This is a genomic window from Nostoc sp. (assembly GCF_036917315.1).
In the GTDB taxonomy this organism is placed as follows: domain Bacteria; phylum Cyanobacteriota; class Cyanobacteriia; order Cyanobacteriales; family Nostocaceae; genus Nostoc.
This window is the reverse complement of record NZ_JBALDR010000070.1, coordinates 1-57,671: the sequence shown is the minus strand read 5'-3', so window position 1 is coordinate 57,671 and position 57,671 is coordinate 1. Positions and strand designations below refer to the sequence as shown.

Genomic DNA, 57,671 nt, shown 5'->3' with positions numbered 1-57,671 from the left:
TACTGCCATCTTGGGAGATCAGCAAGCAGCTCTATTTGGTCATGGCTGCGATCGCCCCGGTTTGATGAAATGTACTTACGGCACTGGTAGCTTTTTAGTAGCTCACACAGGAACAAAAATTGTGCGATCGCACCATAAACTTATTTCCACAGTGGCATGGACACAAGCAAATACCAGCGATACTTTAGATGTCGGCTATGCCTTAGAAGGCAGTATGTTTACTAGTGGCGCTTGTATTCAATGGTTGCGCGATCGCTTGAAGTTGATTAAAACTGCTGCTGAAACTGAAGCGATGGCCAATCAGGTAAAAGATAATGGTGGAGTCTACTTTGTGCCAGCATTTAGCGGACTAGGTGCACCCTACTGGGATATGAGTGCCAGGGGAGCTTTTTTCGGCATTACCGCTAGCGTACAACCAGAGCATCTAGTTCGCGCTGTGCTGGAAGCGATCGCTTATCAAGTTCTGGAGGTGGTGCAAGCAATTAACGCATCTAGCAGTACTCCAGTTGGGCGATTAACCGTAGATGGTGGTGCTTGCGAGAATAATTTTTTGATGCAGTTTCAAGCTGATGTGTTAGGTATTCCAGTTGAACGTCCGATAATGCGCGATACCACTGTTCAGGGTGCAGCATTTGCGGCAGGTTTAGCTGTAGGATTTTGGGAGAGCTATGAAACACTCGTGGAACAACGGCAAATTGAGCGTGTGTTTGAGCCGAAGAGTGATTTCCCCTTGTCCAAATTTGGTACTTGGCAAAAAGCAGTGAAACGTACTCTAGCTTGGGAGGAGTAGCCCTTAACAAAAAACGAGTTAAAGGGAAAATTCATATCCTGAAACGGGAAGGCGAAGGAACAAATACTATTACAATCAAGCAAATTGATGGAGTATTGATTTATCATGCCCTACAGTCAATTCAACATTGACCGAGTGAAACAAGATTTTCATCTAAATACTGTGGAAGGAGTCCGCACAGCGATTCAATCAAGCCAGAGTTCAACCTTTAACAGCAGTTTACGGTACTGTAAGCAGTGGAACCCAATGGTGATTTCTGAAACTAGAGGGGCAAACAGTCACGATTGATTTAATGGATTATTCTCTTCCTCCTATCGAACTAATTCTGAGCTTTTTGGTGTGGATGGTGAAAGCAGGTTAATTTCATTCAAAAATCAATCGTTAAAATAACTCTTACTTTGTCAAAATATAACTCTCATATAATAAAAAGCGCATGACTACTAAACCGAAGATTTTCATTGATGGGGAATCGGGAACCACAGGCTTACAAATTTACTCACGCCTGAACCAACGGGATGATATCGAGTTAGTTAGCATTGAAGCATCTAAACGTAAAGATGCAACTGAGCGAACCAAACTAATCAATGCTGTTGATGTTATCATTCTCTGCCTACCTGATGATGCAGCCTGCGAAGCTGTTAGCTTAGTCAGTAATACTAGGGTTAAGATCCTTGATGCTAGTACTGCTCATCGCACCGCTAAAGACTGGGTATATGGCTTCCCTGAACTAAATCCAGGACAGCGAGAGAAAATCGCCAGCGCGCAGTTTGTCAGCAATCCGGGCTGTTATCCCACAGGATTTTTAGCTTGTATTCGTCCGTTAATTGCTAAAGGACTCCTGAATAGTAACTTTCCCATCACCGTTAATGCAGTATCAGGTTACTCTGGTGGCGGAAAGAATCTCATCAAACAGTATCATACCTTCCACGAACAGCAAGCCGGCGCAGAGTCACTCTACCCTTATGGCATCTATGGTTTGCAGTTTGGGCATAAGCACGTCAAAGAAATGCATCAGTATTCAGGGTTAGCATCACCGCCGTTGTTCGTACCAGCCGTGGGAGATTTTGAGCAGGGGATGCTAGTACAGATACCTTTGCCACTGGGAAGTTTAGATAATCCACCATCAGGTAAGGTTATCTATGAAGCGATCGCTGACTATTACCAAAGTGAAAAGTTCGTGCAGGTTGCTCCATTCCAAGATTCTACACTGCTCAGAGACGGAACATTTCTAGATGCGATTGCACTGAACGGTACTAATATTGTTCAGGTTTTTGTATTCGCCAATGACACCACCAAAGAAGTCTTGCTAGTTGCTCGTCTTGACAATCTGGGTAAAGGCGCATCAGGAGCCGCAGTCCAAAACCTAAACATCATGCTCGGTTTTCCAGAAGAGTTGGGATTGTCATGAAAAAGGGTTAAACGGTGAGGAGTGGGGAGCAGGGGAGCAGAGGGGCAGAGGAGCAGAGGAGCAGGGGAGAAGTTGTAGTAAGTTTTTCCTGTCTGCCTCTTGTGCCCAATGCCCATTATCTTGATTTTTCTTTCAGTTCTTCAAGCAATTGAATTACATTATGCTCAAATGCTTGGTTTCGCTCTTGAACTGATTCAATTAATGGTTTATCAAAAAGATTAACGACATATTTAGCTAGCTGAATACCCAAAGGTCTTAAATGTCCACCTGCTTCAGTGTTGCGAAAATCTTGAGGTGGCTTTTGCAGAATATTAGTAAACCATTCACAGGTTGATTTAGCAATATTGTCTGATTTGAAACAGACTAAACCCATGATATTAAATAGCCCACTATCCTTGATTAAATGCTGGGTTTCTTCAACAGTTGGTTTCACACCCCAACCAAGATTGTCGATGATATCCGCTAAAAATTGAGGACGAATTGCGCTCCCTGTGTCAGCAATAGCAGGTGCTAATAGGATAGAAACCTGTCCTTTAATGAAGACACTGTTAATGTTGATATCCTTATGCACATAAGTATAAATTAATTTTTTAACTTCAGCCGTTTTTCGCGTTAGTTCATCAAAGAGAATGTTAATGTCTGCAATCACACTTTCTATCTGCGACTCATCGGAAGTTTTAAATAGTAGCTTCCGAATAAACTGTTCTCTCTCTTGAGCATCTGGAGGTAGAGCAGTAAATCCTTCTAGCAGCGAGATATATTTACAGCCAAGGCTATGTCCAATCCAAGAAAAGTTCTTATCATCTAGATAGGCTTCATAATCATATCCTGCAACACTCGCCATTTTCACAAGCTCTGGCAGAATTTCATACTGTTCTCTCATGAGAAAACCAGCTTCTACATAATGGTTAAAAGTAAAATTAAATGGCAAAAGAATAATTGTATATCCCTGCTCGAATAGAGATTGAAGCAGATAACGATAAAAAAGCATAGGGCCAAATGTACCAAAGAAAGCCCCAGCAATAAATTGAATTACCCCTTTAGGCTTTGGATGTAAAGCAACCCAACTGTGAGAAACTGGTTTAAATCTCAGTTTTAGATTCATATTTACCATGACTTATTTGTAGGTATATGCTGAATCTCCAAACTGAAGTTATTGCTTTTCGGATTATTCAAAAGATTTTTTTACAAAACTGCGATCGCCTCTTACCGTACAGCCATAACTCTCCTAATGGCCTTAATTCCCTTAGTTAGTCGTGGTTAAAGCTATTTCACCTTAGCGCGGAAGCGGACAAAACCATAAGAATTAGCTGGTGTGCCAGATCCAGTGGCTGCGGGTAGATTAGGAAAACTTGGGACTGTAATATTGACCACTACTGCTCCATTGGTGTTAGTACCGCAGTATGATGGTGTACCTGAGTCATTAGCTGTATAAAAATACCCGCGATCGCTATCTCCTACATTAGTGAGATAAAGCGTAGGTGTATTAGAACCAATAGCTAGAGCAATTCCTCGATCTGCTCCTGGTAAGCCACCATCATTAGGAGTCATGCCATTAAAAGCAGTAGGAATCAAACTAACATTAGTCGGAACTAAGTCGCAGAATTTCACATTAGTTGCATTACCAAGACCATTGGAAAGAAAATATATCGTGTATTCCAATTCATCTCCCGGTTTGACAGTGCCAGCATTAATTAATCCTCGCAAGTAGCCAGCAGGCCATTTAGACTCGTTATCATCAGTAGCATAAGGTTCTGGTACATAGTTATTGGCATTAGTAGCAACGTCACTGCGACCATCCACAATATCAGTTAAATCTTGGTTATTGAGGCGGGTAATCCGTTTAATTAACAGCAATTTAGGGTTAGAACTAACAGTATTTAATACTGTAAATAAAGTGGGATCATCATCTGCTGTGCTGGCAGGATTATTACCAGTATTTATACCATTATCAGTAATTTGTAAGAACGGATTACCGAGAGTAGGTGGATTATTGGTAGCACCAGCAGAGTCTGCATCTGTGAACACTGTACCAACAGTTCCTGTAGGATTATCAGGTGTGTTAAAAGTCGCATTTGCTTGATTACTAATTGGATTACCGCTATTGGCATTATTAATCGTGGCAGTAATTTTAATGGTAATCGTATCACTTACACGGAGAGTTCCAGAATTTGTCACAGCAACAACACCAGCACCGTTGTAACTGGGATTGATTGTGATATTATTTCCTGAAGTTGCAGCAGTAATTGCCGCACTCACAAAGGTTAATTGTGAGGGTAATGAGTCGTTAATGACAAAGTTAATTGCATCGCTATTACCTGGATTCAGGTTGGAGTAAGTAATGGTATATTCGATGCGATCGCCTACAGTCACTGTTCCACTACTATCATTGTCTGCGAAGAAGCGAACAGATTTTGTTCCTATGACATTTGCTTGAGTGTTAGTAGTAATTACCAAGGGAGTAAGGATTGCTTGACTTGGAAAATATGTCCAAGTATCTATTCCCTTAAAGTCACCATAATTACTACTAAATTCATGCTCTCCTAACGCACTATTAATCCCTCTAGCAGCATTACGCGGGCTAGTAGCTCCCGTACCATTTAAGTTAATCGCCGTACCATTGGCAGTAGTATAATTGTTGTCGTTGTAATAAATGGTAGTCGATCCAATCTGCTGGCCATTTTGATCTACAAGGGTAGGAAAACCAGCAGGAGGATTTTCCATTGTGATTTTAAACCCCAGCGGATTATTCTCAGCATCCAACATGGGAAAGTGATATTCACCCGACCGTGTTGTGATTATGGCATTGTATGCTGTATTTCCTGGTAGAGGTTGGAGATTTGTCCCACTTGCATCCTTTCCATCCCAAAGCACCACATTTGAGCCAACAGCTAGCACATTTTGTAGTACTCGATCGCTACTAGGGTCAAAAATGCCATCATTATTGGTGTCAATAATTATTTGATAGCTACCAGTTGAGGCAGCATTGAAACTAAAATTGCCTCCCACACCCACAGAAGTTTGGTTCCCACTACCTCCATTACCCCCAGTGAATTTGAACGAAGTCGGTACTGTGGGAATCGTCGCTGCAATAGGAATACTCAAAGAATTGAGGGTTGCGGTGTCGGGTCGATTGAAGAAAACTAAGTGGGTAATGTCTGTTGTAGTATCAGAAACATTTGGATTTTGAACTTGCACATTGCCGGGAAAGATCAAACTATTATTACTAGCGCCGCCAGCAGAATGGTAGACAGTGCTGTTATTTGTTTTATCAAGATATCCCCGGTTATTAGCAAAAAAGATGAAGCCAAAAGGATCGACTCCATTCATGTCAGTCTCGTAACGATACCCATCTTTGGTTTGAATATAAAGCTTAGAGTTGAGTGCTACGGGAGTACCACCACTGGCATTTGCCCCCATATTCATAGCAATATAGTTAGTAAATACTCGCCCTTTTTTGGCAACACCGTTACTATCTCGAACTGTGATATCCCAAGCAGCTACCCCTGAAAATTGAGTATTACCTGTAGGAAATGCCGCCGTTGCAGTTGTTGGCGGCGGATTGCTTGCACCAGCTGTATTCGGAGAATGAAATTCAACTTCGTAAATACCTGTTTCTGTAGCGACGAAACTACAAGGGGTATAGCCACCGATATTAGGTAAAGGGCCAGCCGTTTCTTTGGCAACAGTATTAATCAAACCAAAACCAGAAGTTAGAACATTACAAGAGCCATTTTGAGTACCAAAGGGACTGCGGTAAACAATATCTTGTGGATCTGAAAAACTAGTAGGCACACTAGAGCCAAGATTAACTGTTTCTCCTTGTTGAACATAAACTTTGAGTATAGTTTTCCGAACAATACCTGCCAGTAATAAATCTGACCATTCCAAGTAAGGTCTGTATCCGCCATCAGAAACTAACTCTTTGCTGCCTTCAGCCCAGCTAGGTTGGATACTAGTTCCGAAAATACATAAAAAAAAGCCCAGACTACTTAGCCATAGTTTTTGACGGCTAATTGTTAATGGCTTTTCCATAGTTTTTTTTACTGGGTTATCGACAGTCAGAGAAAATTTATCATTTCCATCAATATTTACTGTGGCGATCGCTCTTAATTTATTAAGTAAATATTTCATCATTTAGTTCCAATAAAAATACATAATATGTGAGTAATGATATTGAGTTTATAAATATACAAATACCAGCATGAAAATTGAAACGTTTTTGCACTAGATTCAAAGCGAATAAAAAATCGTTACGACAATAGTATTCCCATGAGGAAAGGTTAAATTCGTATATAGAGGTTGCAATGAACATCTCTACATCAAATAACCCTTTTATATTTCACGCCTTTGCATCCCACTTATTGCAGCCTTGAGTTTACCCACCAAAGTTTTCATCGCCGATTCCTGTGGCTGGCGCGCTACAGGTTTTTGTTGTCCAAAACCGTCAAACAATTCGTTGAGCTTAACCGTAAAGCCCAAATACGCCCCACCTGCGGAACGTGTTCCTGAGAAATCTCGGTCATCAACTTTACCAAAGACGTATCCAGCCGAAACGCGCAGGTTAGGCGTGAGGTAGTAGCCTGTTTCCAGAACAAAGCCTGTCTCACTGTAGCTAGACTGACTAATTACACGAGCCTCACCTACTAAATCCCAGCTATATCCCAAACGATAGGTAGCGCGTACTTGGGCCAGATTTACTGTGCTAGTACCGGCTAAATCGTTAGCTATGTAAGAGGTACTGTTACGCAAAGCATACTTTCCATAGAATTCCCATTGCCAGTTAGGAGCGTAAATCGCTTCTAAAGCAAAGGTATGGTCTTGGGAACCCGTACCACTTCCTAACAGGATAGTGTCAGGGATGGTTGATGGATTTTGGCGATATTCATAACGCAATAAAGCATTAAATTTATCGCTATTGGGGTCGCGGTAAGCTAAACCCAACTTGAGGTTAGCAGTATCTCCCAATCCTGAAAGCTTTTGATTGGAAGAACCGGCCTGTTGATAACGTACTAAAGCTGTGAGAGCCGGAGAAATTTTACCCGCAGCACCTGCGGTAATTACTGTATTACTACCACCAGAAGAGGAACGATGTTCATAACGGACGCTAGCTTGAAACTGCGGATTATCGCTGTATTCCAGCCCGACACTGTAGCTATCGCCACCATCAAATCCGATCGCAGATGCTGCTTGACCAAAGGCGTAGGGTTGGGCATATTGTTGACCTGCCGCCGTGCGTCCGAAGAAGTTGCCAAATACGTGTTCGTAAGCAACGTTCAGCCGCAATCCCGAAGCAATAGTCCAACGGTTATTTATACCAATTGCACCTTGAGTAGTCATTTCGTTAGCACCACCCAAAATTGAGTAGCGACCGGTCAAGGTAGTATCCGATCCGAGTTTGTGTTCGCCGTTGACACTCAAGCTAGTGATGGAATTACCCGAATATTGACCACTACTGTAATACTGTTGGGCCAAACTGACGCTGACACCAGGAATTACCGCCCAATTCAACCCCAAAATGGTACGGTCTGGGTAAACAGTATCTTTTTGGGAAGATAAGCTGAGTTCATTTTGGGCTTGGAAGGTCAGGTTTTTAGCAAGGGGAACTGAAAAACGCGATCGCAGTTGATTAGAATTACTACTCAAAGCACTGTCGAGAATTCTGTCTTCCCGACGACGATGAATCCAATCCACATCCAGAGTAGCTTTACCCAAACGTTGTTGAATCCCAGCGGAAATCGTCGTCAGTGAATTATCAACTTTGCTCCCAGGTATCGCCTCATAACGCGGTGCAAACAGTTCTTCAAAGGTATCTAGGGGTTGGGGAGCAATCCCAAAATTGTCTTCGTGGTCGTATTGCGCTCTGACATTGGTAGTTGAGGTGAGTTTAGCTGTAACCTGCGCTCCATAACGGGTTTGTCCTGGGACAAAGCTGATAGTGGAATTATTGGCGAAACCCGTATCAGCAAAGCGATAATAGGCACGACCTTGAATCCCATTAGTAATCTTTCCTTCAGCTTCTAAACGGTAAGCATCACCTCTAACCTTTCCCACAACATCAGAATCATTTGTGGAATGGGCATATTCTGCGATTAACTTACCGTTGTCACCCAAAGCAATCAGTGCATCTGCACCGTAGAGTTGAAAGTCGCGCACCCCATGATTTTCTTGAACGTAAGTTGCTCCTATCCAACTTTCCTGATTAAGTTTGCGGGAAAGATTATATTGCAAACGACCAGCATAGATGCTCCCGTCAGAGTCTTCGCTGTCATATTGATAGCTAACAACAATCCGACGTACTAATACTTGTCCGGTTCGATCGATATCGGTACGAAGAATCGGTTCGCGGAATAATAAAGTACCGCGATCGTAGTCGATTTCGTAGTCTGGGCCTCGGTTAAGCTGTTTGCGTTCTAATACAGTCCCAGGACGATTGAGTTCTTCTAACTCGATAAAGACATTTTCACTACCTGCTTGTAATAGTCTGCGAGAGAGGAAGTAATAACCACTAGTACCATCGGGAGCAATGGTGTCTCGTTGAAACCCTTCTAAGTGGTCGCCATAGAAACCTGTAATTTGTAGGTTTCCTAAGTTGTAATTAGCTTTAAAACCGTGGAGTTGACGGGTGATAGAAGTAAATTGCTGCGATCGCCGCGCAAATTCTTCTGTGTTATAGTCACCCCACATCGCATAATCAGGATCGGAGCCAGGGGTACGAGCTGAACGCTCAAAACGCAAAAATACACTATCAATGGAAGGAGCGACTACATCAACTTTCGAGCTATCACCGTAGACAGGATAGTTTTGTTCGCTGAATTGGTAAGTTCTAAACAGGCGATTATCGCAGTTGCAATCTTCATTCAGGCTACGAGAACTGTTGTATGCCCCTGTAAATAACCATTCTCCGATCGCACCAGTGGCAAATATCGCTGAATGGAAATCTAATTGCGTTCCGTTGTTTTTGTCAGGAGGGAGGAAATCACGGAAACTGCCGTAATAATTTGTACCTCTAGCACCCAAACGTAAATCTATGACTCCAGTAACTAAACTCGGACGCAGTGAGGTTTCAAATTGTAGTTGGGTGAAGGCTTCTAAATCATTTGCGATCGCGCGAATTGTGACAGTTTCAGCCTTCAGTTGCGATCGCAACGTCGCTGTAAATTGCCCCGCTTTCGCCTCCACTTGAAATCCAGGTTCATCAGGCTTGAAGTCTTTCCCGACTAACTCGCCAGCAGTGGGTATGAGGGTGACAACAGCATCACGATTCGAGCGATTACCACTTGCATCGATGAGTTGACCCCGAATTGTCGCCGTTGAACGTCCATCCGCTGGGATACGAGACTCAACTGTTTCTAAAGTTAATTGCTTCGGCGTTCCCCGTACTGCAACTTGCACTGTTACAGGGGGTTCTGTTCTTCCAACAATTATTGCAGAGATGGTGTTTGCACCTTCTTTTAACGAGACACCATACCATGTCTGCGTTACTAAATTGGTGGTAGCATCAGTTTCCGTCCGTCCCACTAAAGAAGGGTCTACCAACGTCCCATTGACCCGCAATTCCACTTGACTACCAGCAGGAAACTGCACAATTACCGTGCTAGCTTGTACGTCTACAACACTGTCAGCCGTCGGAGTCAGGATTTTGATTGCTGTAGAGATAGGGACTATGGGGGACACGGGAAGATTTTCATTTACCCCTTGTCCCGTTGTCCCCGCGTCCTCTACTCCTGCAATTTTGCCTAATCCTCTAGACAAACCTACAGAAGTTACTGGTTGAAATAGTTGTATTTCTGTTGGAGAAGCATGAAATAGTGTTTCAGTATTTTTGCGTTCGTCGTTCTTGTCCTCTATTTCTGCAATTTTGCCTAAGTCTCTGGACAAATCTACAGAAGTTTTTGGTTGAAATAGTTGTATTTCTGTTTCGCTTGGCTGGACATTTGAAATTTTAGGAGCCGATGCTGAAGAAGTTGAGGCAAATTCGAGAGGTGGAGAATTCAAACCCTCTCCCTTAGAAGAAGAGAGGTTTTCCAGATGCGCTGAAAAATCAGGATCTTTAATACCCTTTTCTGCTTGTAAAGGGGAATCAGAGAAAAGGAGTTTTTCACTAGTGATTTCTGCTTTGACTATTGCAGGGTACAAAGCAAGGCTGAGAGCTACTATTGGCATCGCCCCCATCAATCTCAGGTTAAATGTAGTTAAACAGTGCAGTCTGGTTTTCATTTCTTGACTGGCTCCTGAAATGTTGGGGTTACAGCGAAGTTCATGCGTACCAAGCCACCAGGCTCTAAATGCACCAAGCGAGATTGGCTATTTCGTTCGCGGAATTTTTCGTTATGAGCTAGGGTGTAACCCGCTACACTGCTAAGGTCTAGTACACCTGTGTGGTATCCAGGTAAGGCATTAGCTAAGGAGAACAAACCATTAGGATCTGTAGTGATGCGGTTTCCATCCTCCAGAAAAATCACTGCATTGGGTACTCCAGGCTCACCACGCTGTTGTTCCCCGTCAAAGTTTTTATCAACAAACACCCGACCGATAATCGTGCCACAGTCAGAAACGATTCCTGGACGAATTTTCAATTGGTGGGTTGCTGGACCATCCTTAGTACTAAAACGGTTATCAGCTCGTTGAGCATTAACGATCGCAGTGTTACGACCAGTACCACGCAATGCATCGGCTGTTATTTGAGCCGCGTAGGCAATATTCAAGACTTTCTCTGGGGAAATTGTTACGTCTGTGCGGAATGTCACTGTGTTACCGTTGCGTTCTGAAGCGATCGCGACTGGTTGACCGTCCAACTCTCCTTGCACAGATTTCGGTAAAAACTGGAATCCTAAAGGTAGGTCGTCGGTGACTAATATATTACTCAAACCAGCATCAGCGAGATTTTTTACCGACAGGCGGTAGATTACCGTATCTCCAGGTTCAGCAGTAGCGCGATCGCCTGTTTTGATAATCTGTAACTGATTGGCTTGACACAAATTTGTAGTGAATTCAAAGGCTAATAAATCCAGTCCCACCGTTTCTGCATTGGGAACTAAAACAACTGTTTGCTCTATCCTGGTTTCGCCTGTAAGACTAATTGGTTGACCATCCAGAGAACTAGCGACATATCGCACGACACCATTACCTTGTGTTCCAGTGTTAGCAAGGATTTCAATCTTGACCCGCCGCTGTTTATAGATAGAATTTGGTGGTGGATTAACTACAAAAATGTAGGTTCTACCTGGAGCGGTTTGACCCTTATTTGGATCGAGTAGGAAATTGTAGACACCCGCAGGGTTATTCGTAACGAAGTAGGGATTACTATTCTCGGTATTTGGCGATTTACCACCAGGAACGTTGTTATTAGGAATATCTGGTAACTCTGTTCGAGTCAAAGCAACCAAGCTGCCCAATTCTGTCCCCGTTGGATCGCTAGAGTTGGGTTCGTATACCCCAACTGAAAAACCTGTATAGTCAGGTAAGATTGTGCCAGCGCAACCTAAAATCCGTCCTAATGGATCGAGTAAGGGGATAGGACTAACATTGATTTGCTCAGAACTTCCTTGATATTGATAATTGCTAGCAGAATCTGTATAAGTATAAGTAGCTTGATTTATTAATGGCACAGACGCAACCAGATTGTTAGTCTGTTGCGCGATCGCTGGCATAGATATAGTAGTATGCAAAAAACTTCCCAGAAGAACAGTAGCTGTTAACCGTCGCCACCAGCTACCGCTAGAAGTAATTTGCTTTTGGTTTTGAAGACGGCTCACTTACCACATCTCCTCTGAAATGTCAAGCTTGTTGTTAATAAAAGCACTAATTTATTTGGGGAAATCCAGTTAAGCTAAAACCCTTTAAAAATCTCTTTTCCAGATAGAATCTGAAAATATTCTTGATAGCGGCTCTTTTCCGAGTCAGCAAGGCGGCGTGTCTTTGCGTCTTAAATCAGCGGACTTGAGTTTGATAAGTTGCCTTGACTGTTGTCTTCGCTGCAAGTGATGGAATCTGTAAACGGATATGGGTGTAAGCAGTGGCTGGGGCTGGTTTGGTTTCCACTTTGCCGCCAGGAAGAGTAACTTTAACAGTGGGATTTTCGACGAAGCTACGCCCACCATCAATGCTGTAAATCACTTTGGCATTTTTGGCGACAGTGGTAGAATTCAGCACGTAGACCATTCCTTTGGGAATAGGTTGATTAAAAGTCAAATTTTTCACTGGGCGATCGCTCTGATTTTCGCCACTCAAGGTATATCGCAATACATCTCCTGGTCGCACCACAACTTGACCTTTCAAAGGTTCCCATTTCTGGCTTTGCTTACCCTGTTGATCCTGTGCCACCACTTGCTTTTCTGCTTCTAAACGCAATTGAATTTGCCCTTGAGTTTTGATATTCTGAGCAACAGCACTTTCTGAATGCCATACATTTGCGATTCCCGGAATTTGACCGACAAATGGAACTGTAGCAATGAGAGCGAATGCTCCTAAACCTGCAAGAGAAACACGCTTCATATAAATAACCTCAAAAAACTTCCAGAATGTGAATTGTTGACTTATCTTTCCCAGCTTTTGCTAAGAAAAAGTCACTCTCCTATTTGCTTGCTGTTTGGGGTTGGGGATAAGGTCAAATGCTTCGCAGACTCTTCTGTACTAGAGTCTGCAAACTTCAAAGTCCCCAATCCCAACGAATTAGTTCACCTTGCGTTGGAAGGTAAATGTTCTTTGAATACCCGGTGCGATCGCGCCTGTGACAGTATCTACATACTTAGCAACATCAGTGTTTGCCGTAGTTCCAGTCTGGTCGATGCCAGAGTTAGTAGCTGGATTACCACTGAAGAATTGGATGGTTGCAGTTCCAGAATCCTTAGCTGAACCAACAATGTTGCTAGTATCAATTTGACCGCTGGCATCGTTGTCTAATGCCCAGTTGTTTGGGAGTTTCGTACCATCTTCAGTAATCACAACTTTGTTAGCATTCAAAATCACATTCCCAGTTCCAGATTGAGGATCGGAAATATTTGTGTACTGAATTTGGTATTCAATAATGTTTCCTGGCGCAGGCTTCTTCGGATCGATACTGAATGTGCCATCATTCCCCTGGACTACAGGCCCAGTTCCTTGTAAAACTCGTGACTGTTTCAGCAGTTTTAGGAAGCCAGTGTACACGCGATCGATAGTGGTGTTGGATGAATCAAAGATATTATCATTCCCAGTATCCTTAATTCCATCACCGTTGGTATCCGTCGTGTAGTTGTCAATTGAAGCAATGATGGGTACTGGGAAGCCTTTATTAATATCAGTGGATAACTGCGTACCTGGAGGTAAATCAACTTCTACACCATAGTTGACACTTGCACCAGGAGCAACGTTGGGGATTGTAATTGCTGTACCAGCAGTTAATGCAAACGCTCCATTATTGTAGGTATAGACAGCAGACTGACTACCGTAGGTAATAGTCACCTTTGTATTATTCGGTAAATCTCCTGGAATTGCTGGTGGCGTTGGCTCTATCTTCAAAACACCTGAGTCAGTACCACTGTTCTTAACTGTATTGGTGAAACCAACTGATTGTGGGTCAAGTGTACTACCAGGTGCTGTACCAGCAGGAACGAGAGAAGATTTGTTAGTGAAATCATCGTTGGTTCCACCTGACGGCCCAGTAGCATCCGGGGCATTTTGCGGCCCGTTGAGTAATGCTGAAGCAATAGGCGCTTGCACTGTGAAGACGTTCGCCTCACCACCTGTACCAGTACCACTGTTGTTATTACCTACGTCAGTTCCAGTTTCTGGAGATGCTGGAGTATTAATATAGCCATCATCAACGTTGGCAGGCGGTAGAGTATCGGGAATACCATCACCATTGGTATCTGTACCCGTAGGAGGTGTCATACTGCCTGGGGAACCGTCGTAGTTGCTGGGATTTTGGTCGCCAGAATCGTCGTATACTGGGAAATTGCTACTGGGTGTTTGACCAAACAATTGAGCAATATTAGCGACGGTTAAGGGTGAAGATGCAGTTGATTCAACGGCTAGCTGAATCGAGAAGCCATTTACCGTTGTACCAGGAGCGATGGAAGTAATAATCGCTGGATTATTGATAAAACCAACGCGAGTGACTGAGGCCAAGGGTGGTGCTGTCGTAGTCCAACTAGCTGTATTAGCATTAGTTGTAACTGGATTAGTGGTGTAGACAGTTTGCCAACCAGGAGGTGCAGTTGGTGCTACTGCTAGATCTGTACCCGCAGGAATCGCATCAGAAACCAAGATATAAGTACCAGCAGCACCATTAACATTGATGCTTGTACCCGTCAAAGCTGATGGTGTAATTCCCTGTCCTGTGGGATCGTTGGACTCAACTCGCAAACTCAAATCGTAGGTCAATTTATCATCTGTAATCGCAGTTGTGCCAGCATTGTTATAGCCACTGCGAATCTTCAGAATGGTGGCTAAGGCATAGGTCTTCACCGTTAAACCAACCTTAATTTGCTCGGTGGCGCTAGCTTCCCGTGTACCATTAACTGGTGTGCCAGATACCTCACCAGCACTACCATCGGGGTTATCTACGGTGAATACGTCACCACCATCAGGACTCCGCAGTTGGTTTTGAGCATCACCAGGAGTATTACCAAGAGTAACGGTAATGACATCATTGGTTTGAGCGCCAGCTTGTACAGTTACTGGCACACGCACCAACACAGTACCGTTAACCGGAACAGAGGGTGTGTCTACGCCACCTTGAGGGACGTTTATCCAAGTTTGACCACCATCAGTACTATATTGCAGGCTATTAACTGTACCACCATTTGGTAATGTACCAGAAACTGTACCCGGCCCAGTTGTTGTCGCTTGGTTGGGAATGTGGAATTTGGTGGGGTCATTACCTACGTTAGTCAAGGTGTAGGTGTAGATTAGCAAGTCGCCAACTGCAACATTACCGCCATTGTTATCTGTGACTCCAGAAGCTGTGACGGTGATTCCAGCAACCTCTGCCACGGTGACAACGACAGTGTTAGAAGTGGCATTTATAGTTGTCCCTGGACTGTTAGGATCTTCGTAGGTTGCTGTTGCAGTGTTACTGATAGATGTACCCGCAGTCGTTCCGTCAGCTAATACGGGTGCGAGAAATTGGAAAAGGCTACCAGTTAATAATGCTGTTGCTACTAGAAATTGGTAAAGTTTATGCTGCTTATTTACAGATTGATTTCGATTTACCATAGAAGTAGTTTGTTTGCTGAACTTGTATCTCAGATTTTGAGACAGGATAAAGTTCGGCAATTCCTTTTAAGGAATTACCGATTTATGGCTGCCCAAAACGTTGAAGTTTTGGGAATGCATATTTAAGGAGTTAAATTATTGACACTCCTTGGAAATGATATTGAGACAATAACCAGAAATAACTTGTCTAGTTGTTTTACGCTTACCCTTGAGAATCAAAGCTGGCAATCGCAAATATGTGTAATTTATTACTGTATTTAGCTTAGTTATAGATGCAAATACTAATGTAGCTTTTAAAGCAAAAAAAATCTTCAGTATAAATAAGTAACTTCTATAGCTGTGAATGAATGCATCAAAGCTGAAAAATTAACTTTATTTTGGCAACACACATAGCAATTTTGGTGGCTTGATTCAGATGCTGAAAACACTAAAACTTATATATGAAAATGCTTTTGAGTCTTTGTTATCAGAAATATATACTGCTCTATAGAGTCTATTTAGATCAAAAAAATTGAAAGTTAACTAAGCGATCTAGATCGCTTAAATAGGATAGTAATTTCCATAAATGCAACTTTGTCATAAAAAAATGCAATTTAATCATATAAAATTACCGTGTTAATACTAGATAAGAGAAGCTAGTTTATTTTTTCATAACATTAAATGTATACGTGTAAATACTAAAAATAGAGAATACTAGTATTAAAGTTTTACAAGAATCATTCCTCTCAATACCAAACATACCCGACTTTTTTAGTCGGGTATGTTTGACTGGTATTTTTGCTCGTGTTAGTATCAGGCAACAAGTGACAGACAAACAGGGAAAGCTAGTTTATGACTCAGGCAATCAAAACCCAAACCCAAACCAGCACTGCCTACTTTCAAGCCTTGAAGTGTAAAGAATGTGGTGCGGAATATGAACTCAAAGCCAGTAATGTTTGTGAGTTATGTTTTGGCCCGTTAGAAGTTAAATATGACTACAACGCCCTACGTCTGACTGTCACTCGTGAAACAATTCAAGCCGGGCCCAATTCAATTTGGCGCTACCGCCCTTTTTTGCCTGTCGCAACTGACAATGTAATAGATGTGGGAACTGGTATGACTCCCCTAGTTCGTTCCCACCGTCTTGCCCGTCGCCTGGGTCTAAATAAGCTTTATATAAAAAATGATGCCGTGAATATGCCCACCCTGAGCTTTAAGGATCGGGTGGTGTCAGTCGCTCTATCTAGAGCGCGAGAATTAGGTTTCACTACTGTTTCTTGCGCTAGCACTGGTAATTTGGCAAATTCTACAGCTGCGATCGCAGCTCATGCCGGTTTAGACTGCTGTGTGTTCATCCCCGCAGATTTAGAAGCCGGGAAAATTCTCGGTAGCTTGATTTACAGTCCCACCCTCATGGCCGTCAAGGGCAACTACGATCAAGTCAATCGTCTCTGTTCGGAAGTTGCTAATACACACGGCTGGGGTTTTGTCAATATTAATCTGCGTCCTTATTACTCTGAAGGTTCTAAGACGCTAGGTTTTGAAGTCGCAGAACAACTAGGCTGGGAACTACCGGATCATGTTGTTGCTCCTTTGGCATCTGGTTCGCTCTTTACAAAAATTTATAAAGGGTTCCAAGAATTTATCGAAGTTGGTTTAGTAGAAAACAAGAGCGTCCGTTTCAGTGGCGCTCAAGCTGAAGGTTGTTCGCCCATCGCCCAAGCTTTCAAAGAAGGACGCGACTTTATTAAGCCAGTAAAACCAAATACAATTGCGAAATCGCTAGCAATCGGCAATCCAGCAGACGGTATTTATGCTGTGGAGCTAGCTCAGAAGACTGGTGGTAACATTGAATCAGTCAATGATGCCGAAATTATTGATGGCATCAAGTTGCTGGCAGAAACCGAAGGCATCTTCACAGAAACGGCTGGTGGTACAACCGTGGCCGTGCTGAAAAAATTGGTAGAAGCTGGCAAAATCGATCCAGATGAAACTACCGTGATTTACATCACAGGCAATGGTTTGAAAACCCAAGAAGCAATCCAAGGCTACGTTGGTGAACCCTTGACTATTGATGCGAAACTCGATAGTTTTGAACGTGCGCTAGAGCGATCGCGTACTCTGGATCGCTTGGAATGGCAACAAGTCCTCGTTTAGTTAGGAGTTATGAGTTATGAGTTTTTTATTCATGACTCCTAACTCTTAAATTGTACTCCTCACTTTTAACTCTTCACTTTGTACTTCTATGGCTGTAACAGTTTTAGTTCCTACAACTCTTCAGAATTTGACTAATAATCAAGCTAGTCTAGAATCCAACGGTAGCACCATTGCTGAATTGTTGGACTCTTTAGAACAAAGCTTTCCTGGTATTAAATCTCGATTGTGCGATGAAGAAGGCAAGCTACGTCGATTTGTAAATTTTTACGTCGATAGTGAAGATATCCGTTATTTAGATGGTATTAACACAGCCTTGAAAGATGGCGATGAAGTCAGTATTGTTCCTGCTGTTGCTGGTGGTTAATCTTGAAAACATCTACCTAGATTTAGCAAATGAATACATTTAGGCTTGCCGCGAATGGCAGGCTTATTTTTATTGGTTTCAAATTCAGTATTGGTATGCTCTCACCTTCAAAATCATTACCAAGGAGATATGTGTTGGTAAGCTAATCAGCATTAAAGTTGCATAATCAGGGCGGGCAAGATGCCCACTCCACAAGACATTGAGAAAATTTTAATCAAATCCAAGAGTTGAACCACATTCGCAGCTTGTAACCGTTAGGAGAAAGGGGTAAACCCAAATAAATGGGCATCCAGAAAATAAAAGCAGCCAGAATAATAAAAGTAATCGTGACACCTAGCGCCCGGAGTTGTTGATAATAACTGCAAAGACACCGATCGACAAACCAAGCGATCGCTAAAAATACAAACACCACTGCACACATATAGTGGTAGATAAAAACACACCTTGTAACTTTCACCCAAGGTAATAAATTAGCAGCATAGTTTATAACTAAATACAAAGCAATCCAAGTATCAACACTAAGAGTTGCAGGCATAGAAAAACGCTTTTCTTTCACCCAAGGAATTACCGCTTGTGATACCAGCATCCCTACTAAAAACAACATAGCAGCGACACCAAACCACCACAAAAATGGATTACCCATTGCATGAACATCATAGATAACTTGTCCAGCACCAGCAGGTAAAGGCGGGCCCATCACAGGTAAGGGTTCGCTGATACTTTCAGCCGTTTGATAATAATATGCCATTGGTCGAGTCATCAACGGCCATTTATACCAAGCAGCACAGTAAGGATGTACGTTAGGACTATTACCACCTAGATGTAAATGAAACTTCAAAATTTGCTGATGTACTGCAATAAATCCATAAGTTTTATCTAGTTGAAGGTGAGGAATCCAGATGATGCTATAGATAAAAGCTGGGATAATTCCTAGATAAAACAGCATCTGAAAAATATTTAGCTGAGTTAAATTTTGTAGTGGTGTCTGAGATGAGGTAGATAAGGGAGATGAGAGGGATGAGGGAGAATAAGTAGAAACTCCTGCTTCACTTCGACTCCCTTCGGCTTCGCTCAGGGCAAGCCGCTCAGTGACCACCTGACTTCTGTCTCCTGCCTCCTGCCTCCTGCCTCCTGCCTCCTCTAATGAAGGGGATCTAAAAAAGAGTTTGGAGTTAGGAAAAGAATGTATTAAATGAATTACCCAAGCCGCTATCCAAATGAGATAAGCACCTGATAGGAACCATAAACCATTCCACTTAGTACCGACTGAGGCACCAAAACCAATGCCAGCAAAAACTAACCAAAAAGAACGTCGCCGATTTTGGTTATCTAATGCCAATAATAAAAACCAGTGCCCTAATAAGCCAAAAATGACGATATAAATATTACTTAGAGCATACCGAGACTCAACTAAAAAAATACCATCACAAGCTGTGAACAATCCTGCAAGTATTGCAAAGGTACGACGATAACTTAACTGATAAGCGATCGCAGCCACAACTACAGGAATAAATGAGCCTGTGAGGGCATTTAACCAACGATAAGTCCAAGGCGATCGCAATGAACCTGTCAGCCCATTCACGGTATCGTGCCAAAAAGGAATGTGACTGCCAATCCAAATGCCGATGCCAATCATATATTGACTTAGCGGCGGATGAGCATTAAAAAATGGCGTATGCGTAAGATAATTATTACCAAATTTGGCAAAGTAAACTTCATCAAATACCAGAGTGTTGAATCGCTCCAGTCCCCAAAACCGTAAGGCAAGTGAGAGAATAAATACGCTCACCATCCCAATTCGGAACCACTTTTTATTCATTATTCATTAGTCATTTGTCATTTGTCATTGGTCATTGGTCATTTGTTATTAGGCCCCTTGTCTCCGTTGTCTCCCTCACCCTCCTCTACTCTTCAGGTACATTTGAAACAGGAGAAGCTCGCCACAAGTGCCAGCCTACCTCATAATCTTCAGTGGGTAAACCATCCTTTTCGGGCAATTGTTTAAGAAGGATAGTTTCCACGATTGTTGTAGTTTCCTTTTCGACAATTGCCCAATATCTATTACTATTGTTGCGTTGGTGCGACCGCTCGATTTAACACACCAAAACCTACTGCAATCAGGACTCAGCACTCTCGACTTTTGCCACTTCTAGCATCGTCTTTAAAACCGAATCTGGATTTAGACTAATCGAGTCAATTCCCTGTTCCACCAAAAACTGGGCAAATTCTGGATAGTCGCTGGGTGCTTGTCCACAAATGCCGATTTTGCGATCGCATTTTTTCGCTGTTTCTATGACCATTTTTACCATTCGCTTAACAGCTGGACTGCGTTCATCAAACAATCGCGCTACTAACGCCGAATCCCTGTCTATCCCTAGCGTCAATTGAGTTAGATCGTTAGAACCAATGGAAAAGCCATCAAATACCTCAGCAAATTCCTCAGCCAGAATCACATTACTGGGCAACTCACACATCACATAAACCTGCAAGCCGTTAACACCTTGCTTTAAACCATTTTTTGCCATCTCTGCTAAAACCAAACGCCCCTCGTCAGGAGTGCGACAAAAGGGAATCATTGGGATGACATTTGTCAAACCCATTTCTTCCCGTACCCTTTTGAGGGCATGACATTCTAAGGCAAAAGCTTCTCTGTAGCCTTCATCATAGTAACGCGCCGCCCCTCGCCAACCTAACATTGGGTTTTCTTCATGGGGTTCAAACTGTCGTCCACCTAATAAATTGGCATATTCATTACTTTTGAAATCTGAGGTTCGGACTATCACTGATTTCGGATAAAATGCTGCGGCAATTCTACCAATGCCTTGAGCTAATTTATCTACAAAATATTGGGGCTTATCGTCGTAAAGTGCGGTAATATCAGCAATTTTAGCTTTGGCAAATTCATCTTTTAACGAGTCATAGTGAATCAACGCCATTGGATGAATTTGAATTTGGTTAGCAATGATAAATTCTGTCCGCGCTAAACCTACGCCATCGTTAGGAATTGCCGATAAACTCAATGCTTCTTGGGGATTACCCACATTCATTAAAATTTTGGTGCGGGTGCGGGGTAAGTTTTCTAAAGGAACTTCTTTAACTTCAAAAGGTAATAAGCCTGGATAAACTTTTCCTTCTTCCCCTTCAGCACAAGAAATTGTTACCTCTTGACCAGGTTTCAAGATGTCCGTAGCATTACCGCATCCCACGATCGCAGGTACACCCAATTCTCGCGCAATAATTGCTGCATGACACGTGCGGCCTCCAGAATTGGTGACAATTGCACTGGCGCGTTTCATAATTGGTTCCCAATCGGGATCGGTTCTCTCTGTCACCAAGACTTCCCCGACTTGGAACTGTTCTAGTTTCTGAACATCTAGAATTAAGCGTGCTTTTCCCTGACTAATTGCTTCCCCAATTGCACTTCCCGTAACCAGGGGGATTAAGGATTGGGAATCAGGGAGTGAGGAGTGGGAATTTTCCCCATTCCCGATTCCCCATTCCCTATTCCCCAATAACAAACGATAACTCCGCAACACATTTCCCGTCTTCTGCGACTGGACGGTTTCGGGGCGCGCTTGCACAATAAAAAGTTGGTTCGTAATCCCATCTTTTGCCCACTCGATATCCATTGGAGTGAATGTGCCGTGGACTTGGGAATAATGGTCTTCAATTAAACACGCCCAACTTGCTAGTTGTAAAATCTCTTCATCACTCAGAGCGAATTTACCTCTTTCACTGGGTGAAACCGAAACATTTTTCGTAAATTTTGAGCCGTCATCATAAATCATTTTCAGTTCTTTGCTGCCCAATTTTTTATCGATAATTGGGCGAAAACCAGCTTTTAAGGTTGGTTTAAAAACATAATATTCATCGGGATTTACAGACCCTTGGACAACATTTTCACCTAAACCGTAGGCGGCTGTAATTAGTGCCGCATCCTTAAAACCTGTTTCTGTATCAATGGAGAACATCACTCCAGAGGTTGCTAAGTCAGAACGCACCATTTTTTGCACACCTACAGCCAGAGCAATGCTAAAGTGGTCAAATCCCTTGGCGTGGCGATAAGAAATAGCGCGATCGGTAAATAGAGACGCAAAGCATTTATGACAAGCTGCTAAAACTCCTTCAACACCGACAACGTTGAGGTAAGTTTCCTGTTGTCCAGCAAAACTAGCATCGGGAAGGTCTTCAGCAGTGGCACTAGAACGGACTGCCACATCTGTGTCTGCATGGTATCGTTCGCAGAGACTACGGTATGCTGTGGCGATCGCCTCGCGCAATTCTACAGGAAATGGTGTATGGATTAAAAGCGATCGCGCTTTTTTGCCGCGTTCTCGTAAATTTTTGACATCTTCAACATTCAAGTCAGCAAAGAGTTTGCGTAGCTTTGCTTCTAACCCTGCTGATTGAATGAAATGACGATAAGCGTAAGCAGTAGTGGCGAATCCTGTGGGAACGTTAATGCCTTTGGGTGTTAGCTGTTGAATCATTTCCCCTAGTGAGGCATTTTTACCACCAACTACTGGGATATCAGCAATCCCAATTTCATCAAACCACAAGATGAGCGATCGCTCTTGGGCAGATAAAGATAAAGTGCTTTTTGATACTGTAGTCATAAATATTACCTTTTTAGTTTATACTCAACTTGTAAGTGCATAACTGCTACTATATTTATTTTTCCCATATTCAACTTGAGATTTTTGGTTCTGTCGCGTAGTTTGATATTTGGCGATAAAATCCAAAACTATAAGCAATAAAAATTAACAATTATTCAGTTTAATAACTCGATTGAAATACCGGATGTAATCAATTATGGCGCAGCTAGAACGACTCCTGAAAATGGCAGAAGATGAACTAACTGAATACAGTACTGATGCCCGCAAAATAGAAAAACTACGCCGTAAAATAGGTTTAACAGTATCCGCAACAGAACAGCAGCAAGTAAAAGAGGCATTACTTGCTACGATGAAATCTAATATAATTACCCAAGTTGTAGAAGAACAAAGACAAGCAGTAGCCTTACCATTTTGGGGAATTGCTGGATTGGGTTTGTTACTAGGAATTTCTTTAAATCAACCCATAGGCTTGTTAGCGTCTGTAGTTGGAACTGTATTAGCTTACAGAGTTCAGAAATGGGGTTGGAAATTGCAGGCAAATCGTTTATTGTTACAAACATTAGAAGATATTGAAACGCGTATTGCCCAACCCACTAAGTAACAATAAAGATGTATTCTACAGATAAATTATCTGCGATTTTTGTATTTTATTATACTTAAACAGTGATTAATTACTTAATTTACATTTCGTAAGCACTTAACAATTCCTTTGGGATCACCATAGCAAAAAAATTAGATATTGGATTTAAGATTAGGTATTTATTAAGAAAGACAGCAAGCAGAAGACAGTCTTCCTTAAACTGGAACTGCCCTCCATCTTCATTCAATATCCTGGTTTGCGGGCAATGAATGCTACATTACCTTTTGACAGCAGATATTACACATCCTGCAAAAATAACTTTGCAAGATGTTGGGGAAAAGTTAAAGGGGAAGGGAAAATTCCATACCTTTATCCCTTCCCCCACTTCTGCAAGAAGTCTATTGAATATAGCTACGGGTTGTCTCAACCTGGAAGTCCACGTTAGAGAGTTCACTTGCAATAGCTGTCGCTTCGTATAATCGTATTTTTTACACGATCTCAAAGATCGTCAGCAAAAATTTTAGTCATGTAATATTGGTTGTCTTTTCGCTAATCAACTAACCAGATCGGCGATCGCTTCTGAAGCAGGGACTACAGCTTCAGGCTGATAGCGGATGCCAGCTTTCTTGAAGCGATGTAAAGCTTCACCCAAGCGATCGCAGTCTGCAATCAAACTGATCCTGACATAACCCTCACCTGCAACCCCAAAGGCATTACCTGGAGTAACCACAACGCCTGTTTGTTGCAACACGTTCAGGGCAAAATCTGTGGAACCAACACCAACGGGACACTTCACCCAAAGATACATCGTCGCCTTGGTTTTGGGGATATCCCAACCTAACTCTCCTAACCCGTGAATCAGGAAATCGCGACGGGTACGGTAGCGTTGTTGTACCTCGTGCAAATACACATCTGGCAGTTGCAAAGCTGTTTCGGCTGCCGTTTGTAATGCTGCAAAAATGCCGTAATCCAAGTTAGTTTTCAGCGTCCGCAAACCTTGAATTACATGGCGGTTCCCCACGACAAACCCGACGCGCCAACCAGCCATATTGTAGGTTTTAGATAAGGTGTGAAATTCCACACCAATATCTTTCGCACCCGGAATTTCTAACAAACTAGTGGGTTGATAACCATCAAAAGCTAACTCGGCGTAACATAAATCATGCACCAGCAAAATTTCATATTTGCGGGCGAAGGCGACTATTTCTTCAAAAAATTCGCGGGGGGCGGTGGCGGCAGTGGGATTGCTAGGATAGTTGAAATAGAGAATTTTAGCTTGTCTGGCAACTTCGTCAGGAATGGCAGCTAAATCAATTAACCAGTCATTTTCGGGTTTAAGAATCAAACTATGGATTTTCCCACCAGCGATCGCCGGGCCGCGAAAATGTGCCGGATAAGCTGGAGAAGGAACCAGAACTAAATCACCAGGGTTAACGTAGGCGATCGCTAAATGAGTTAATCCTTCTTTAGAACCCAGCAATGGCAAGGCTTCGCTATCAGGATCGAGAATCACATCATAACGGCGACGATACCAGTTAGTAATGGCACGGCGGAAACTAGCTGTGCCTTCAAAAGGTGGATAACCGTGATTGGCGGGATCTTTTAAAGCTGCGATCGCCGCTTCAACAACTGGTGCTGGTGTTGCACCATCCGGGTTTCCCATACCCAAGTCAATTAAATCTAACCCTTGTTCCCGTGCTTTAGCTTTCAGTTCATCTAAACGGGCAAATACATAAGGTGGTAGTTTTTGTATGCGTTCTGCTGGGACAATCCAATTTAAACTCATAAAACCTCGTCACTCATTCCCTTGGGCGAAACTCGATTTGCAGTATCTCTACTATCTATAGGTGCAGTGGTAGAAACCATTGCCGCCATCAACTGTTCTGGCGCGACTTTAAATGGTAGTCGATGGATGTCAGAATTAGGAACTAGAGCCATTTCGGCGGCTGTTTGCAATTCACCTAATGTAATATTGCCCAATCCCAAATCACTTAATTTCTGGGGTAGTCCAATTTCTGTGTAGAACTTTAACAACTGTTGCCGTGCCGATGCGGCTAGTTGATTGCCTTGTAGCATTTCTTCTAAACGCAGTTGCACTAAAATCCCAAAAGCAACTTTTTCGCCATGAATACTACCATGTCCTGAAATATGAGTTAAACCGTTATGCACGGCATGGGCAGCAACAGTGCGACACTGCGCCCCTCCAAGTCCCCCAACTACTCCAGCGAGTAAAACAGTGGCATCTACTACTTCTCGCCAAACCTCATTACCTGGTTCTTCCAGGGCGGCGGCTGACTTTTGCAACAAGATATCTCGCAAAACTCGTGCTTGTTGCACTGCGGCAATAATTAAAGTGTCTTGCAAGTGTCCACTGCTAACCGAGGCTTCGTACCACTTAGCGATCGCATCACCAATTCCAGCGATTAAGGTACGTTGTGGTGCAGTTTTAACCAAGTCATAATCGAGTATCAATAAATCGGGACAACGAGATAGCCCCACATCGTAGAGAAAAGCCCCATCTTCCGAATAAACATTTGATAAGGCACTCCAAGCTGCACAAGTAGCACCGGAAGTCGGAATTGTCACTACTGGTAGATGTAACTGCTGTGCGACTAATTTCGCTGTATCTAGGGCTTTGCCGCCACCAACACCGATAATTACATCAGCTTTATGTTCTTTTGCCTTCTTCTGTAAAGATTTCAGGCTAGCTTCGCAGCAATCTGCACCATAAGAAGCTTGGACAGTATGTAACTGCTGCGCTTCTAAAACTGGTTGTAAACTTTGTTGGCTGATAGCAAGAGTAGACTTACCTGCCACAATTAAGGGACGACTCCCCAAACAGGCAATCTCTGCTGCGGCTGTTTGCAACACCCCAGAACCACGGATTACTTTTGCGGGGGAAACTGTGAGCGTAAATAATGAACTAGAAGTTTGAGTAGACAAAGAAGGTTGAGTAGAAAAATTATTGGGCATATAATCTCGTTTACCAAAACCTTGATATTTCTTAATAATATAGACTAGCGATCGAGGATACTTGTTGCCAAGCTGGTTTTTGGATGGCTCCAACCTGACACCCAGATCGTCTGGATTTGAGCCAAGCAGTTCAAGAGACAAGTCCTGTTGCCGACTTATTGAGTAGTTTGACGACATTCCTTGAATCTATAAATACCCATTGACCTGAAATTCCGAACTATCAAAGTTTTGGATAACCGTATAATTAATTAACATTACCATTGTCAGATTCTCAAGAAAAGCAATCGAGAATTGATAATGTGTAGGCGATCGTGCTATTTCATGCAATCCTTAGCTACAGATATAGGACTCATATCTGATTTTTGAACAAGATTTCAGATAAAACCTTGATAAAACAAGCTTTTCAATCTCAGGATGTTTTCAGAAATCAAATCGGAGTCCTATATATGTAAATGTATGCAAATATATGTCTTTACAACCCCTTGATTTGCTGCAAAGAATTTTGAAAATGGCAACAAGGGCAATTAGGACAACAACTGACAATCACAACTGTCAGTACCCATTACCCCACGCTGATTAACTTTTTCCCACAGTATAACCACTAAAGTGTAAATATCTTAATCTAAAAATAACCATTAATGTATCAGTAAATACAAAATAAATTTTGTCATCCTGATAACAGGTAAATTATTTTTGTTCTTTGGGCATGGGGCATTGGGCATTGGGTATGGGGCATTGGGTATGGGGCATGGGGCATTGGGCATTGAGCATGGGGCATTGGGCACAAGGGAAAGACTTACTGCTACTGCTCCCCTGCTCCCCTGCTCCTCTCCTCCTCTGCTCCTCTGCTCCCCTGCTCCCCTGCCTCTTAAGCAGTAGGTTTTGGCAATTTGGCGAAATTGTCTGTGTAAATTTTGACTGTTACCGGGGAATTTTGATGAGAAACGAGCGATCGCTTGATCTCACCCAAGTAAACTGGGACAGAAATCCCTGTTTCCGGGTGGATAATAGTACGGGCGCGAACTGTCAAATTATCGTCTTCCCGCGTACCTGAACGACCATAAGAAAAGAGATTGCTAGCCGCTTGACGTAAAGTTGCTTCTAATTGTGTGGGTGTAATTTGGGGTGATGTGGCAATCACCGCTTGTGTTGAGCCATTGTCATAAACTAGAGTGTATCGGGCTGCTCCGGGAATCACAGTCCGACTCAAGGGGACTATTGAGAGTCCAAATAAACCAGCAGTCACTACCAGCATAAAGCCAGTTGTACCCACCAACCGAAAGCGGATGCCCCATTTGAGAATAAAAGCCAAAAATGTCAAGGCAGCAAATACCAAGGTAGCTATACCTGACCATTGGGTGTACTGAAGAAAGTTAGCTGTTGTGAGCATAAGGTTGGTTATGGAGGCGTCTTTTTTTCGTTACCGACACACCCATTTTACCGAGAGCTTACACCATAAGGGTTATCGTAGTCTTTAATGCCAATCAGAATATTGGGCGCGATCCTAGTTATATAAAGATTTTCGGTCTTCAACCCTCTAATTTACCATAGCTAAAACTGGTATTACTTTGCTAAATTCCTCAGTTATTCAGAACAGTATTGCCTCAGCAGAAACGATATGGAAATTTTGAGATATCTACAACTTAGTTTGAACACTATCAATAATTGCCGTTCAATCAGCATCTTTGTTCCATTTCTTTGCCAGCAATTGCAGCGATAATCAAGGGCTTAGAAAATGCCTGAACTAGTGATACAGCCAAAAAAAGTTTTAGCAAAGTTCGTTTATATTCCATTCCTAATAATATAAATTTTATCGGCTCTAACAATAATATCTAATTTTTTTGTAGTTAACTTCGGTTAAGGCAAGAGACGGCGATTTATCGCATCTTTAGTTATCTAAAATTTTCATCAACAAACCTTAATCAAACCGTATTGCAGTCAATCCTGTCTTGGAATTGTTTTTAACTGAATAAAAATAATAAATATACAAAAGGGCATCTACAAGAGATGCCCGTCATGCAGGAAAACCCCAAATGGGTGTCCCTACACCTTCCCAACAATCAGCAACAGTGACCAATTAGGTATTAGTCACACTCACAGACGTGAATATAACAATATTATTAACTTGAAACTCTCAATGTCCCCAGTGCATACACTGAAAAAACTAATAGCTAATTTTGATAAGATGCAAGCCTGTCTTTTTCGTGATAACGATGTACTACTCCAGAAATGGCAGCCAAAATTAGCCATGAAAGTGCATTCAAACGAAAATCAAAGAGGGTTACATCTACTGTATTCAATAAAATCCATCCAACAAAAGCCAGAAGATAACTGAAAAATATCAATTTGTCTCCTGTATTTATATATTTTGAATTTTGGAGTAATTGGACACTTGTAATCAAAATCCAAGCTAGTAAGCCACAAAATAGACAAGCACTGGGAAAACCAGTTTCAGCAGATAACATTAAAAACAAGTTATGGGGATGACCCAAGGGAATCTGCATCTTTGCTCTGTAAAGGGTACTAAAACTGCGTAACCCCCAACCAGTCCAAGGATGTTGTTGAGCTAAAGACCAGGCAAACTCCCACTGAGTTTTTCGCATCAAAGCGACTGGTCTATCTGGATACATATCGTCATTTAACCTTGCCCAAAAGAAGGCAGGAACTACGAAGCGAAAAATGTGAGCGACTGCTGAGGGAGCAAAAGCCGCTAAAAGAATACTAGAAACGATCGCAGCAACGCTACCTACAAGAATGCGCCAACCTTGGTAGAGTGCATAAGCTAAACAGGCAAAAATAGCGATCGCCCACCCATTACGCGAGTTGGTGAAAATTAAGGTAATAAAATTCGCAATCACTGCCACGGTTAGGAAGAGAAAGGGAACTGGAGAGTGAGGCGCAGTAAGTCTTTCCCCTCTGCTCGTCTGCCCCTCGGTAACAGAGCGTAGCCGTTGGCGCAGCCTCTCGTAAAGAAGTGCTGCCCCTCTGCCTCTTATGCTGAATCTCCAATACCCAATCCCTAATCGCCATTGTTCGATCCACAACCCTAGACTAAGGATGAAAACTATTACTAGATAAGCTGCGAAGGTGTTAGCGTGCAAGAAAAGTGAAGCGATACGACCTGGTGGGTTTCCGCCTGGTGTGATTGTCCAACTAAACACAACCCACACAAACTCGAACTTGAAACTCCAGCCTAAAAATAATTGTCCCAAGCCCATAATTGCTACTGGCATGGAACCAATTACCAAAGCCCAAGCCATTTGCCGCAATTGGGCAAATGTTTGAATCAGAGCGCTATGGGCAGCGAAAAGTAAAAAGAATGGTAATAAATTAAATAAGCCGAGGAAAGCTGCTGTTTTGTCTTGGGCAAACCCAGCACTCACGATCAGTAATACACTCAACAGGGCAAATCCCCAGTTGAGGGGGCGGCGATTAATTTTGCGGGATTGTTTCAGCCAAGTTATTAATGAGACAAAACCTACAGTTACAGCCCCCACAAAAGGACTCAATGGGAAGATTAACAGTGCCCATAGAGAGTAGTTCCAAGAAGATTGCCAACGAGACTTGAAATAGTCAAAAACTTTGTTCAAGCTGGCTCCCAACATTCCTCACGAGTGAGGCGAATTTGAGCTAAGGCGAAGATGGTGGGGATGATTCGACCATAGTTAGTAGCGATCGCTCTCCAGCCCAAATCTGCAATAAACCAAGTCCACATCATTGGCCCAATCACGGCAAACATCGTGCGGGCTGCCCCATAACGAGCTGCACTTACTGTCATACCCCGTTGCGCCATTTGCATCGTTACATAGCTTTGAAATTGCGTTGCAGCTGCTTCTGTGCCTGTAATTGCCGCTTGTTTGGCTACTTCATAAGTAGCAAAGTGGATGGCGAATTGACGGGCAATTTGCTTAAGTACAAGTGGCTGGAGAAGAGAAGTAACCGCGATCGCACTACCGCCTTTGAAAAGCAACCCCAAGGGATCGCGTTGTAATAAAAGTGGTAAGGGTTGTTTTAGTTCTGATTTGAGCAGCTGACGCTGCACCTGTACAGTCAATTTTTGCTTTTCCTGTTCCGGTAATTTTTTCCACACCTGTCCTAACAGATGTAAAAATACTTCTGCTTCTAAATCAATAGTTGCCAGCTGATTAGAATAGGGAATTTTGAGATACTTACATACTTGAACTAACGCTTGTCGGTAAGTTACCTGCCCTGTGCGTCCCCGTAATACTGTTATCCCATCTGCCGCCAAAAAACGAAAGCGACCCTCTAGTGCATCTAACCAAGCTTTGCGGTCTTGGCTTTGTACTTCGATGGGTTCGGGTGTGTGTACATAGTCTAAGGGATTGAACTTCCGACTAAATAGAATTGCCGTTAAGTCTTGCAATTCTTCTTCGGTCGCTAACTCTAGCGCCGCCCTCATTTCATCCAATTTCCCTTCCTCCCTTCCGTGCAGCTTTCTGTACCTTATTCTACTATTAGCTTTCAGCAGTCATTAGTAGTAATTTTGTCCTTTGATGATAACTAATGACCAATAATTAACTAGGGACTATTGACTCATGACTGATATTGCAGTGATTGGTGCCGGAATTGCAGGTTTAGTCTGTGCCCAGCAGTTAAGTCAAGCTGGATATTCGGTGGTAGTGGTGGAAAAGTCGCGTGGTTTGGGAGGAAGATTAGCTACACGCCGCTTGCATGGAACTTTGGCGGATCATGGGGCTTGTTACCTGAAACCAAAGGGTGAATTATTGGAACGTTTTGTGGAGATATTGCGCGATCGCCATATCCTAGAAGTTTGGACAGATCAGGTTTACGAACTCACAACAGGCGCTCCTTTATCTGAACCGAAAAACCGCAGTCCGCGTTATGTTGCGCCTGAGGGAATGAGTGCGATCGCTAAATCTCTCGCCCCAGGTTTAGAAATATTACTGAATCAGCGTGTGATCGCTATTACACCAACTCCCGAAAATAGCTGGCGTCTGACTCTCGAATCTAGCAATGAAGAATTAACTGCAAAAGCTATAGTCGTCGCTATTCCTGCACCCCAAGCGGTGATGTTATTGGAACCTTTGGGTGAGAGTGTATTGGATGCAGCCTTTCTTAATAACTTGCGTTCTGTAGAATTTTATCCTTCGATTAGTGCGATCGCGGGATATCCTTCTACATCCCAACCCCTCCCTCAGTGGAAAGCCCTAACTTTTGTGGATAATGCTGATTTAGCATGGATTGGTTTGGACAGTAGCAAGCGTCCTAACCCTGAACAACCACATTTTGTGGTGCAAAGTAGCGCTGATTTTGCCCAGCGTCATCTAGAATCACAGGATTTACAACCTGCGGGACAATATATGTTGCAACGAGCAGCTGAATCTCTGTCCCTTCCTTGGCTGAATGCTCCCGAATGGATGCAAGTACATCGTTGGCGTTATGCCTTTCCCAGCCGTCCTTGGCACGAAGCTTTTTTGTCTGCTGGAACTCCCTTACCTTTAGTTTGCTGCGGTGATTGGTGTGGCGGCAATCTTGTCGAAGGTGCGATGCTTTCTGGATTAGCTGCGGCTGATGAAATTAACAATCAGTTGCATCATTTTTCTTTCAATAATGTGAACTTTTTAAACATTTTTGCCCGATCGTTTCATCTGTAGCTAGACTGATCCTGCACTATCGTGAGTCGCCATTTTTCTGACTTACTAAATAAAAGTGCAATAAATAAGTTTTTTAGATGAAATAGCAAATTTTACTGCAAACCTAAAAAGTGATGCCAATTACCCAAAAAGCTTAACTTGATGAAAAACTTGTTCCTAATTCAAGTGGTTTTATTGCTGTTAATCTTGATCCCCTAGTCTTTATACTGCGTTTTATGTAGATTTCTGCTAAAAAGGCAGAAAATTGAAATAATTAGGATTATAAATATAAAATGTCGGTAACTTACCAGCTTATTGGACGCTGTTTTAATAAGTCATGCTGCGATACAGTATAAACTTTAACTAAAATAAGCCAAGCCAAATGTCTGATATTATACCAAGATAAAAGGCTAGTTTCGGGGTTGATTGCATCTGTAAGTTAAGTTCCTTTTAACTGATTGTCATCACGACGTTGCCATCTAAAAAAGTTATTTTCTCCACCAAGCATTGACTTGATTAAAAAAGGAGTTTAAAAACCATGAAAACGGTAGTCAATTTAACACAACAATCAATAGTGGTAGAAATTGAAAGTGTTTTGAATACATATCCATCCCATCCATATCAACAAGCCTTTGCAATTCCTGATTTACGCCAAGAGCTAATTACTTTCGTCCTCAACCGCATTCCCTCCTTTTACAGCGTCATGTCTGATGAACAGATTCCAGGGGAGGCTGAACAAGGAAGCTTGGCTTATTACAAATTGCCTCGTAAACCCTTAGAGCAGCAACTACATTTACAGAATTTGATTCACCAAGGCATTTGTCTAATCGTTCAAGAAAAGTCAGATTGGATTAGCCATCGCGTTTGTGAAACAGTTCAACCAGCTTGTGAACCCTCTCACTGGTTTGGTTAATAGTTCTAACCAGATTTGGCTCTCTGCTGAGATATCAATAACGTCCGCAGTGAATTTTGAATTTTTGAGTTAATCTCACGACTAAAGGCTGTGGGATTAGCTCAATATTTTTTTAAGTAGATTCCTATTGAGGTGTAAACTTTGACAATCACTAAGTTCAAAGGATATTCCCAGGATATGAGAAAAATAACTGCTCTAATGCTAAGTATTTCCGTAACTGTCGGGGTAGGAACATTAACACCCAAAGTCACTAATGCCCAATTGTTTTACCCACCAGCAAGCGATCGCCATTCATTAATGGTAATCGGTCAAGGAGTAGTGAGAGTGCCAGCAGATACAGCGGATATTGAGTTGGTATTCAGTAGTGGAGGTAGTGGAAGTAGCAATGATGAGTTACAAACGCAACCATCATCTCTACCCGAAACCCGTCGCATATCCTCACCCTCCGGGTTCGGCAGTCCCTCTTTGTTGGAACAACAAGACCGGGCTGCCTCACCAACTCTACTTTTGAATTACAAAACAGCAGCAGAACCTTTACCAAGCAAAAAATCCCTAACTAAAACAACTCTTCAGCCTGTAGTGGATAGCTTAGTTGCTAAAGGCATTAGGGCTGATAAAATTCAAGTACAAATTAATCCTAATACCAGTGAAAATAATGCCAAGATATTGGTGAGACTAGAAAAACCAACGCGCGATCGCGTCCAGGAAATTGTTGCTATAGCGAACAAGTCCACGAGCCAAATTGAAAACCTTTCTGTCAAGAGTGTGGGTGTTGAGTACGCAGTAAATGATTGTCAAGCTTTGCAGAGTTCAGTTTATCAATCAGCGATGAAAGATGCTCAAAGCCGCGCTCAGGCTTTAGCAACTGCTATGGAAGTTAAACTCAGTACTCCTTCTGTCGCCGAGCCATTTTACACATTATTTTATCCCTCATGTAGTTCTAAAACTGGAGTTCCTTTGCCGTCATTTGCTAGTTTTTTATTATCACCAGCTTACGATCCAGAAGCACCGGCAGAAGTTGAAATGAAAAAGGATATTTTTGTAACATATACAACGAAATAAACATTTATATTTCCTGCGATCGCACTTTGATTGAGTCCAAATTGGAAGTGCGATCGCACTTAATTATTTACTTCATGTTTGAATGAAAAAACTCCAGAAATGTTTGTGACAAATCTGGAGTCAGGAAAGATACGCATTTACCTATACCAAATTTTCACCTTGAGAAAATCCTACGTCATCCGGGTATACACTCAAATGTAGATAAAAGTGTTTGAGGATTCTCGTTTGCACTCTTCCCTGTGGGAAATAACGCAAAACAGCCCCAGATAAGCTGAGGCTGTTTTGCGAGAGTCGTTTGGTAGGAAGGGTACATCAATAAGTGATGCCCGTGTTAAATATAGATAATTCAGTATGCATCCTTATTCAGCCATGTTTTGGCATATCAGGATGATTGAGAAAATTTTAATGCTTTTTCCAAAAAGAAACTCCAGATGCACTTAAGGCATTCTGGAGCAGTAACAGGTTTCTAACATCAATCAATTTTTACCTATGCGATCGCCCGATGTCGTTAGGGTATATACTCAAATGTGTTTTATGTCTACTTATCCGCAAATAGACCAGCAAATTACCTTTCTTTCTACCCATAATCTCAATGTATCTACAGAATTCTACGAACAAAAGCTAGGTTTGGAGTTATGGCTTGACCAAGTAACCTGTCGAATTTATACTGTTAGTGGTTCTGGATACTTAGGATTGTGTCAAGCAAGCGAAACATTGGCTCCTCCAACCGGAAAGCAATCAAGTGTTATTTTTACTCTGGTAACACAGCAGGTGGATGAATGGTTTGAATATCTCAAAGAACGTGGCGTCGAATTTGAAAAGCCACCGACACTAAATGAAAAGTACAACATTTACCATTGTTTTTTCCGCGATCCTGATGGTTATTTGATTGAAATTCAACGTTTTGAGACTAACGACAAGAAAAAAGACATAACCAAATAAGTTATGTCTAGACGTTTAATGTACAGGGCAGGATTTTTACAGGCTAGAACTTTTTGATTTGCTAGGGTACATGATACCGACAAATGCTGTATGAACATTATCGATAGGAATATACCTTTTCTTCCATAGATTTATCGGGATAAAATGCGTAATTTATGCTGCCCCTGGAAAATATTTACATTTCTTTATAATTGGCGCTTAGTTGTAGCCAGCCCTAGCAAGGCTTTTGACTTTTATATAATGTTTGCTTCACTCTTAATAATAAGTAGACCTCTTGCAAAAGTCGCTAACACCCCACCCCCAACCCCTCGCCGCTTGCGGGGAGGGGTTCTTGTACCTCACTCAACTGAGAACCGCTATATTATGTTCTTAACAAGAATAGTTTTTCAAGTATCTCTGTGCTAATTGTGCTACTTTTATAATGATTATTTTGAAGCTAACAAATGCTGAATTTATCGGTTCAATAATTATTTTACTAGGGTGACTACATGATAGCCGAAAAAATCAAATGGGTGCGCACAGCATTACAACCTAAAGGTTCAGTAATAAAAGCAATTTTAAAACATGTTTTATGGTGTGGAGCTTTCGGATTTTTAATTTCTCTGCTTCACCATTTTGAAAAACCTGTATCACAGCCCATTTTAGTAAATGTGATTCCTAGTATTGTTTTAGGTTTGTTACTTGTCTTTCGTACAAATACTGCTTATGAGCGATTTTGGGAAGGGAGAAAATGCTGGGGTTCTATAGTAAATAACGTCCGAAATTTAGCGAGGCAAATTTGGGTATCAGTTGATGAAATTTCCCCAGAAGATAAAGATAAGAAAATTACGGCATTAAACTTATTGGTAGCGTTTGCTGTAACAACTAAATTACATTTGCGAGGAGAAGGTGTCAATAGTGAGTTAGAAGACTTAATGCCATCTACTAAGTACATAAAACTGAAGATTATGAATAATCCTCCTATAGAGGTTGCCTTTTGGATAGGAGATTATTTACAGCAACAATACGATCGTAATTGTCTGAATAGCTACCAGCTAACATCAATGCAAGAATTATTGAATAGTCTTGTGGATAATTTAGGTGCTTGCGAACGTATTTTAAAAACGCCTATGCCGCTTGCGTATGCTATTCATTTGAAGCAATTACTGATACTATATTGCTTTTTGCTACCATTTCAAATAGTAGACAGTCTCGGTTGGTGGACAGGTTTAGTTTCTGCTTTAGTTGGGTTCACTTTGTTTGGCATTGAAGCCATTGGCTTGGAGATAGAAAACCCCTTTGGTTATGATGCTAATGATTTACCATTAGACGCAATTTGTGAAACAATGAAGCGTAATATTGACGATTTAATTACTTTGACTCCTAATGCGCGATCGCATCAGCAAGATAGTATAACCAATTGAAAAAAGCTGATAATAATACAAATAAACCCCAGTGGCGATCCACTCGGTTTATGCATGATATATATTCCACAAAAATGCTGTATCTGTACCCATGATTGCAGATAAACCACATCTAAAAAAGAGGTGCGATCGCTTTAAGTCTGGTTTGGCAAACTATAAACCTCTCCTAATATCCTTTCACAACTGCCGAATCGCCATCTCTAAACCTTCACATACACGAGTCAGAAAATCTAAATCCAAAGTAGCGATCGCATCACTAGCTTTGTGATAATGTGGATTTCGCAAGAATGCCGTATCTGTCACCATCATTGCCGGATAACCCAAATCCCAGAATGGTGCATGATCGCTAAGTCTAGTTTGGGGAACTATTAAACCTCGATTCGGCACGGGTAGCCATTGACTAGATACGCCAGCTTTGCGAATATTACGGCTCATCCCAATTAAATCAGGTAATGTCCGCAAGTTACCAATTAAAGCAATAAAATCACCCGTATCTGGGTAGAAGCGTTCCAGAGGAGGGGGGTAACTTTGGGAACCAGGTGTAGAATCCTTATAGCCCAGCATTTCTAGGGAGATCATTAAGCGTAGCTGTTGCTTTTGTTGATGCAACAGGGCTGCATAATCAGCACTACCCAGTAAGCCGTATTCTTCCATATCGAAAGCAACCAGTCTTAAGGGATATCTCGCAGGTTCGGCAGCAAACTTTCTCGCCAATTCCAGCAACACCGCCACACCTGTAGCATTATCATCAGCCGCAACTGTTCCTGGAACGCCATCATAATGAGCGCCAATTAAAATCGGCAGTAAATCCTTTTTTTGCCCTCTAGCTTGGGATGGTAAATTTAATATCAGGTTATTGCAAGTTTTACCTCTGACTTCAAAGGTGTGGATTTCCACACTCCCCCATTGGGAAAATTCCTGGCGGATATATTCTTGGACAAAAAAATGCCCAGCCGTTGCCATATAAGGATCGCGTTCTCGCGCTATCTCACTCAGGGAAGTCTGTAATCGCTCTGTTAAATTCAAATCTTTTAAGTAGTAGCAATAATATGAGAATTTTCAGGCACTCAAAAAAGCAGAGCAAGCGTTCTTAAGGTTAACTTACCAATTTGCAGATAACTTAAACAGAAGTAGGCGGATATCAAGAATTGAGGCTGCTTGGGCACACCAACCGTCTCAATGCTATCCTAGTCTTGCAACTATCTCCTCTAGCTGCACTTCTTAGCTTACTGCCTTAATGATGAGTATTATACATTGAGGTGTTTTTATCTTGTAGCACAAAGCTAGAGGTAGTTCCGCCCAATCATAATAAATATATAAGACACTTTAGGAGAAGAGTAACGCATGGGCAAGGTAGTCGGCATCGACTTGGGTACAACCAACTCAGTAGTCGCCGTTATGGAGGGTGGCAAGCCGGTGGTGATTGCCAATGCAGAAGGAATGCGAACAACCCCCTCCGTAGTTGGCTTCAGCAAAGAAGGTGAAAGGGTGGTTGGGCAAATGGCACGGCGACAAACCGTCCTCAATCCCCAAAATACCTTTTTTGCAGTTAAACGTTTCATTGGGCGGAAGTATGGCGAACTTAATGCAGATTCTAAGCGTGTGCCCTACACCATCCGCAAAGACGAAGTAGGTAATATTAAAATTGCCTGTCCTCGTCTGAATAAAGATTTCGCCCCGGAAGAAATTTCGGCAATGGTGCTGAAGAAATTGGCAGACGATGCTAGTCGCTATTTGGGTGAGCCAGTTACAGGGGCAGTGATTACAGTACCCGCCTATTTTAATGATTCTCAACGGCAGGCAACCCGTGATGCTGGCAGAATTGCTGGTTTAGAAGTGCTGCGGATTCTCAATGAACCGACGGCGGCATCTTTGGCTTATGGATTAGATCGGGGTGACACGGAAACGATCTTAGTCTTTGACTTGGGTGGTGGCACTTTTGACGTGTCTATTTTAGAAGTAGGCGATGGGATATTTGAAGTCAAAGCTACCAGTGGAGATACGCAACTTGGTGGGAATGACTTTGACAAAATAATAGTCGATTGGTTAGCAGAGCAATTTCTGGAAGTCGAAGGGGTAGATTTAAGACGCGAGAGACAATCTTTACAACGCCTGATGGAAGCTGCGGAAAAGGCAAAAATTGAACTTTCCTCTGTCAGCGTTACCGATATTAACTTACCTTTTATTGCTGCGGATCAGGAAGGCCCCAAACATCTGGAAACTCGTCTAACGCGTTCCCAGTTTGAAGGCTTATGTGGTGATTTGGTGGGGCGCTTACGGACACCAGTGAAACGCGCCCTGAAAGATGCCGGACTTTCACCTAGAGACATTGAAGAAGTTGTGTTAGTTGGCGGTTCTACACGAATGCCAATGGTAAAGCAGCTTGTGCGGGACTTAATTGGCACAGAACCCAACGAGAACGTCAATCCCGATGAAGTCGTGGGAGTGGGTGCAGCAATTCAAGCCGGAATTCTGGCAGGTGAACTCAAAGATGTGCTGCTTTTGGATGTTACACCTCTTTCTATGGGATTGGAAACCATCGGTGGTGTGATGAAAAAACTCATTCCTCGCAACACGACAATTCCAGTCCGCCGTTCTGATATTTTTTCCACGTCTGAAAATAACCAAAATACTGTGGAAATTCACGTAGTCCAGGGCGAACGGGAAATGGCAGCAAACAATAAGTCTTTAGGACGGTTCAAGCTCTACGGCATCCCACCCGCACCACGAGGAATTCCCCAAGTTCAGGTGTCATTTGATATTGATGCTAATGGTATTTTACAAGTAACAGCCCTAGATAGAACCACTGGACGAGAGCAGAGTATCACCATTCAAGGCGCTTCCACCTTGAACGAGTCGGAAGTGAATCGGATGATTCAAGACGCTCAAAAATACGCTGATGTCGATCGCGAACGTAAAGAAAGAATAGAAAAACGGACTCGTTCTGAGGCGTTGATTTTCCAAGCAGAACGACAACTTAGAGAAGTCGCGCTGGAATTCGGTATGCAGTTTGCCCGCAGCCGCCGCCAAAGAATTGATAATATTTGCCGACAACTAAAAGAAAGTCTTCAGGAAAATAGCGATCGCGGTATCGATCAAGCCTACGCCGACTTGCAAGATGCTCTCTATGAGCTAAATCGGGAAGTCCGCCAGACTTATGCTGAAGATGAAGACGATGACTTGTTTGGGACTATCCGTGACATCTTTACTGGCGGTGATAAAGAACGCGATCGCGAATCTCCCAGAGATACATATCGAGAACGCGACTCATACAGTAAAGACTATGGCAAAGATTACGGTAGAGACTATGACAGAGATTATAGCCGCGATAATCGTTCTTCCTCTTATGAAAGCCGTCCTCCCCGCAAATCCCGCCCCAGCTACCAAGATAACTGGGATGATGAAGAAGACAATGATTGGTTATAAGAAAAGTTAGGAGTTAGAAGTTAGGAGTTAAAAATAAATCTTTCAACTCATAACTCCTAACTCTTAATTAATCCAAAATCTAAAATCTAAAATTTAAATAACTGAACTATGCAAAATTTGCCGAACTTTCGCGATTACTACGAGATTTTAGGAGTATCTAAAGATGCCTCTGGTGAGGAAATTAAAAAGGTTTATCGGCGGTTAGCAAGGCAATATCACCCCGATCTGAATCCGGGTAACAAAGAATCTGAGGAAAAATTTAAGGATATTGGCGAGGCTTATGAAGTTCTTTCCGATCCAGCCAAGCGATCGCAGTACGACCAGTTTAGCCGCTACTGGAAGCAAAAAGGCTTTGCAGGCAACAAACAAACGCCAAAGGCTAAAACTTGGCAGAGTAGTGCTAGCGATCGCAACGGGAATCAGGATGTAGATCCCAGCCAATTCTCCGACTTTGAAAGCTTTATTAATCAAGTTATTGGTGTCAAAAATAAAAGTGCGGCAAATAACTCCAGTAATGGCAATAATAGCGATCCGTTTCGTTCTCCCAGAACAAAAGTTGCCTATACAGTTAACACTCCACCTCGCACAACCCGTCGAGATATAGAAGCCAGATTAACGCTTCCACTAGAAAAAGCTTATCAAGGTGGTAATGAACGGATTCGTTTGGAAGATGGGCGATCGCTAGAAGTTAATATGCCTCCAGGGATGATAACAGGTCAAACTATTCGTTTGCGCAACCAAGGCGTTGGTGGTGGCGATCTATACTTAAAAATTACCGTTGAACCTCATCGATTATTTAAATTAGAAGGTTTAAATATCGTCTGCCAAGTACCTGTTACTCCCAGCGAGGCAGTTTTAGGAGGACAGGTAGAAGCACCTACTCTTGATGGCCCAGTGAAAATGACCACCCCTCCCGGAGTTAGGTCTGGTCAAAAATTTCGACTAGGGAATAAAGGTTATCCCAGTGATGACGGGAAACGTGGCGATCAATTAGTAGAAATTCAAATAGTTACACCGAAAAATATTAGTCAAGAAGAACGGGAACTTTACGAAAAGTTACGGCAAGTTGAAACCTTTAAACCCCGTGCTGATTTAATCCGTTAGGAATGAGGTTGTGTATCTATATTTAATACCCTTATTTCCCCTGCATTCATTACTTTGGAAATTTAAACTTCACTGAGCTACTCTGACTTTCAGATACTAATCGCCATTTCCCCGCACTTCTGTACAATCAACGTAAGCGGGATCTCCTGCGGGTAAGGGGCGAAATGGGGTCAAAAGCATTGATATATCCGCTTTAAAAAGGCAAAATCCTGGGTCATAAATCTAAATTTCTCAGGTTAGCGCCATATTATCGCAAACTTACAGAGATAGGTAGAAAATTAAATTGTTAGGTATGTTATTGCTCAGAGTAGGGCACAGAGAATAGCAACTTAATTCTCTTGCCCCATGCCCAATTACTGATATCCCTTCCAAGGAGTGACTTCGAGCTTGCCGTTAGGCTTGAATATAACTTGGAAGTGGGCTAGAGGTTCTTTGTCATTGGGAGCAGCTACATTAGAACCATAGATGGCGTTAAACATCTTAGGAAGAGGTGTTTCTCGGAAATAATCAAAGGCGACTTGATTAAGTGGTTCATAGTCAGCAATTACACCATCTTTGTTGACTGCTACCCGATATTTCAAATCTCGCGTAAAGGTGGGAGTGCCACTCCAGGTTTCACGAACTGTATTATAAAGCTTTTTATTTAAACCTTTAGTGATATTAGAGTCAGTAATTTTTGCACCGACTACCTCTGGTGTCTTAGCATATCCTCGCCAAGGGCTAACTTGCAGCACACCATTTGTAGTAAACACTATTCGGAATTGGGCTATCGGTTCATTAGAAATGGGAGCGCGGTTAGCAGGATTGTAAAGTAGGTTAGGTAGAGGAGTTTGCCCGACTTCTTGATTAGCCTCTTTATTCACCGCTTTATAACCAACGATCGCTCCATCCGCAGCTACACCTAAACGATAGATCAAATCCTGTTGCAATCCTGAACGCTTAGTCCAAGCTGGATGAACTTGGTTATACACTTGACGATTCAATGCACGCAGCTGGGATGGATCGGTAATTTCTGGAACTGTATTTAAAAGTGCTTCTAAATCTTTGACTACTGGCTTTTCATTAGCTGTGGGTATTGCTATAGGTGTTGCAGCCTCGATGGGTGTTGCAGCTGCTGATGCTGGAGGATTAAGGCTCTTTGTTGTAGAGCTAGTTTGCTCATCTGGCTTAGGCTGCGGTGGACGAATTTGGGGAGGTGGAATCAGGTTAAATGCGATCGCTGCTACTGCTAAACTTGATACTCCCACAGCAGCAGGAACAGCCTGCCTGATTAAAGCCTGACTAGCACCGCCATAGCGTCTAGTAACTGGTTGTAGTTCTAGAGATAATTCTGGTAAAGTCTGGGTATCAGCAAAAAACTGATCCACTGCTTCTACTAAATCAAACAACTGCACCGTATTCAAATCTATTTCAATAGGCGGACGTTTGGAATTATTAGAGCGATCGAACCCCTCTGGAGCATTCTCTGAATGTATGATTAATCTATGGCGGTTGCCGTCAATTTTTTGAAACTCTACTAGCTCCGATTCCTGGTTGTGTGCTTGCGGATTGGGTACAGTACTCAGAAATTCTTGGGCGTAACCACTAACGGCCCTCACCAAACTTTCAAAAAATTCTCGCCCTCCGGTTAGGGGTTGATTGTAACCAGATAAATAGCATTCTGCATTTACCAATATTGATAATTCTGGGCGCATTTCCTGGAACTGTGCAGCCCTAGTGACATCACTTAACCCTTCTAAAAGAAGAGTACAATTAGGTAGACTGTACTTACGTTGAATATTCATTCCACTTCACCGTCAAAAAGACTAATCCAGAACCGCTGCATTCCAGCAGTACCAGTACAAAATAGTAATTGTCCTAACAAATTTATTGCTAGCGCATCTAATTTTTCATCAGAAGTTAATGCTAGTACACCAGAACGTCGAGCATTCATCCGGCTTTTAAAATGCGCTCTAAACCGCTCTAGATAATTAGATAGCCGCAAATTCTGTTCTAATGGAATCTGTTTTTCTTCCATTTGTTGGCATATCATTAATAACTGGCGGATAACAACAGTTAAACGCCGTGCTATATAGCAAGCAATGACCACCAAAGCTTTTGCTTCCATAATAGTTAAGGGACGGCGCATGTGCGCTCTTCGTAGCGGGTTAGAGCTACGCATCCGCCATAAATTTACTCTGTCTTTAACAATTCCTTTCAGATCCAACTCTTGAGCAAAAGCCAGGATTGCTTCCGAACCACCAAGTTCTAAAGCTTCAATTGCCAGTAAAATCAGGTCAATTTGCAGCCTGGTTCTTCGAGGACAGGTTTTGGAAGCGATCGCAGGATCTGGTAAAGTGTCCAGAATCATCGGCAGTGAGTCTTGGGTTGGACTGTTGAACGGCGTTAAACTTGCTGAAACATTCATTCTATAAATACCTTGTGCGGTTCCAACAGACTAGATAAAACAAATTTAAGATCGGTAGCCAAGACTTGAGCCTTAGACTTGTGGCAGTAGCATGACTACCTGATATATACATTACTTAACTCTTTCTACTCAAAGTTTTCCCTATATTGAAATCAAAATTTTAAAACATAACTAAATTCACCTCATTTATTAGTGAAATACCTTTTATAGCTTGGTTTAGATTCTAATTATCGTCAATGAAGAGCGAAGCTTCAGCCTTTATCCCCACTTGACCCCCAGCGTATGACATTATAGTGTACGATTTTTCAGGTATCTGAAATTGGGCACTTGTACTGAGCGTATCGCTAAAGCGAAAGCTCCGCTAACGCGTAGCGTCTCGTAGAGAAGCCGTTGGCGTAGCCTCTCCAAGAGTTGTATTGGGCATTGCTTATTAATTTTTCTACCTCATTCCCCATTCCCCATTCCCTACTCCTTTATTCCCCATTTTATGGATTTAAAGTCTCTCGTTCGTGACATTCCAGATTTCCCGAAACCCGGAATTTTATTTCGGGATATTACTACGTTACTGCGCGATCCAGAGGGACTGCGCTATACTATTGACTTTTTAACACAAAAATGCAATGAAGCTGAAATAACAGCTGATTATGTCATTGGTATAGAGTCGAGAGGATTCATTTTTGGTTCACCTCTGGCTTATAAATTAGGAGCTGGTTTTATTCCCATCCGCAAAAAAGGGAAGTTACCAGCAGCCGTTCACTCAATTGAATATGAATTAGAGTATGGTACAGACTGCGTAGAAGTGCATCAAGACGCTTTACATGAAGGTAGCCGAGTTTTGATTGTCGACGACTTGATTGCCACGGGTGGAACAGCGAGTGCGACGGCAAAGTTGTTACAAAAGATTGGCTGCGAACTAGTAGGATTTGGGTTTATTATCGAGCTACGGGATTTACAAGGGCGTACACATTTACCGGACGTGCCGATTATCTCTTTAATTGAATATTAGTCATTAGTCATTGGTCATTAGTCATTGGTCAATAGCAAAACAACTGGCAAATGACGAAGGACAAAGGACGAAGGACATAGACGCGCCAGCGGTGAAGCAGCGCGGTCTTGGGAGTTTCCCCCATGAGCGACTGCTGAACCCGTTGGCGCAGCCTCTCGTAGAGAAGGGCTTCCCGCAGGGTAGAACAAATGACAAAGGACAAAATATAAATGACATCTACAAAAATTTCCTTGGAGACAGGTCGGGATTGGCTAATCGGGCTAGTCACGAGCGAAACTTTTGTTTATGTGGCAAAGCGGCTATTGCAGGCACTGCTAACTTTGTTATTAGCCTCAGCGTTGTCGTTTTTCATCATTCAACTCGCTCCCGGTGATTATGTAGATACGCTGCGGCAAAATCCGAAGATATCCCCAGAAAGAATTGAGGAAATCAAACGGCAGTTTGGTCTAGATAAGTCTTGGCCAGAGCAATTTGGTCTGTGGCTATGGCGAATCTTGACCAAAGGGGATTTCGGCACGAGTTTTATTTATCAACGTTCAGTTGCATCGCTGTTGTGGGAACGAGTACCAGCGACTTTGCTATTAGCGATCGCATCTTTAATTGTCACATGGGCGATCGCCATCCCTTTAGGGATATTTGCCGCTGTCAAACAAAATAAGCCAGCAGACCGGATTTTACAAGTGATTAGTTACGCTGGACAAGGCTTTCCCAGTTTCATCACTGCCTTAGCGCTGCTGGTTTTAGCCCAAATCACCTCGCCGCTGTTCCCAGTGGGTAGCATGACTAGCATCAATCACTCAGAACTGTCGTGGTTTGGCAGAATCTTAGATATCGGTTGGCACATGATTTTACCCACCATCGCACTCTCAATTACTAGTTTTGCTGGTTTGCAACGCATCACTCGCGGCGAATTATTGGATGTTCTGCGTCAAGACTACATCCAAACGGCTCGTGCCAAAGGTTTGCCAGAAAACCGCGTTATCTACGTTCATGCACTCCGCAACGCCATAAATCCTTTAATTACCTTATTAGGTTTTGAATTAGCTGGTTTATTAAATGGTGCCTTCATCGCCGAATTTTTCTTCAACTGGCCTGGTTTAGGGAGATTAGCTTTACAGGCTTTACAAGCTCAAGATTTATATTTATTAATGGCAAGCTTGATAATGGGCGCAGTACTCCTGATTGTCGGCAATTTAATCGCCGACTTGATGCTCAAAGCAGCCGATCCACGCATTCGCCTAGAAAATCTCAATTAGCAGCAATATCTAAATTCAAAAAATCAAAACTGATGGGGCGTTTTGCAGAGTATTGCCAACTATCAAACAACAATTAGGTAAATAGCGAGGATATGGATGTCGTTGAAGTAAAGTCTTCCCGATTCCTCATACCGTCTTAAATTTGGCTACTCTCAGTGTCAAGCTATTTCTGCACACTGCAAAATTATGAATGACTGTTTAACTAGTTATTTTACTAAGATTCAGACTTAGTCTTTGCACTAGTATCTTTGAGAGTTTTTCTAAGCGGGCGGCGGGAATCGAACCCGCATTAATAGCTTGGAAGGCTATAGTTTTACCACTAAACTACGCCCGCAAATTTCCAACCCTATAAATTTAACACGGTTTCTGTAAAAATTCAAGCATTCAGTTGGAATTTGCGGGTTGCATTTTGATCCTGACATACAAATTGCTCAAGTCTGGTTTTGTACCATCGTTATTGTGGGCAGCAAGAAAGTTTTCTGTTTTGAAAACTTCGCTCAGGACTTGCTCGTATGTACTTTTTTCACTTTGCAGTTTTGCTGGTTCTATTTCTAGAACTACAGCCTGTTGAAAGTTGCCATTTTGATCAATTATCAAGCTAGCCAAGAGTTGTGCTGGCTCAAGTTCCGAATTGTGGACAAGAAAACTTGGGTCTAATTGTTTTGTGTTGCTTCCCCTGTATAAAGCGATAACGTCGGGTAAAGCATCTTGTCGGAATCCTTTTGATTGTATCAAGCTAATCACTTCATCTCTAGATAAGGGAGCTACTATTGCTACCGATGCTCCTCCAGTCGAAGGCGCTGGAGTTTCTCTACTCGAAGGCACTGGAGTTTCTCTAGTTGAAGGCGCTGGAGTTTCTCTATTTTCCGGTTCTGAAACTGGTCGATTTGATGGAATACCTGTTGGTAGTTGCGTTCCCTTCCCCAGTTTAATTTCTTGACGACGCTTCCAAGGTAAATTACCGACCGGAACTGTAGGTGTCGGTGTGGCTTTAGCTATAGGCTTCGGTGTGACTTTAGGTGTAGGTGTCGGTGTGGCTTTAGCTATAGGCTTCGGTGTGACTGTAGGTGTAGGTGTTGGTGTGGCTTTAGCTATAGGCTTCGGTGTGACTTTAGGTGTAGGTGTTGGTGTGGCTTTAGCTATAGGCTTCGGTGTTGGCGTGAGGACTTTCTGCTGTCTAAAAGGTTCGCTATTAGGTTGAGAGGCGTAAATTCGGCTCTTTTTCTGGAGATTCTCAGGAGAATTTATTGCACCAAAATCTTGATTTATTGGCGTAGTTCGTGCTGTTTGTGATGAACGTGCTGGTACAGACTTTTGAGTCGAGGATAGTGGCTTTGATGAAACTATTTTAGCTGTTGATTTTGATTTGATTATTGATTTTGTTTTAGGAGCAATTTCTATCAATTCGATGGGAACAGCAGATTGATTTTGCTGGGGAAACCACAGACTAAATGCATTAGATGAGCGCATCAGCCAGAACACCAGCAAGTGCAGAGAGACTGAACTGACAACGACAAAAATCCACAGACCTGGTGGATCGGTGTGTCGTCTCCAGACCTTGGCTGGAATTGGAGTTTTGTCTGCAACCGATGGTGTCATATTATATAAACTGGATATGATTATGCACTTTTACTCATTGGTAATGCTTTAAAATACCAGTCTAAATTTTAGCGATTAACCATTACCTCTGGTGAAACAGCGAAAGTCAAAACTGTTTCATCTACTCCTTTAAGTTCTAGCGGACTCCCTTTAGTAATTTCTCCTTCCTGCAAATAATCTGCTACGGCAGCAGAAACCAGGATTGTACCGGGAACAGCAGCAGCTTGCAACCTTGCGGCAATATTCACACTTGGGCCAATAGCAGTATAATCGGCGCGTTCAGCGCTACCAAACATCCCCACAACAGCAGTACCTTGGTGAATACCGCACCGGAACTGTACGCTAGTAAGTTTGTCGCTATCGAATACACCTTGCTCTCGCCAGCGCTGGTTCAAGTCAGCCAGTGAGCGGTGCATTGCTCTTGCTGTATTAATGGCACGACGCACTTGTTCGTTAGGGGTTAGTTCTTCCGGCGCTCCATATAAAGCTAAGATAGCATCTCCCATAAATTTATCTACAGTGCCGCCATTGCTAAAGACAACTTTAGTCATGGCTTCTAAATATTCATTTAGCAGCTCTGCGACTCGTCGGGATCTGAGAGTATTTGCTAGCTGTGTAAAACCCACAATGTCACTAAATAAAACTGTAATCAAGCGTGGTTCTGGGCGCAAATCTAACGTTAAATCTCCGGTTGCGGCTTTTTGCACCAACACAGCAGGTAAAAAGCGCTTTAGCACCGATTCTGTTAGATAAGTATTTAACTCCACAATTCGCCGTTCATTTTCTTTCAACGCTAAAAGATTCCGAACTTCTGCCAAAAGTTCCCGATCGTTGAATGGTTTTGCTAAATAAGCGTCCGCGCCATGTTCTGTACCTTCGATGCGGGTTTCTTCATCTACTTTCGCTGTCAGGAGAATGATTGGTGTTCCTTTCAAAGTCTCCTCTTTGCGAATCATCTGAATCATCTCAAGTCCGCTCACTAACGGCATCATTAAGTCAGTCACAATCAAGCTGGGTAGAATTTCCTTAGCTCTACTGTGCCCTTCATGACCGTTACGAGCTGTCTGTACATGATAGCCGTTGCGGCGGAAAATTTCAGATACGTAGGTTCGCAAATCGGGGTTGTCATCTACAACTAAAATTGAGTGCTGAGTCTTATGTGCTGAGTCTTGAGTATCAACACTGGGGGAGAGGTTTATTGTAATATCTTCAATATTGTCTGTTGTTGACTCTACTAGTTCTAAATCAGCTAATTCTACGCTAGCGCGGTTTGTATTCAGTTCGGTAGGCGTTTCTAGTACTTGCTGTGCAGGTAAATGAGCATTTCCAGTCACCAGCCATAAACTAAAAGTAGTACCTTCACCATAAACTGATTCCACGGTAACTTGACCACCATGTAATTCTACTAATTCTTTAACTAAAGCTAAACCCAAACCACTGCCTTCATAGGAGCGGTTTGCTGAACCTTCAGCTTGGCGAAAGCGCTCAAATAGATGGGGAATTTGTTCTTTAACAATACCAATTCCAGTATCTTGCACTTGTAATATGCAGCGATCGCGCTCAGATTTTAGTCTGACACCGATCGTGCCACCTTCGGGAGTAAACTTCATGGCATTTGACAAGAGGTTATAAACCACCTTGTCAAATTTTTCCATGTCTAAGTACACCGTCGAACATTCATCTAGCTGGGTGACGAGATGCAGTCTCTTTTTCTCGCAGTAGGGACGAAAAGATTCTACTATTTGGCTGACAAATTCGACTAAATCACAGGGATGGAAGCTAGGCTGCATTCTCCCGGCATTCAGGCGTTGTAAATCCAGAAGTTGATTTACCAGTCGCAGCAGGCGACGGGAGTTACGCAGGGCGATCGCACATTGGGAGTAAGATAATCCCTCACCAGCCGCCACCGCCGACTCTAAAGGCCCTTGAATCAAGGTAATCGGTGTGCGAAACTCATGGGAGATATTTTGGAAAAATTCAGTTTTTTGTTTGTCTAATTCCAGTAAGCGTTCAGCTTGTTGGCGAGTTTTTTGATACAAGTGTGACTGTTGGACAGCGATCGCAGCTTGCGCTGCTACTGCTTTCGCCAAATCGATATCAGATGGCAACCATTGGCGTACTTTTTTACCTTCATGCAAGGTAATACTACCAATACATTTACCATCAGCCAATAATGGCACAAACATTAGCGATCGCGCTGGCATTTTTAAAGGCAAATCAAAACCCCGCACATCTGAGGGAGAATGGCTCACATTACCAATCACCACAGGTTCATGTGTCTGTAGCATTTGTTGGAGGATGGGATTTTCCTGAATCGATGCTTGAGAATAGGGTAATCTCTGGTTTGGTAGGTGATGATTGCTACTTGAATTATTGTCTGGAGCTGGCGCTCTTAAATTTTCTAGATGTTGAAAACTGTCATACAAGGCCACACACTCAACAAACTCATCTTCCTCAGTCCACAAAGACAAGACGCAGCCATCAACTTGTAAAGCTTGTCCCAATTGTTGGGTAATTGCCGCAAAAATATCTTGAGGATCTAAGCTAGAGCGAATTGCGCTAGTAATCGTATTAATCAAGCTCTCGCGCTTGGCAAGAGCACGTACTTGTTCGTAAGCATAAGCTTGAGACAAGGCTAAGGCTGCCTGATCCGCTACCATCAAAACTAACTGCACCTCATCATCGCCCCAGAAGCGAGGAACAGAACACTGGTGTAGCGCTAGCACAGCCATCAGTTCTTGTTGGCAGATCAATGGCACAACTAAACTAGAACAAATGTTAGCAGCAGCAAAAGCTTGCCCACGCTCACGCAGTTCGGGAGTGTTACCGTGAATGCGCTCATCATCGATCGCATCGTGAATTACCTGAACTTCGCGGGTTTCCCACACTGTCTGAGCCAAAAGAGGCAGAGGAGTTGCAGAGGATATAACGGGCAGAGAGGAAAGACTTACTGCTACTTCCGCTCCGATCTCCTGCACCTCTGCTTCTTCAGAAATAGGCTTCTGATAGATAAACCCTTTATCCGCCAACTGCTCATCTTGGAAGGGACGTAGCAGACAAACATCCACCTCCAACATGTGACCCACTGTGTCTACAATTGCTTGCAAAATTTGTCTGTAGTCTAAAGCACTGCGAATCGTATTGGTAACGGTATTCAGCAGCGATTCTTGACGGAGTGTGCGGGTAAGTTCGCGGGTTCTAGCTTTGAGGACATTGTGGGTATCCAAAGCTTGGCGTACCACCGCTTTTAGTTCCTCCGCTTCCCACGGTTTAGTGACATATTTAAATACCTTACCAGCGTTAATTGCTTCCACCAAGTCTTCGACATCGGTGTAGCCAGTTAAAATAATCCGGATAATATCTGGATATTGAGTTGCTGTTAGGCTCAAAAATTCTGTACCGCTCATCATCGGCATCCGCTGATCGGAGATGATCACCGCGATCTCTCCCTCTTGAGCCAGCAGATCGAGGGCCGCAGGGCCAGAGGTTGCCCTTAGCACCTTATAATCACGATAGAAAGTGCGGTAAAGCAAGTCAAGGTTGTCTGGTTCATCATCGACAACCAAAATTTTAGGCTTACTGTTTGCTTGGGATTTCATGCACCGCTTTCCTGCTGCAACGGCAGTCGGATAAAGAATAATCTGATCAGGTAAGGATTTTTCTGAGTCAGGTAAGAGCAGAGCATTTCGACCAATAGGGCTGTTTGGCTACATGACTGCTGAGTGTAGGAGCGTTTGCTCGCAGAAATTCGTCTCAATTGCTTGTGCCGATTACCGTTTGCGTTGGTGCAGTGTAATTGCTTTCATTGTCAGTTTTAGTGTTACAGAGTCGACGCTTACTTGCCAAATCTTTTTTCACCTCCTGTGAGCAATGTCTGATAATACATACAGCGCTCATAGCCAGCTGAAAAATCCAGATAAAGCTGCATATTAAGTTTTCCCTCCACAGCTGTTGTAATAACACTTGCAGGTAAATTTTATTTATGGTAGTCATGGTAGAGTCAGTGAAATTAAAACAATAAGATTTAAAGCCAAAGTATACTATTAGACAAATACCTCTTTCTAATTTAGCAATCAGAACTATCATTAAGACAAGTGGTAGTGGTTGAGGAGTTAGAGATTAGGGATTAGGGAACCTTACAGATTCTTGTCCCAGTAGCTGTACAGCCGATTTGGATGACTTAGTAGCAAAGTAGTATCAGTGTAGCGGTAACTGCAAAAAACAAGTTCAGTAGTGTAACCAAGGGTGGTTTGAAACCAGAGTTTGCCAATAGTGTACTTACTTAACAATTTTGGAGATGCTGCTTACAGACAAGTTATGCTATTCCTCTGCCCACTCGCTCAAAGCTCTATCACTTTACAGATGTTTTTGTGGCAATCAGTTTCATATTCTGCCTACCTAAAACAAGGTATGCAATGAATATACTGAATTTAAGGTTATAGATTTATGAAGTTGTAACTCCTAATACTCTTTCAAAAATGCAGGTTATAAAACTCCAAACTAAAGTGTAAAAATTTGTTTAATCTACAAGAAAAAGCGAATTAGCAATATTGGTTCAGTTAAATCTCCTGGGCAACTCTATAAGTTCTGATTTAGTTTAAATCTTGTTTTAGGATATTTGAGAAAATTTTTGTTGAATAAAATCAATACTAAACTAGCCTTGAAATATCGGTTTTTTCACCCATACCACCAACAGCCAATCGATCCAGCTTCCTGCCAATTCCAAATTCGTACAGCTACACCTGCTGATTTGATTGGTGTTGCCCAAATTATTACTGAAAGCTTTCACTCCCACAAGGGTGTATGGGGATGGGCTTTCCCGTTGCTACGTCTGGGTATTTACGAAGACTTAAGGCATCGAATGGCATCACCTTCGCCCCGTCATCTGTGCTTAGTTGCCCTTGAAGCTACTACTGGTGAGGCTAATAACTTAGTAGGAAGTGTGGAAATGGGTGTACGCTACAGTAGTGATTCATGGAGCCAGGTTGGTGTAGGTTTTCCTTACTTATCTAATTTAGCGGTTCACCCAAAATACCGTAGACATGGTGTGGCTTCAGGATTACTTACTAGCTGTGAAAAAGTCTCTCGCGAGTGGGGATTTCAAGACTTATATCTCCATGTTTTAGAAAATAACCATCAAGCACGACAGCTTTATTTCAAGCTGGGATATCGAGTGCATAAAGTCGAATCTAATTGGAATACATTTCTTCTAAGACGCTCAAGCCAGATGTTATTGCACAAGCACCTGAGTGCTGATTCCATTATCTGAGTTTTGTTTTAGCAATTGTCAAGTTTTGTATTCTGTTCCAATTAATTCGATAAAATCTGTAACTCATAGCGGTAATCAAACACAAACTAAGCTAAACCACGTCTACCTTGATAACCATAGTTATTTTGACTTAGAGAAAGCTCAAAACTCAAGCTAGGACTAAATAATATACTCTTCTTAAGAACTCCTGGTTTTCAACTGGACGGGGTTTAATTAGGAATCTAGCCAACATTAGCTAAATATCCATATAAATCCGCTTTGATTTCGATGACTGACTTGGTTTAGCTGGCAAGAGCTAACGATAAAGAAGGCTCTTTGAGTTATACCGAGTTTTTTCACGCAATCAAATAGGAGTCCTATAAATTAAAACTAAAACATGGTTTGTGAATTTACTTGCTTCTTAAATAGCTTTTTATAAATTTTTTCTCAAAAGAATATTTGATTTAAACTTTTTACGAAAAATCCCCTCGTCCCTATAAACAAATTATCTTTTTGGTAAATATTTTTAATATTAAAAAATGTTAAATTTAGCTTTTGGAATTTATGGTTAACAAATTTTTGAAAGCATTCGATATAGATGAAAATAGACTATAATGGGAAGATAGGCGAAATCGTGTTGAAAGAAATCATTACTTCCTCATAAGAACTTTGTAATTAATATATTCATCTTTATAAAAACTTTAAGAAAACACTCGTATAGTTTACAGACAAATCTAGTTATATCTCATAAAATATAATCACTCAATTACTGAAGCAACGCCTATATCTTGCTATTTTTAGTTGGATTGACCAGAAAGGTCTTGATAATAAAAGAATTCAAAAACTTGATTTGATATAACAGCTAGTTCCGTTTTGAAGTGCATACTACAACAACATTCATTAAAAGTTTAAAAAACATGGATAGCGAACAGCATCGACGCTATCAGACCTCTATGGTGTCAACTTATTACCCTGAAACTACTTTCCTTGACTCTGTTGTCATGTCAGACGGAACTGAGCAATCACAAAGCTCGGATATCCTTACACGTTTGCACAGTGGAGAAGTTTTCATCGTCAATAGTCGTAGGCGAAATGGATTAATACTCTTTAAACGCTACCATGCAGAGTTTGCTGGGCCTGGGGCTGCTGTGGGTGGGGATTACGATTGTGATTGCCAAAGGGCACTGCCCATAGGTAATCTTTCTTTATTAACTCCTGAATCTAATGAAGAACGCCAGAAAGCCTACTTGATTAGGCGACAGTGGATTCGATTGATCAAACAAATTACAGAAAATCCACTGCCTGGGCAGCGAGTCCAGAAGATTCTCGATCAATTTGAACAATACTTTCCACCAGAAATAGTGGCTCTTTTACCGGATGTTGCCTTTGCTCTTTTAGTAGGTGTGCTGCCACAAACAGTGGGAGTAGTACGCCGTTTGGGCAGTGAGGTAAATAGCAGGTTTAATTACTGAGTAAATTGCTAAGATGACAAATTTGCCAAAGTAGCTTTTACTCGATTAACGGTACGAGCGTTTTCCTCTATCGTTCCGACAGTAATTCGTAATCCTCCACTAATGTGCCGTACAAGAGTGCCGAGTGTTCTAAGTTTCTGGTGGAAAGTTTTTAAAGCAGCTTCTTGTGAATTAAAACCATTTGGTTTAAGACGTAGATAAATAAAGTTGGCAGCACTTGGAGTAATTTGTAGTTCTGGTTGCTGGGATAAAATTTCGATGAGTTTGGCTCGTTCACTTAGAGTTTGGGGAATTGATTCCAGCAAGAGTGTACGATTTTGTAAACCAACTAAGGCAGCTGCTAGGGAAAAGCTGGGGAGATTGTAGGGTAAGCGAACTTTTTCTAAAATGGCGATCGCTTCGGGATGAGCGACGCAATAACCAATACGGAGAGATGCTAATCGGAAAGCTTTAGAAAAAGTGCGTAATATCACCCAATTAGGATGCTGTGCTAATTCACCTACTAGGGTAGTTTGGCTAAATTCAAAGTAAGCTTCATCAATTACTACTAAAATATCCTGTGGCAAGCTTCTTAACCAAGCTAACTCTGCCTCAGTTAAGCTGTTAGCAGTCGGCGAATTAGGATGGACTACGAAAACTACGCGAATGGAGGGATTTTGAGTTTGTTCGATCGCAGACTGTGCGGCGCTTATGTCAATTTCAAAATTTGTTTCATTTCTCCCCACTGTTACCACAGAAATGCCCAAAGTTTGCGCCAAAATCCCGTACATTGAGAAAGTGGGATTGGCAACAAGAATTGACCCTTCTCCTCCTAGACAGGTGGCGATTAATAAAGAGCGGATTAGTTCATCTGAACCATTACCAACAGAAATATTGGCAGCAGTAAATAAGGATGATGAGAGGGCGGCTGATTGATTGACGTACTCAGCGATCGCATCCTTAAGTGTTTCATGTCCACCATCGGGATAACGATTTGTTTCAATTACTTGCTGATACGTCCACGCCAGCTTCTCTTTTAATTCAGGTGGTAAATCGTAAGGGCTTTCATTTGTGTCTAGCCGATCGAACTGTGTGGCGACAGAATCGGCTGTATCGCTACTGGGATGAGGTTTGTACGCGGTGAATTGCGCTAAATCTGACCGGATGAAGGGAAGCATAGTTTTAGTCATTAGTCATTGTCATTAGTCATTGGTCATTAGTAACTAACAAAGCACAAATGACTAAGGACATTATTTATGTGTGAGTCTAATATTTTACAACTTCAAGGTAATTGGCAAAAGAGGCGAATTGCCTGCCAAATTTCTTTCATAACATTACCCAAAGCGTGGTCACTGTCGAGTTCAACTAACTCCACCCAAGGACGCGAGCGCGCAAAGTCCCGACTAGCTTCTATCGGAATGACTTCATCCTTTTTGCCGTGCAAAATTAGCGTGGAGATAGGGCGTTGCAAAAGCTTTTCTTGGTATTGGGCAGCATCTGTAACGAAATCGTAACTTAAAGAAAGCGATCGCTGCTCCCCATAGTGGTAGACCATGATATATTTTTCTTGCTGCCAACGCTGTACTTCTTCATCTCCTAGCTTGGGCAACCAATGGGATAAAAACCCGAAAGCTGGTGCTAGCAAAACTAAGCGTTGTACTTGCAAATTTTGTTGTCCCAAGTGGGCAGCGGTCAAACCACCCAAACTTGAGCCAATGAGTGTTACTGGTGTAGAATCATTGTTGAATTCTGCGGTAACTTGAGCGATCTGACGAGCGATTGTCAACTGGGAAAAATCGCCAGCATTGAGATCGGGAATTTTCAGCTTTGTGTGAATTTGGGTAAAGCGATCGTTTATATCCTGCGCTTTGGCAGATTTAGGGCTAGAAGCAAAGCCGTGAAGATATATGTAGTCCAAAGTTGTAAATAGTTAGGAGTTAAAAATTATTGAGTGTTGATAAATAAAGATTTATCAATTGTTGTGGCTCACTTATAATTCATAACTCAGAACTGCTCACTCCTAAGTTTTATTAGCGCATTGTGACAAATTCCTCTGCGGCTGAGGGATGGACACCCACAGTAGCATCAAAGTCTTTTTTGGTTGCGCCCATCTTGACTGCGATCGCCACACCTTGGATAATCTCAGCGGCACTTTCACCTACCATGTGAGCGCCTAGAACTTTGTCGGTGTTGCCATCAACCACCAACTTCATCATTGTCTTCTCTTGCTTACCAGTCAAACTGTGGTACATAGGGCGAAAGCGAGTGCGAAAAATTTTGACGGCATCACCGAGTTTTTCCCGTGCTTCGGCTTCTGTCCAGCCGACAGTTGCGGCTTCTGGGCTAGAAAATATGGCTGTGGGCACAGTTTCGTGACTGAATTCGCGGCGATTATTCCCAAATTCAGTATCGGCAAAAGCGCGACCTTCGCCAATGGCCACGGGAGTTAAATTGATGCGGTCGGTGACATCGCCAACAGCAAAAATATTCGGTTGACTAGTTTGACTATATTCATTGACTGCGATCGCATTTGTGGTAGGGTATCCAGGCCCTTCGATAGAACTGGCGACAATATCAACCCCAGCGTTTTCTAAACCTAATCCATCTACATTGGGAGTTCGACCGGTCGCTACTAAAAATACGTCGGCAATTAGTGGTTCTTGGTCATCCCCTGATAAAGTCAGTTTCAACCCTTCTGGGACACCTTCAATTGCTTTCACCACATTATTCTTAATCAAGCGAATTCCGTGGTTCGTCATACCCTCTTCAATTTCTATACGGACATCTTCATCAAAACCATTTAAAATTTTTTCACCTCTGGTAATTTGTGTGACTTCAGAACCCAAACCGCGCATAATACAAGCAAATTCCGTGCCGATATAACCAGCGCCAATAATGACGATGTGTTTTGGTTGTTCTTTTAGATGAAAGATTTCGTTAGAGGTAATGCCATGTTCCATCCCTGGTAAATCTGGCTTGACAGGACGCCCACCAACAGCAATTAAAATTTTGTCTGCTGTAATTTTACGTCCATCAACTTCTATGGTGTGGGGATCTACCAATGTGGCGCGACCAGAAAATAGTGCCACTCCAGCTTTTTCTAAGAAGTTGATGTGTAGCTGCGACAGGCGTCGAACTTCCTTATCTATAGATGTAATGAAATATTCCCAGTCAAACTCAGCATTACCTACTTTCCAGCCATAGCCTGAAGCATCACTGAACAGTTCGGGAAAGTGAGAGCCATACACCATGAGTTTTTTGGGAACGCAACCGCGAATCACACAAGTGCCACCAACTAAATCATATTCAGCGATCGCCACTTTTGCGCCGTAGCTAGCCGCTCGTTTGGAAGCCGCCAAACCTCCAGAACCCGCACCAATTACAAATAGGTCGTAATCAAAAGTCATAAGTTTATGTTCTCTTTAGCAACAAGTGAGTTCCTGGGAACTTACACACAGAACGTGATTGAACTATATAAGGATATCCGGTGAACGCTGTGTAAGTCCTGTCCTTGATTTAATCTAGCGTTAGCAGATGCTATCTGGTCGTAGGGAATATCACTTTTTGCTTTGGCGGCATTGGCATTAAAGGCAGTAGTTAACAGTTGTACTGTTCTGCCCCTAATCGAGCATAAGTCTGTGCTACCGCATTGGAGCAGCTAAGTTCCACAGGAATTACGCAAAATTATGACAAAATGTACTGCCTTCAGCGTTTGTATAGCATTTTTTTACCCCTTTTAGCAATTTTTATGTACTTGGAGAGTCAGTTGGGGTTACAGGTGTTGGATCTGTTGGAGTTACAGGTGTTGGAGTTACGGGCGTTGGATCTGTTGGCGTTACGGGCGTTACGGGTGTTACGGGTGTTACGGGCGTTATGGGTGTTGGCGTTACGGGTGTTGGAGTTACAGGTGTTGGCGTTACGGGTGTTGGAGTTACGGGTGTTACGGGTGTTACGGGCGTTACAGGTGTTGGAGTTACAGGTGTTGGAGTTACGGGTGTTGGAGTTACGGGTGTTGGAGTTACGGGTGTTGGAGTTACGGGTGTTGGAGTTACGGGCGTTACGGGTGTTGGAGTTACGGGCGTTACGGGCGTTGGATCTGTTGAGGTTACAGGTGTTGGAGTTACGGGTATTACGGGTGTTGGATCTATCGGCGTTACGGGCGTTGGATCTGT

The 57,671-nt window shown here is 42.5% G+C and carries 39 protein-coding genes and 1 tRNA gene (1 of these 40 running past the window's edge); 18 read left to right on the top strand and 22 right to left on the bottom strand.

Annotated features, from left to right (window positions below):
* From glpK to argC, 3 genes are all read left to right on the top strand, one after another.
* Positions 1-790, top strand: the 3' portion of a protein-coding gene (gene glpK / locus V7K84_RS32705; RefSeq protein ID WP_334844469.1) for a glycerol kinase GlpK. Its footprint begins 725 nt before the window's first position; only the last 790 of its 1,515 coding nucleotides appear in the window; its start codon lies off the left edge, out of view; its stop codon occupies positions 788-790.
* Positions 791-895: 105 nt separating this feature from the next.
* Positions 896-1,078: a hypothetical protein gene (locus tag V7K84_RS32700; protein WP_334844448.1), complete on the top strand. Its 183-nt coding sequence runs from the start codon at positions 896-898 to the stop codon at positions 1,076-1,078.
* A gap of 145 nt (positions 1,079-1,223) precedes the next feature.
* Positions 1,224-2,198 carry an N-acetyl-gamma-glutamyl-phosphate reductase gene (gene argC, locus V7K84_RS32695; protein WP_334844446.1) on the top strand — a complete coding sequence of 325 codons (975 nt, stop codon included), beginning with the start codon at positions 1,224-1,226 and terminating at the stop codon, positions 2,196-2,198.
* 115 nt (positions 2,199-2,313) lie between these two features.
* On the opposite strand, the gene V7K84_RS32690 is transcribed toward argC, so the two are convergent.
* The 6 genes from V7K84_RS32690 to V7K84_RS32665 form a co-directional block, all read right to left on the bottom strand.
* A complete protein-coding gene (locus V7K84_RS32690) occupies positions 2,314-3,303 on the bottom strand; it encodes a DUF1350 family protein (protein WP_334844443.1) in 990 nt (329 codons plus the stop codon).
* A 161-nt stretch (positions 3,304-3,464) separates the two neighbouring features.
* The gene (locus V7K84_RS32685; protein WP_334844441.1) at positions 3,465-6,335 is read right to left on the bottom strand and encodes a hypothetical protein; all 2,871 of its coding nucleotides are present in this window, start codon (positions 6,333-6,335) and stop codon (positions 3,465-3,467) included.
* A 198-nt stretch (positions 6,336-6,533) separates the two neighbouring features.
* Positions 6,534-10,418, bottom strand: a complete 3,885-nt coding sequence (locus tag V7K84_RS32680) for a TonB-dependent receptor (protein WP_334844439.1) — start codon at positions 10,416-10,418, stop codon at positions 6,534-6,536.
* Entirely contained in the window at positions 10,415-11,851 is a 1,437-nt protein-coding gene (locus tag V7K84_RS32675; protein ID WP_334844466.1) for a hypothetical protein, read from the bottom strand. The genes V7K84_RS32680 and V7K84_RS32675 overlap by 4 nt, the downstream gene beginning before the upstream one ends.
* A 280-nt stretch (positions 11,852-12,131) precedes the next feature.
* Positions 12,132-12,695, bottom strand: a complete 564-nt coding sequence (locus V7K84_RS32670) for a hypothetical protein (protein ID WP_334844438.1) — start codon at positions 12,693-12,695, stop codon at positions 12,132-12,134.
* Positions 12,696-12,872: 177 nt separating this feature from the next.
* On the bottom strand, positions 12,873-15,398 hold the full coding sequence (locus V7K84_RS32665) for a beta strand repeat-containing protein (RefSeq protein WP_334844436.1): 2,526 nt from the start codon (positions 15,396-15,398) through the stop codon (positions 12,873-12,875).
* 831 nt (positions 15,399-16,229) lie between these two features.
* On the opposite strand from V7K84_RS32665, the gene thrC reads away from it, so the two are divergent.
* On the top strand, positions 16,230-17,534 hold the full coding sequence (thrC, locus tag V7K84_RS32660) for a threonine synthase (protein ID WP_334844435.1): 1,305 nt from the start codon (positions 16,230-16,232) through the stop codon (positions 17,532-17,534).
* An 88-nt stretch (positions 17,535-17,622) separates the two neighbouring features.
* Complete coding sequence (locus tag V7K84_RS32655; protein ID WP_094342283.1) at positions 17,623-17,898, top strand: ubiquitin-like small modifier protein 1; 276 nt, start codon at positions 17,623-17,625, stop codon at positions 17,896-17,898.
* A gap of 214 nt (positions 17,899-18,112) precedes the next feature.
* On the opposite strand, the gene V7K84_RS32650 is transcribed toward V7K84_RS32655, so the two are convergent.
* Positions 18,113-19,717 carry a dolichyl-phosphate-mannose--protein mannosyltransferase gene (locus V7K84_RS32650; RefSeq protein ID WP_334844433.1) on the bottom strand — a complete coding sequence of 535 codons (1,605 nt, stop codon included), beginning with the start codon at positions 19,715-19,717 and terminating at the stop codon, positions 18,113-18,115.
* Between the two features lie 298 nt (positions 19,718-20,015).
* Entirely contained in the window at positions 20,016-22,514 is a 2,499-nt protein-coding gene (ppsA, locus tag V7K84_RS32645) for a phosphoenolpyruvate synthase (protein WP_334844430.1), read from the bottom strand.
* Positions 22,515-22,710: 196 nt separating this feature from the next.
* On the opposite strand from ppsA, the gene V7K84_RS32640 reads away from it, so the two are divergent.
* Complete coding sequence (locus V7K84_RS32640) at positions 22,711-23,115, top strand: hypothetical protein (RefSeq protein ID WP_334844428.1); 405 nt, start codon at positions 22,711-22,713, stop codon at positions 23,113-23,115.
* A gap of 532 nt (positions 23,116-23,647) precedes the next feature.
* Here V7K84_RS32640 and V7K84_RS32635 read toward each other — a convergent pair.
* The 5 genes from V7K84_RS32635 to V7K84_RS32615 form a co-directional block, all read right to left on the bottom strand.
* Entirely contained in the window at positions 23,648-24,880 is a 1,233-nt protein-coding gene (locus V7K84_RS32635) for an aspartate aminotransferase (protein ID WP_334844426.1), read from the bottom strand.
* A complete protein-coding gene (locus V7K84_RS32630) occupies positions 24,877-26,067 on the bottom strand; it encodes an iron-containing alcohol dehydrogenase family protein (protein WP_334844465.1) in 1,191 nt (396 codons plus the stop codon). The genes V7K84_RS32635 and V7K84_RS32630 overlap by 4 nt, the downstream gene beginning before the upstream one ends.
* 868 nt (positions 26,068-26,935) lie before the next feature.
* Positions 26,936-27,457 (bottom strand): Ycf51 family protein, encoded by a 522-nt coding sequence (locus V7K84_RS32625; protein WP_334844424.1) that lies wholly within the window; start codon positions 27,455-27,457, stop codon positions 26,936-26,938.
* Between the two features lie 781 nt (positions 27,458-28,238).
* The gene (locus tag V7K84_RS32620; protein WP_334844422.1) at positions 28,239-29,672 is read right to left on the bottom strand and encodes an O-antigen ligase family protein; all 1,434 of its coding nucleotides are present in this window, start codon (positions 29,670-29,672) and stop codon (positions 28,239-28,241) included.
* Entirely contained in the window at positions 29,654-30,496 is an 843-nt protein-coding gene (locus V7K84_RS32615) for a YaaW family protein (protein WP_334844420.1), read from the bottom strand. Before V7K84_RS32615 ends, V7K84_RS32620 begins: the two co-directional genes overlap by 19 nt.
* 127 nt (positions 30,497-30,623) lie before the next feature.
* Here V7K84_RS32615 and V7K84_RS32610 point away from each other — a divergent pair, with 127 nt between their 5' ends.
* The 5 genes from V7K84_RS32610 to V7K84_RS32590 all read left to right on the top strand — a co-directional run bounded on the left by V7K84_RS32610 (position 30,624) and on the right by V7K84_RS32590 (position 36,002).
* Positions 30,624-31,703, top strand: coding sequence for an NAD(P)/FAD-dependent oxidoreductase (locus V7K84_RS32610; RefSeq protein ID WP_334844419.1), 1,080 nt, complete (start codon positions 30,624-30,626; stop codon positions 31,701-31,703).
* 517 nt (positions 31,704-32,220) lie between these two features.
* On the top strand, positions 32,221-32,595 hold the full coding sequence (locus tag V7K84_RS32605) for a hypothetical protein (protein ID WP_334844417.1): 375 nt from the start codon (positions 32,221-32,223) through the stop codon (positions 32,593-32,595).
* Between the two features lie 198 nt (positions 32,596-32,793).
* Positions 32,794-33,657, top strand: coding sequence for an SIMPL domain-containing protein (locus V7K84_RS32600; RefSeq protein ID WP_334844415.1), 864 nt, complete (start codon positions 32,794-32,796; stop codon positions 33,655-33,657).
* A 534-nt stretch (positions 33,658-34,191) separates the two neighbouring features.
* A complete protein-coding gene (locus V7K84_RS32595) occupies positions 34,192-34,599 on the top strand; it encodes a VOC family protein (RefSeq protein WP_334844413.1) in 408 nt (135 codons plus the stop codon).
* Between the two features lie 488 nt (positions 34,600-35,087).
* Positions 35,088-36,002 (top strand): bestrophin family protein, encoded by a 915-nt coding sequence (locus V7K84_RS32590; RefSeq protein WP_334844412.1) that lies wholly within the window; start codon positions 35,088-35,090, stop codon positions 36,000-36,002.
* A gap of 177 nt (positions 36,003-36,179) precedes the next feature.
* Here the strand turns inward: V7K84_RS32590 and V7K84_RS32585 are convergent, their stop codons facing one another.
* On the bottom strand, positions 36,180-37,028 hold the full coding sequence (locus V7K84_RS32585; RefSeq protein ID WP_334844411.1) for a M28 family peptidase: 849 nt from the start codon (positions 37,026-37,028) through the stop codon (positions 36,180-36,182).
* A 318-nt stretch (positions 37,029-37,346) separates the two neighbouring features.
* Here V7K84_RS32585 and dnaK point away from each other — a divergent pair, with 318 nt between their 5' ends.
* Positions 37,347-39,428, top strand: a complete 2,082-nt coding sequence (gene dnaK, locus V7K84_RS32580; RefSeq protein WP_334844409.1) for a molecular chaperone DnaK — start codon at positions 37,347-37,349, stop codon at positions 39,426-39,428.
* A 108-nt stretch (positions 39,429-39,536) separates the two neighbouring features.
* Positions 39,537-40,532 (top strand): J domain-containing protein, encoded by a 996-nt coding sequence (locus V7K84_RS32575; RefSeq protein WP_334844407.1) that lies wholly within the window; start codon positions 39,537-39,539, stop codon positions 40,530-40,532.
* 353 nt (positions 40,533-40,885) lie between these two features.
* Here the strand turns inward: V7K84_RS32575 and V7K84_RS32570 are convergent, their stop codons facing one another.
* Both V7K84_RS32570 and V7K84_RS32565 read right to left on the bottom strand, forming a co-directional pair.
* A complete protein-coding gene (locus V7K84_RS32570) occupies positions 40,886-42,316 on the bottom strand; it encodes a DUF4335 domain-containing protein (protein WP_334844405.1) in 1,431 nt (476 codons plus the stop codon).
* Entirely contained in the window at positions 42,313-42,939 is a 627-nt protein-coding gene (locus tag V7K84_RS32565) for a DUF3038 domain-containing protein (protein ID WP_094350233.1), read from the bottom strand. The genes V7K84_RS32570 and V7K84_RS32565 overlap by 4 nt, the downstream gene beginning before the upstream one ends.
* A gap of 487 nt (positions 42,940-43,426) precedes the next feature.
* Here V7K84_RS32565 and V7K84_RS32560 point away from each other — a divergent pair, with 487 nt between their 5' ends.
* Together V7K84_RS32560 and V7K84_RS32555 are read left to right on the top strand one after the other, a co-directional pair.
* Positions 43,427-43,945: an adenine phosphoribosyltransferase gene (locus V7K84_RS32560; RefSeq protein WP_334844403.1), complete on the top strand. Its 519-nt coding sequence runs from the start codon at positions 43,427-43,429 to the stop codon at positions 43,943-43,945.
* A gap of 209 nt (positions 43,946-44,154) precedes the next feature.
* On the top strand, positions 44,155-45,201 hold the full coding sequence (locus V7K84_RS32555) for an ABC transporter permease (RefSeq protein WP_322667036.1): 1,047 nt from the start codon (positions 44,155-44,157) through the stop codon (positions 45,199-45,201).
* Between the two features lie 263 nt (positions 45,202-45,464).
* Here the strand turns inward: V7K84_RS32555 and V7K84_RS32550 are convergent.
* From V7K84_RS32550 to V7K84_RS32540, 3 genes are all read right to left on the bottom strand, one after another.
* Positions 45,465-45,535 (bottom strand) — tRNA-Gly (locus V7K84_RS32550).
* A 50-nt stretch (positions 45,536-45,585) separates the two neighbouring features.
* The gene (locus V7K84_RS32545; protein ID WP_334844401.1) at positions 45,586-46,800 is read right to left on the bottom strand and encodes a hypothetical protein; all 1,215 of its coding nucleotides are present in this window, start codon (positions 46,798-46,800) and stop codon (positions 45,586-45,588) included.
* 68 nt (positions 46,801-46,868) lie between these two features.
* Entirely contained in the window at positions 46,869-50,399 is a 3,531-nt protein-coding gene (locus V7K84_RS32540) for a response regulator (RefSeq protein ID WP_334844399.1), read from the bottom strand.
* 1,031 nt (positions 50,400-51,430) lie between these two features.
* Between V7K84_RS32540 and V7K84_RS32535 the strand changes: the two genes are divergently transcribed.
* Both V7K84_RS32535 and V7K84_RS32530 read left to right on the top strand, forming a co-directional pair.
* Positions 51,431-52,069, top strand: coding sequence for a GNAT family N-acetyltransferase (locus tag V7K84_RS32535; protein ID WP_334844397.1), 639 nt, complete (start codon positions 51,431-51,433; stop codon positions 52,067-52,069).
* An 896-nt stretch (positions 52,070-52,965) separates the two neighbouring features.
* Positions 52,966-53,520 (top strand): hypothetical protein, encoded by a 555-nt coding sequence (locus tag V7K84_RS32530; protein ID WP_289798997.1) that lies wholly within the window; start codon positions 52,966-52,968, stop codon positions 53,518-53,520.
* Positions 53,521-53,528: 8 nt separating this feature from the next.
* Here the strand turns inward: V7K84_RS32530 and V7K84_RS32525 are convergent, their stop codons facing one another.
* The 3 genes from V7K84_RS32525 to gor all read right to left on the bottom strand — a co-directional run bounded on the left by V7K84_RS32525 (position 53,529) and on the right by gor (position 56,906).
* Complete coding sequence (locus V7K84_RS32525; RefSeq protein WP_334844463.1) at positions 53,529-54,677, bottom strand: histidinol-phosphate transaminase; 1,149 nt, start codon at positions 54,675-54,677, stop codon at positions 53,529-53,531.
* A gap of 104 nt (positions 54,678-54,781) precedes the next feature.
* Positions 54,782-55,417 carry a YqiA/YcfP family alpha/beta fold hydrolase gene (locus V7K84_RS32520; RefSeq protein ID WP_334844395.1) on the bottom strand — a complete coding sequence of 212 codons (636 nt, stop codon included), beginning with the start codon at positions 55,415-55,417 and terminating at the stop codon, positions 54,782-54,784.
* 112 nt (positions 55,418-55,529) lie between these two features.
* On the bottom strand, positions 55,530-56,906 hold the full coding sequence (gene gor / locus V7K84_RS32515; protein WP_334844393.1) for a glutathione-disulfide reductase: 1,377 nt from the start codon (positions 56,904-56,906) through the stop codon (positions 55,530-55,532).
* A 341-nt stretch (positions 56,907-57,247) separates the two neighbouring features.
* On the opposite strand from gor, the gene V7K84_RS32510 reads away from it, so the two are divergent.
* Positions 57,248-57,671, top strand: a 424-nt coding sequence (locus V7K84_RS32510; protein ID WP_334844391.1) for a hypothetical protein, incomplete at its 3' end; no start/stop codon positions are given.

Excerpts from the sequence above, each read along its gene's own strand:
- V7K84_RS32700 (WP_334844448.1), top strand. The coding sequence starts at position 896 with ATGCCCTACAGTCAATTCAACATTGACCGAGTGAAACAAGATTTTCAT.
- argC (WP_334844446.1), top strand. The coding sequence starts at position 1,224 with ATGACTACTAAACCGAAGATTTTCATTGATGGGGAATCGGGAACCACA.
- V7K84_RS32690 (WP_334844443.1), bottom strand. The coding sequence starts at position 3,303 with ATGAATCTAAAACTGAGATTTAAACCAGTTTCTCACAGTTGGGTTGCT.
- V7K84_RS32685 (WP_334844441.1), bottom strand. The coding sequence starts at position 6,335 with ATGATGAAATATTTACTTAATAAATTAAGAGCGATCGCCACAGTAAAT.
- V7K84_RS32680 (WP_334844439.1), bottom strand. The coding sequence starts at position 10,418 with ATGAAAACCAGACTGCACTGTTTAACTACATTTAACCTGAGATTGATG.
- V7K84_RS32675 (WP_334844466.1), bottom strand. The coding sequence starts at position 11,851 with ATGCCAGCGATCGCGCAACAGACTAACAATCTGGTTGCGTCTGTGCCA.
- V7K84_RS32670 (WP_334844438.1), bottom strand. The coding sequence starts at position 12,695 with ATGAAGCGTGTTTCTCTTGCAGGTTTAGGAGCATTCGCTCTCATTGCT.
- V7K84_RS32665 (WP_334844436.1), bottom strand. The coding sequence starts at position 15,398 with ATGGTAAATCGAAATCAATCTGTAAATAAGCAGCATAAACTTTACCAA.
- thrC (WP_334844435.1), top strand. The coding sequence starts at position 16,230 with ATGACTCAGGCAATCAAAACCCAAACCCAAACCAGCACTGCCTACTTT.
- V7K84_RS32655 (WP_094342283.1), top strand. The coding sequence starts at position 17,623 with ATGGCTGTAACAGTTTTAGTTCCTACAACTCTTCAGAATTTGACTAAT.
- V7K84_RS32650 (WP_334844433.1), bottom strand. The coding sequence starts at position 19,717 with ATGAATAAAAAGTGGTTCCGAATTGGGATGGTGAGCGTATTTATTCTC.
- ppsA (WP_334844430.1), bottom strand. The coding sequence starts at position 22,514 with ATGACTACAGTATCAAAAAGCACTTTATCTTTATCTGCCCAAGAGCGA.
- V7K84_RS32640 (WP_334844428.1), top strand. The coding sequence starts at position 22,711 with ATGGCGCAGCTAGAACGACTCCTGAAAATGGCAGAAGATGAACTAACT.
- V7K84_RS32635 (WP_334844426.1), bottom strand. The coding sequence starts at position 24,880 with ATGAGTTTAAATTGGATTGTCCCAGCAGAACGCATACAAAAACTACCA.
- V7K84_RS32630 (WP_334844465.1), bottom strand. The coding sequence starts at position 26,067 with ATGCCCAATAATTTTTCTACTCAACCTTCTTTGTCTACTCAAACTTCT.
- V7K84_RS32625 (WP_334844424.1), bottom strand. The coding sequence starts at position 27,457 with ATGCTCACAACAGCTAACTTTCTTCAGTACACCCAATGGTCAGGTATA.
- V7K84_RS32620 (WP_334844422.1), bottom strand. The coding sequence starts at position 29,672 with ATGTTGGGAGCCAGCTTGAACAAAGTTTTTGACTATTTCAAGTCTCGT.
- V7K84_RS32610 (WP_334844419.1), top strand. The coding sequence starts at position 30,624 with ATGACTGATATTGCAGTGATTGGTGCCGGAATTGCAGGTTTAGTCTGT.
- V7K84_RS32605 (WP_334844417.1), top strand. The coding sequence starts at position 32,221 with ATGAAAACGGTAGTCAATTTAACACAACAATCAATAGTGGTAGAAATT.
- V7K84_RS32600 (WP_334844415.1), top strand. The coding sequence starts at position 32,794 with ATGCTAAGTATTTCCGTAACTGTCGGGGTAGGAACATTAACACCCAAA.
- V7K84_RS32595 (WP_334844413.1), top strand. The coding sequence starts at position 34,192 with ATGTCTACTTATCCGCAAATAGACCAGCAAATTACCTTTCTTTCTACC.
- V7K84_RS32590 (WP_334844412.1), top strand. The coding sequence starts at position 35,088 with ATGATAGCCGAAAAAATCAAATGGGTGCGCACAGCATTACAACCTAAA.
- dnaK (WP_334844409.1), top strand. The coding sequence starts at position 37,347 with ATGGGCAAGGTAGTCGGCATCGACTTGGGTACAACCAACTCAGTAGTC.
- V7K84_RS32575 (WP_334844407.1), top strand. The coding sequence starts at position 39,537 with ATGCAAAATTTGCCGAACTTTCGCGATTACTACGAGATTTTAGGAGTA.
- V7K84_RS32570 (WP_334844405.1), bottom strand. The coding sequence starts at position 42,316 with ATGAATATTCAACGTAAGTACAGTCTACCTAATTGTACTCTTCTTTTA.
- V7K84_RS32565 (WP_094350233.1), bottom strand. The coding sequence starts at position 42,939 with ATGAATGTTTCAGCAAGTTTAACGCCGTTCAACAGTCCAACCCAAGAC.
- V7K84_RS32560 (WP_334844403.1), top strand. The coding sequence starts at position 43,427 with ATGGATTTAAAGTCTCTCGTTCGTGACATTCCAGATTTCCCGAAACCC.
- V7K84_RS32555 (WP_322667036.1), top strand. The coding sequence starts at position 44,155 with ATGACATCTACAAAAATTTCCTTGGAGACAGGTCGGGATTGGCTAATC.
- V7K84_RS32545 (WP_334844401.1), bottom strand. The coding sequence starts at position 46,800 with ATGACACCATCGGTTGCAGACAAAACTCCAATTCCAGCCAAGGTCTGG.
- V7K84_RS32540 (WP_334844399.1), bottom strand. The coding sequence starts at position 50,399 with ATGAAATCCCAAGCAAACAGTAAGCCTAAAATTTTGGTTGTCGATGAT.
- V7K84_RS32530 (WP_289798997.1), top strand. The coding sequence starts at position 52,966 with ATGGATAGCGAACAGCATCGACGCTATCAGACCTCTATGGTGTCAACT.
- V7K84_RS32525 (WP_334844463.1), bottom strand. The coding sequence starts at position 54,677 with ATGCTTCCCTTCATCCGGTCAGATTTAGCGCAATTCACCGCGTACAAA.
- gor (WP_334844393.1), bottom strand. The coding sequence starts at position 56,906 with ATGACTTTTGATTACGACCTATTTGTAATTGGTGCGGGTTCTGGAGGT.